This is a genomic window from Mesonia ostreae, from assembly GCF_031845265.1.
GTDB lineage: Bacteria > Bacteroidota > Bacteroidia > Flavobacteriales > Flavobacteriaceae > Mesonia > Mesonia ostreae.
Genome location: NZ_JAVRBG010000003.1, coordinates 230687 through 288357, shown reverse-complemented (window position 1 = coordinate 288357; position 57671 = coordinate 230687). Strand labels below are relative to the sequence as shown.

The following is a 57671-nucleotide window of genomic DNA, read 5'->3' as shown; positions in this document are numbered from 1 at the left end:
TAAGTAAGAAACAAATTTTTTGAGTTCTATAACCTGATCTTGATCTAAATCAGTTTTACTTACCGAAGCAAATTTTCGTTTTAGCTCACGCTTCCGCGGAAGTAATTTTTTAACGTTTTTCATTTTTTCGTAATCTACATAGCATCCTGCTTCATTAAAGTATTTGAATAAAAAGAATTGATTCTCCTTAGAATACGGAATATAGTATGCGCTATGCGCAGCAGACCATTTTATATGTAGAATTTTCTTGGTTAATTGCTTTAAGCGATGATCAAATGTAGAAAACCGAACCCCAATTTGGAGTGCTTCTTGAAGTAAAAACGAGTCTAAAATTATAAAAGCCATATCTGTCGATTTAGAAAACCAGCCTTCAATTTAACCAAAAAAAATAAATTAAGGAAAAAATGTGAGTCTTAACTTCCTAAATAATTTTTTCAGAATTGTTTATATTCTCTTGAAAATGAGTGTCTGGCCTTCGTGTCAATTTCTTTTACTTTCAAAATTTGATAAATCTGCTTTTATTTTCTTCTGATAAAAAACAATTCAATTAAGGCATTATCTGTTTAATTTCACCCTGGTGAACTATTTTGCGTGGCTGGTCTGTTAAAGCGTTAACCTGGAAAAAGCCGAAGTCTTTTTCCCCAAATAAGCAGAACTTGAATAGTTCTTATTTCAGCTAGACTAGTTTTTTCCAAAAAGCATTTTTTGCACCATTGTTTAAGTGTAAAAAGCGTATTTAATTGTGTCTGATAGATCACTAAAATATAATCTAAAGAAAATATGGCAGGTAATTAATCAGAAAGATTTACGGGGCTAGATGACATTAAAATTAAAAGACTTTATTCTTTACTTATAAGTATGTAGTACTTTTTTAAATCAACCTCAATTTCTTCTAAACTCACTTTAAAAGGCATTTTCTTCCATTGGTTGGTGGGAGAAACAAGAACATCTTTTCCGTTTACATTCAGGGTTAAAGGCATATTAAAATCTTCCACATCGGTGTTCCAACGTGCGTAGACCTTATTTTTTTCCTTTTTTAATTGCAATTCCGGTAAACGGGAATATTTTAAATATTGGTCAAAAACAGGAGTGAGTTTTGCCTGTGTACGTTTTTCAAAATAGTTGATCACCGTTGGCGTATCAATAATTTGATGTTTGTAAGTTTCAGTATATTCTTTTAGTAAAGTCCACCATTTGTCGTCATCATTAATTACGCTTCGAATGCTGTTTAACATATTGGCACCCTTATAATACATATCGCTAGAACCTTCTGTATTTACGCCATAATCGCCAATAATAGCTTTATTATTCATGACCGAACCTCTTAACCCAAACAAGTAGGTGAGGGCGTCTTCTTTTCCCCAACGGCATTCTACATAAACCGATTCTGCATAGGTAGTAAAAGCCTCATGAATCCACATATCGGCAATATCTTTTGCCGTAATGCTGTTTCCAAACCATTCGTGTGCACTTTCATGAATTGTTATAAAATCCCATTTTAAGCCGACTCCAGTTCCAGATAAGTCTCTACCTAAATAGCCATTTTTAAAACCATTTCCATAAGCCACCGCACTTTGGTGTTCCATTCCCAAGTAAGGTGTTTCTACCAATTTATACGAATCTTCTATAAAAGGATATTCTCCAAATTTTTTATAAAAACAGTCCATCATCGGTTTTACTTCTTTAAACTGTTTCTCTGCTTTATCTTTGTTATAAGAAAGCACATAATAATCTAAATCTAAGTCTTGGTACGTGTCGTGTATATGCACATAATCTCCAATATTTAATATAATGTTGTAATTATTAATGGGGTTTGTCACCTTCCAACTCCATTCAGTAAAACCATTGTTTAGATCTTTTTTTCCGGTAAATCTCCCGTTAGAAACATTCATCAATCCGTTGGGAGCGGCCACATGAATTTCGGCTTCCTCTGGTTCATCACTTTGATGGTCTAAATTAGGATACCATAAACTGGCACCAGTACCTTGTACGGCAACACTCACCCAAGGCTTTCCATTTTTATCTTTTGTAAATATAAAACCGCCATCCCAAGGCGCATTTTTAGCAACAATAGGATTTCCTGAATAATAGAAATCAACCTTTATCTCTTTTTTCCCGTCAAGCGGAATTGGAAAATCTATAAAAACCGCATTGAACTCTCGTTGATAGCTAAGTTGTTTTTCCTGAAACACAATAGAATCAACCTTCATATTCTCAAAAAGATCTAACTGAAGCCTTTGCGCTGGTTTTAAAACCTTTAAAGTAATTTTATTTACCCCAGAAATATATTTTTTCTCCGGATTTACCTTCACGTGTAAATCATATTTTAATACATCAAAATTGGTTCTTTCAGGTCTTAGAGAACCGCGAAGCGAGTCGGCTTTGGTATAATTTCCTTTTTTGTTGCTTAAAACTTGAGCCGTGCTAGAAAGCGTAATTCCAAGAAGTATAAAAGTGAAAATAATCTTTTTCATAGTATAGATTTTAATATTAACTAGATTTAAATTGCAAAAACGATGCAATTTGGCACTTGACGGATACTAAATAATATGGGTAAAGTTAAAGTCAAGCAATTGTAAGCACCACCGTGCCAACCAACCTAATCCTTTAATTGCGCGATTGTATTATTTAAGTTAGCATGAACACTAAGGGAATGGGTTTTTAAATTTTGCGATTGCTGATCTAAAATAACTTTTAAATCTTGTAATTTTTTTAAGTTATTTTGGTTTCTGTACATATAAGTATCTGCCATTGCAAAAGAAATAGGGCTGGCTAAAAGCTCTTTTATCTTGGTAAGTAAATACGCATCTATTTCTGGGTTTTTTTCATCTTCTTCATAAAGTCTTCTCAGGATTTTAGAATTCTCTTGAATTGTATAATAAAGTGGCGAATTAATCACCGTATCTATAGAAATCTGCGGAGCTAATTTTCCTTTAATATGAATGTTTTGTCCTTTAAGCCATATTTTTTTATTGATAATTTTTTTATGCGTGTACAGCTTAAGATCATATAAATCGTTAATAGAATCTTCAACTAAAAATAAAGCGGCATTATTTTTATATACTGCGGTCATTTGTTTTTTCCTATTGGCAGATTTTAGCATAATACTGTCTAACTGCAAATTGGAAGTTTTAAATTCTATTTTAAGGTTGTAGTCTTCTGGAGGATCTTCCTGTTTCTTTTCGTTTTGGCAGGCTGTAAGTGCTATTACGCAAAAAATGAGGATTAATTTATAGAATCCAGTTAAATGTAAACATTGTAAATGCATTACTTGTCTTTGTTAAATTTCAGTTTTTTATTTTTTTAAAAGCGTGAAAATAGTTTTTTTCCAAGCTTTATCAAACTCTATTTCTTCAATTCCTTCAGATAAGATATCTGATTTTTCTAAAGCTAGAAGCTTTCCTTTTTTATTCCAAATCATGCTATATAATTGCATTGGTTGATAGGTAACTAATGGGTCTGTTCTTTCTCTTTTTTCATTTACTTTATAAGATCGGTGAAGCACAAAACCTAGATTCTTGTTAGTTTTCGAAGTCTTCAGAATATCCTTTAGCCATTCTGGAGTCTCTACTTTTTTAGGATTATAACGAATTAATTGCAAATAGTAATCACCTAATTTTTCTCTTGAAACTTTATTAAAAATGTCGTTTTGGATAGATTTTGAATCTGTAAACGCTAACTTTACTTGGTTATCTATAACGATGGAATCTAGAACATCCAAAGATCTTATATCAATTTTTTTATTAAAATGATTCTCTAAAGCTGTAGTTCGATTAAGTTCATTAGAATAATATTTAGAACCAATACCAGCATAATCTGGTTTTTCCATTATATAAATTGCAGGTAGAGTATAAGAAAGCTCAGCATATTCATCCTTAGAAAGTGTCGTAAAAGTAGAGCTACAACTGCTTAACGACAGAAGAATTATAAAAACGAGTAAAATTTTGTTTTTCATATAAATTTGATGAGCATCTAAACTACTCATTTTAACTAAAAATGCTACCCATAACGGATAGCATTTTTATTTTTTCTATAGATCAGTTTATATTTAAGAATAGTATAAAGTTGATGAGTTCTTTATATATAAAATACAACCTAAAACCTATTAAGTCTGAATCACGCCAAGATTAAAATCTTTAGTAATAGGAGCGTGGTTGGCAGCTTCAATTCCCATAGAGACCCATTTACGAGTATCAAGAGGATTTATTACACCGTCGGTCCAAATGCGCGAAGCCGCGTAATACGGACTTACTTGCTCGTCGTAATCTGCTTTTATTTTATCAAAAAGTTCCTTTTCTTTTTCTGGAGTAATTTCTTCTCCTTTCTTTTTTAAAGAAGCTGTTTCAATTTGCAACAATACTTTAGCAGCAGAATTTCCACTCATCACCGCTAATTCAGCACTTGGCCAAGCAGCGATTAAACGAGGATCGTAAGCTTTACCACACATCGCATAATTTCCTGCGCCGTAAGAATTTCCTATAACAATCGTAAATTTAGGCACTACGGAGTTGCTAACCGCATTTACCATTTTAGCGCCGTCTTTAATAATGCCGCCATGTTCACTTTTACTTCCTACCATAAAGCCGGTGACGTCTTGTAAAAATACCAACGGTATTTTCTTTTGATTACAGTTCGCAATAAAACGAGTGGCTTTATCGGCAGAATCCGAATAAATCACGCCTCCAAACTGCATTTCTTTCGGCTTGGTTTTAGACGCTGTCGTTTTTACAATTTTTCTTTGATTAGCAACAATTCCAACGGCCCAACCATCAATTCGGGCATAACCGGTAATCAAAGTCTGTCCATAACCGTCTTTGTAAGGTTCAAAATCAGAGTCATCTACCAAACGATTTATGATTTCCATCATATCATATTGATCACTTCGCTTTGCAGGCAAATGACCAAAAATCTCTTGCGGATCTAATTTAGGCTTCACCGCTTTCTTTCGATTAAAACCAGCCTTATCAAAATCTCCAATTTTATCTACAATATTCTTAATCTTGGTAAGCGCATCCTTGTCATCTTTCGCTTTATAATCGGTTACCCCACTAATCTCACAATGCGTTGTGGCTCCGCCAAGCGTTTCATTATCTATACTTTCTCCAATGGCAGCTTTCACCAAATAGCTTCCAGCCAAGAAAATACTTCCTGTTTTTTCAACAATAAGCGCTTCATCACTCATAATAGGAAGGTAGGCGCCACCAGCGACACAACTTCCCATCACTGCGGCAATTTGGGTAATTCCCATACTGCTCATCACCGCGTTGTTTCTAAAAATGCGTCCAAAATGTTCCTTGTCTGGAAAAATCTCGGCTTGCATCGGTAAATACACCCCCGCGCTGTCTACCAAGTAAATAATAGGCAAACGGTTTTCTATAGAAATTTCTTGCGCTCTAAGGTTTTTCTTTCCAGTGATAGGGAACCAAGCGCCCGCTTTTACGGTAGCATCGTTGGCCACTACAATCACTTGTTTCCCAGAAACGTAACCTATTTTCACTACAACGCCACCGCTAGGACATCCGCCGTGTTCTTCATACATTCCGTCGCCTGCAAAAGCAGCAATTTCTATAGCCGCCTTAGGATCGTCCAATAAAAAGTCGATTCGCTCTCGTGCGGTTAATTTTCCTTTAGCGTGGTGCTTTTCAATTCGCTTTTCCCCGCCACCTAAGTGTACCTTTTTGAGTTTACTATTTAAGTCTGAAACCAATAATTTATTATGGTCTTCGTTTTTATTAAATTTTATATCCATGGTTAAAAGTTATTCAGTTTTTGGGCGTTCCCCATTTATCAATGGGTCAGGCTTTCGCTACTCGCTTCCCAATTCTCATTGGGAGAGCTCAAACAGGCCGCTCAATCCTTAACGCATCTAATTGGATAGCGAAAATACAAAAACCTAAACTTATTTTAGCCCTAAAGATTTGTTATAATCTTAGTTTTTTCTAGAATAGATAGTATTTTTGTAAACTTACCAACATTCAATTTTAGTAAAAATTAAAGCATATAAGAAATGAGCATGAATAAAAACACTGTTTTGGCTTGGGCCACATTTATCATGATTGTCGTAGGAATAGGATTAATAGCTTTAGGGGCATTTAGATACAATGAAGTTGCCGGCTACGGTTTTGCCGCAGTGGGAGTAGGCTTCTTTGCTATTGCTTGGGTGTTTAATGCCTTAAAGGGAAGAGTGTAAAATAGAAAGTATGATAGATCAAGCCGTAAGAAAACAATTGGTAAAGCATTTGCAAGGAGGAGAAGCTTTTGTGCCTGTCTCCAAAATGCTTCAAGAGATTCCTTTTGATCTACTAGGGGAGCGCCCCAAAGATTTGCCATACTCTTTTTATGAACTTTTCTATCATATTATGTATACGCAAAAAGATATTTTAGAATTTTGTATATCGAAAAATTATAAAACTCCCGACTGGCCCAATGAGTATTGGCCAGCACACAAGCAGCCTAGAACAAAAGAAGACTGGGAAGACCTGCAACATCAATACAACTGTAACTTAGAAAGTTTGACTGCTTTTATAGAAGACACCAGCAATTCCCTTACACGACCTGTAAAAAACGGAAAAGAGGGACAAACTTTATTGCGCGAAGCTTTATTGGTGATAGAGCATACTGCATACCATACGGGACAACTATTGGTTATTTTGCGTTGTTTAGGATTGCATACTTCATAAAAATAAAAATTTCATGAAAACGATAACTTCATTCTTTATCCTCGCCATAATATTAACCACCAATGCTTGCCAAGAGGTAAAAAAAGAAGAAGAAAAGACCAATTCAAAAACTACAACAAATACCTATTGGGTAAATAGCTATAAAAAAGAGTGTAGTGGAGGCGCAGGAAAAATGCAGTGTTTACTCGTTTCAAAAAGCGAAAATTTAAAAGATGCTTCTTGGGAATTCTTTTATGAACCTATAGCAGATTTTACATTTAAACCAGCATATTTTCAGCAGATTAAAGTGGAAGAAACTTCTTTAGATTTAAAAAGTGTCCCCGCAGATGCTTCTAGCATCCAATACCGTCTCCTAGAAACGCTAAAAGAAGAAAAGGATATGAGCTACGCTTTACACGATATTTGGGTGGTAGAAAATATGAATGAGAATGCTATCGCCAAAGGAACAGACCATCCCAGATTGGAAATTAATCTTACCAAAATGAAAATATACGGTAATGATTCGTGCAATGAATTATCTGGAGAAATTACTAAATTTACGGAAGATAAAATTAGTTTTGAAAACATCGCACTAACTCGAAAAATGTGCCGTGATATGAAAATACCTAATACTTTTAAAAGAGCATTGCTTTCGGTACGCCGTTATCATAGAGAGAATCTAAAGCTTCGTTTCTATGACGAAAAAGACAACGAAGTTCTTCAGCTTCAAAAAACAGATTAATTTAGAGCATATTCGCTTTTATTCAAAAAACCGAAAAGCTTCAATGTTCACCAGGTTCACCAGATCTCACAAGTTTTGAAAACCTATGAGGCCTTTATTGAAAACTCGGAAGGGATAAGGTTTTAGAATGTAACTTACTTTTTTGAAAATAATTTTATCGAGTTCGCGTGGATGTTTCTACTTTAAACTGCTACTATTTATCAAAAAATTACAATCAAGTCCCTGTCATTGCTGGCCAGCCCCAAAGGATTCATTCTAGCGGCAAGCGGTCTTGGCTCTTTATTAGACAACAATCATTTATAGTATAAATGATACAAACGCTCAATTTGTTGCATAAAAATGGGTACACTTAAATTTCCTCCTTTTCGGATACATTCTTTCCCATCTATGAAAAATAACATAGTAGGAACTTGAAAAACAGTATAACGTGCGGCGATTTCGGGATGTTGACTCGCATCAATATTTAAAAAGGAAAGCTGAGGAAAATGTTCACTCAAAGCTTTTTCTAATTTTGGACGCAGGCTTTGGCAAACGCTGCAATGAGTTCCGCTAAAATAGAGTAAGCTAGCTTCTCCTGTAGCAATTTGATTTTCAATCTTTTCTAAGTTCATAAGTATAGCTTCATCAAAAAGTAAAATTAGAAGATGTTTTCTTATTCAAATTCATGTATTTACATCATTATTTTTCAGATATTTGCGTTAGCGATAGCAGCGACATCCTCTATTTTTGCGATTCAGCAAAAATGGAGATATAGCGAATAGCGCGGCCTTCCCTTCCATTTTTTTTGGGAGGGAAGGAACGCCCAAATTAACTCAATAAAACAAAATTACAATGGCAGATGATAAAAAGGTGATTTTTTCCATGTCGGGACTCACCAAAACTTATAAGAATGCAAATACTCCTGTATTAAAAAATATCTACTTAAGCTTTTTCTACGGTGCGAAAATTGGGATTTTAGGTCTTAACGGATCTGGAAAATCAACTTTATTGAGCATCATTGCAGGGCAGGAAAAGAACTATCAAGGCGATGTGGTTTTTTCTCCAGGCTATTCTGTAGGTTATTTGGAGCAAGAACCAAAATTGGATGAAGACAAAACGGTGTTGGAAGTAGTGAAAGAAGGCGTTGCAGAAACTATGGCTGTCTTGGACGAATATAATTCTATTAACGACCAGTTTGGATTGCCAGAAGTTTATGAAGATGCAGACAAAATGCAAAAACTCATGGACAAGCAAGCGGCTTTGCAAGATAAAATTGATGCGACCAATGCTTGGGAAATTGATACTAAATTAGAAATCGCGATGGATGCGCTAAGAACGCCAGAAGCCGATAAGAAAATTGGTGTACTTTCTGGTGGGGAACGCAGGCGAGTGGCCTTGTGTCGTTTATTATTGCAAGAACCAGATATTCTACTATTAGATGAGCCCACCAACCACTTGGATGCAGAATCGGTACATTGGTTGGAGCACCACTTACAGCAATATAAAGGAACGGTTATCGCAGTAACGCACGACCGTTACTTCTTGGATAATGTGGCAGGTTGGATTTTAGAATTAGACCGCGGAGAAGGAATTCCTTGGAAAGGGAACTATTCTTCTTGGTTAGATCAAAAATCTAAACGAATGGCACAAGAACAAAAATCGGCTTCTAAACGCCAGAAAACCTTAGAGCGAGAGTTAGAATGGGTCAAAATGGCACCTAAGGGAAGGCAAGCCAAGCAAAAAGCGCGTTTAAATAACTACGATAAGTTGATGAGCCAAGATCAAAAGCAAATGGACGAAAAACTGGAAATCTACATTCCTAACGGTCCGCGTTTGGGTAACAATGTAATTGAAGCAGTGGGTGTAAGTAAAGCTTTTGGAGATAAATTGTTGTATGAAGATCTTAATTTTAAACTTCCGCAAGCGGGAATTGTAGGAATTATTGGTCCTAACGGAGCGGGTAAAACTACCATTTTTAAGATGATTATGGGCGAGGAGACACCAGATAAAGGTGAGTTTCAAGTAGGGGAGACGGCTAAAATCGCTTACGTAGACCAGAGTCACTCTAATATAGATCCTGAAAAAACCATTTGGCAAAACTTTAGCGACGAGCAAGATATGATCATGATGGGTGGTAGAGAAGTAAATTCTAGAGCTTACTTGAGCCGATTTAACTTTAGCGGTAGTGAACAGAACAAGAAAGTGAATATGCTTTCTGGAGGAGAGCGTAACCGTTTACACCTAGCGATGACCTTAAAAGAAGAAGGAAACGTTTTGCTACTGGATGAGCCTACCAACGATTTGGATGTAAATACACTGAGAGCTTTGGAAGAAGGTTTAGAGAATTTTGCAGGATGCGGCGTAGTCATTTCTCACGACCGCTGGTTCTTAGACAGAGTGTGTACGCACATTCTTGCTTTTGAAGGAGATTCACAAGTCTACTTCTTTGAAGGAAGCTTCTCTGATTATGAAGAAAATAAGAAGAAACGTTTGGGTGGCGATATTATGCCAACACGTATTAAGTACAAAAAGTTAACGCGATAAGAAGTTCACTTTTAATCCCTCCAGAGGGTTTAATTTCTCGAGGCTTGCCTGGAAATTTGAAAAAGTATTTTCCTATTCATAGCTAGAGGGCACGTCCCGAGGTTGTTGATTCTAAACAAAAAAGCTCTTGAAATTTTCAAGAGCTTTTTTGTTTTTTAGTAGTTACTAGGCAAATACAAATCAACTGTGATAGTTGTCGTATAGCGTTTAGCGTACAGCGTTTATCGTTTAACGCTTAGAGTCTTGAGTCTTATGTCTAGCATCTAACGTCTAACCTCTAATATCTATCCTCAACCGCCTTTTTCTATTAACCTATTCCTTTAAAATTGTCTTGCGATACGTATTCTCTTCGGTATCAACTTTTAAAATATAAGTACCTTTTGCCAAGCTACTCAAATCTATGCTAGCATTAGAATTGCTTTTACGAAGTACATTTTGTCCTGTGATAGAAATTACTTCTACATGTTGAATTACTTCCTGAGATGGTAAATCTATATGAATAAAATCTTTTACCGGATTAGGATAAGCTACTAAAGCTTTTTTATCTAGTGTTTGAACACCGAGGTCTTCATAAGTAGTCATTACATTATCATAATACGCACTTCCTCCATAGTTGTTGTGCAACATATTTATTCCCGAAATATCTAACTGAGAAAAATTAACTCCTGTATAAACCAATTCATTATTTATATAATAGCTTATTTCATCAGAAGAAATTTCAATTTTTATAGTGTACCATTCATTGGCATTCCAAGAAGCATCTTCTATATAAGCAAAATCGTAATCCTCACTAACAATAGCGTAAAATTGACCTTGGTTTTCTACTCCAACTCCCAGTACTGGCGTAAATTCCTCATTGTCGATAGCATATGCTGTAAACTCAAAATCTGCGCCTAATTGTTCCGTTACCAAAATATCATAAGAAATGGTCAAATTTTCATAAGTTAACGGAGTATCAAAAGCTTTTGCGGCACCAAAAATAGGTAACCATTGAAAATCAAAATCGGGTTCATAAGCATTTTTGAAAGAAAATACTCCGTCTTGTGCCATTTCATCAGAAATAACTTGATTTGTTAGAACTCCATCGCTTCCTTCGGTTACTTCCCAATCATTTTGATTATGAATTGTTCCTAAGCTATAGCCTTCACTTTCTTCGAAAGATATAGTTTGCTGTGCGAACGCAGTGAGGTTTAAAGTTAATGCAACTATTAATACACTTATTTTTTTCATTTTGTTTCTTTTTATCATCGCTCGATAGGAGCTAAATTTATTTTAATTTTCTCTTCACTACTTTCTTGGTAGCTTTAATAATAGCATCGGCGTTAAGGCCGTATTTTTCCATCAATTGCTCTGGGGTTCCGCTTTCTCCAAAAGTATCTTGGGTAGCGACAAACTCTTGAGGCGTAGGATGATTTTCGGCTAATACTCTTGCAACACTTTCTCCTAATCCGCCAAGGTAGTTATGCTCTTCCGCAGTAACGACGCATCCAGTTTTCTTTACGGATTTTAAAATCGCCTCGTCGTCTAAAGGTTTGATGGTGTGAATATTGATTACTTCCGCAGAAACTCCAGCTTCTTCTAATTGTTCTGCTGCTTGAAGCGCTTCCCAAACTAAATGGCCTGTAGCTACGATGGTCACATCTTTCCCTTCGGTTAACATAACCGCTTTTCCTATTTCAAACTTTTGATCTTCAGCCGTGAAATTAGCCACTTTTGGTCTTCCAAAACGCAGGTAAACAGGTCCGTCGTATTCTGCAACGGCTAAGGTTGCTGCTTTGGTTTGGTTATAATCGCACGTATTAATAACGGTCATTCCTGGCAACATTTTCATTAAGCCTAGATCTTCTAAAATTTGGTGTGTTGCGCCATCTTCTCCCAGCGTAACTCCGGCGTGAGAAGCACAAATTTTCACATTCTTTCCAGAATAAGCTACACTTTGTCTTATTTGGTCATAAACTCTTCCCGTAGAAAAGTTGGCAAAAGTTCCCGTAAACGGAATTTTTCCTCCAATCGTCATTCCTGCAGCCATACTCATCATATTGGCTTCGGCAATTCCTACTTGAAAAAAACGCTCGGGATGGTTTTCTTTAAAGGCATCCATTTTTAAGGAACCTGTTAAATCTGCACACAGCGCTACTACGTTTTCGTTCTTTTTTCCTAATTCTTCTAATCCCGCTCCAAAACCAGAGCGTGTATCTTTTTTACCTGAATCTGTATATTTTTTCATTTCGTGTGTGTTGTGTCGATTAATAATCTCCTAGAGTTTCTGGATTTTGAGCTAAAGCAGTTTCTAATTGCTCGTCGTTAGGCGCTTTCCCGTGCCAAGCGTGGGTATGCATCATAAAATCTACGCCGTTCCCCATCACAGTATGCAATAAAATACAAACTGGTTTCCCTTTTCCCGTTCTCGATTTAGCTTCTTTTAAACCTTCTATTACCTGGGTAATGTTATTTGCATCTTCTACCTCTAAAACCTCCCAACCAAAAGCTTCAAATTTTCCTCTTAGGTTTCCTAGTGGAAGAACATTTTCTGTAGAACCGTCAATCTGCTGTCCGTTTACGTCTACGGAAGAAATTAAGTTGTCTACTTTGTTTCCGGCAGCGTACATAATCGCTTCCCAGTTCTGACCTTCTTGTAACTCTCCGTCGCCGTGTAAAGAATAAACGAGATGAGAATCTTTATTTAATTTTTTAGTTTCGGCGGCACCAATAGCAGCCGACATCCCTTGTCCTAGTGATCCAGAAGCAATTCGTATTCCGGGTAAACCTTCGTGGGTAGTAGGATGTCCTTGTAAGCGAGAATCTAATAATCTAAAGGTATTAAGCTCTTCTACAGGAAAAAATCCGCTTCTAGCGAGAACACTATAAAATACGGGTGAAATATGTCCGTTAGATAAAAAGAAAAGATCTTCATTCTTTCCGTCCATCGTAAAATCTGTAGAATAATCCATCACTTCTTGATAAAGTGCCGTAAAAAATTCGGCGCATCCAAGAGAACCTCCTGGGTGACCGCTATTTACTTTATGAACTTGTCTAAGAATATCCCTTCTTACTTGGGTTACAAAGTCTTCTAGTTGTGCTATGTTTGACATGATAAACGTTGTGTTAAATCGATTTCTGCAAAAGTAACCTTAATTAAAGGCTTTTAAAAGAAATTTAAAGTGAATTATTAACCGAAAATGTGAATATAGATTTATTTGTGTCTTCGTAAGATATAAGAACGCTTCGCTGCAAGACCTAAGATAAAAGACTTGTTTAGTAATATAGTTATGATTTGAGTAATTAAGCTTATATATCATTACGCTATAGATTGCTTAAATAATAAAGGTTAGATCAAATAACACCAGTTTATTCTATCACAATTTTAAAATAAAACAGGTAAAAAAGAGGTTACTGTACATTACCTCCAATTCGTTTTTCAGAAAACTGCCGAATTTAATAATTGAAGTTATCTATTTTTTTCAAGTCATTGCATAGAGTTGTTTATCTTTGCACTTTTGAAAAAGACATATGAAATTTGATTTATTAGCCAAAGATAGTGGGAGTAAAGCCCGAGCTGGAGAAATAACCACCGCGCACGGAAAGATAGAAACCCCTATTTTTATGCCTGTAGGCACTATAGGAACTGTAAAAGGAGTTCATCAAAGAGAACTTAAGGAAGAGATTAATCCCGATATAATCTTAGGAAATACCTACCACCTTTATTTAAGACCTCAAATGGAAGTGCTTAAAAAAGCAGGCGGTTTGCATAAATTTATGAATTGGGACCGCAATATTTTAACCGATTCTGGCGGATATCAAGTCTACTCGCTTTCGGCTAACCGAAAAATAAAAGAGGAAGGCGTAAAGTTTAAATCTCATATAGATGGGAGTTTACACTTTTTTACTCCAGAAAACGTGATGGACGTACAGCGAACCATTGGAGCCGATATTATCATGGCTTTTGATGAATGCACACCGTATCCTTGCGATTATCGCTACGCCAAACGTTCTATGCATATGACGCATCGTTGGTTGGACCGTTGTATGGTTCGTTTTAAAAATACACCTCCGCTTTACGGATATGAGCAAAGTTTATTTCCCATCGTTCAAGGAAGCACCTATAAAGATTTAAGACAGCAATCTGCAGAATATATTGCTAAGGCTGGCGCCGAAGGAAATGCGATTGGCGGACTTTCAGTAGGGGAACCTGCGGAAGAAATGTATGCCATGACTGAAGTGGTGACTGCAATTTTACCAGAAGATAAACCTAGGTATTTAATGGGCGTAGGAACCCCAATTAATATTTTAGAGAATATTGCTTTAGGTGTTGATATGTTTGACTGTGTGATGCCAACCCGAAATGCGAGAAATGGAATGCTGTTTACCGCTCACGGAACTATTAACATTAAAAATAGAAAGTGGTACGATGATTTTTCTCCTATTGATGAGATGGGAATGACTTGGGTGGACACCGAATATTCTAAAGCGTATTTGAAGCATCTATTTTCTGTAAACGAAATGCTTGGCAAGCAAATTGCTACCATACACAATCTAGGATTCTACCTTTGGTTAACTCGTGAAGCTAGAAAGCATATCATTGCTGGAGACTTTAGAGAATGGAAAGATAAAATGGTGAAACAAATGGATAAAAGGTTATAGATTGAAAATATTAGATTGGTACATTCTGAAGCGCTATTTAGGAACGTTTTTTACGTTGCTGTTGCTGTTTATCCCAATTGGGATTACGGTAAACCTTGCAGAAAAGATTGATAAAATCTTGGCGAACGAAGTACCCTTTATAGAAGTAGCCTATTATTATGTAGATTTTACCATTTATTTTGCCAACCTGCTTTTTCCTATATTTTTATTCTTGTCGGTGATTTTTTTCACCTCTAAGTTGGCGAACAATACAGAAATTATCGCCTTTTTAAGTTCAGGGGTTTCCTTTACTCGGTTTTTAAGACCTTACTTAATAGGAGCTACGATTATATGTTTTGGTGCTTTGATTATGGGAATGTATTTAGCGCCAAGTGCCAGTCAAGGATTTAACGACTTTACTTATGAATACCTAAAACGAGGCAAAGGAGCAGCAGAAACAAAAGACGTCTTTAAGCAAATTAATGACGACGAGTTTATTTTTGCTACCAATTTTGATCCTAAGAATAGAACTGCAAGTAATTTTAGTCTAGAGCATTTTAAAGAAAATGTACTTCAATTTAAGATAAGCGCTAGTAGATTGAGCTTTAATCCCAAAGACTCTAGCTATACCTTATCTAATTTTGAAAAAAGAATAGTGGGAGTTGATTCCGATGATGTGTTGATTCAAAATAGAAAACTGGATACTGTTTTGCCTTTTGAATTTGATGAACTTACTCCGGTTTCCTACATTGCCGAAACCAAGAATTTTACCGAGCTAAATGAATTTATAGCGCAAGAGAAAAAACGAGGTTCCGCCAATATCAATAGGTATAAAGTAGTGGCTTACAAACGATGGAGTTTACCGGTTTCTGCATATATTTTAACGATTATTGCGGTAGCGGTTTCGGCGATGAAGAGAAGAGGAGGAATGGGAGTTAATTTAGCTATAGGGATTGCGATAGCCTTTGTTTTCGTCTTTTTTGATAAAGTGTTTGGTACCATGGCAGAGAAATCTACGTTTTCTCCATTGATAGCGGTGTGGTTTCCCAATGTCTTTTTTGGGGTGCTCGCTTTTTTCTTACTGCGAAAAGCTAAGCGCTAATTTTATTAGAAATTACGATTATTTCCGTAAAGTAAATTCTACTTTAAATTAATAAATCTAAGTTGGATTACCCAAGCATAAGTTTTATATATTTGTAGGCTATAAACTAATAAAAGCCATAACCCACTATGGAATACTTAGAATTTGAAGCTCCCATCAAAGAGCTACAAGAACAATTTAATAAAGCTTGCGCCATTGGTGTAGATAGTGAAGTAGATGTAAGTGAAACCTGCAAGCAATTAGAGAAGAAATTAGAATCGACTAAGAAAGAGATATATAAAAATCTAACGGCTTGGCAACGCGTTCAATTATCAAGACACCCCAATAGACCCTATACCTTAGATTATATTAACGCCATTTGTGGAGATACATTTTTAGAGCTTCACGGGGATCGAAATGTGGCAGATGATAAAGCCATGGTTGGTGGCTTAGGTAAAATTGGAGATCAAAGCTTTATGATTTTTGGTCAGCAGAAGGGCTATAATACCAAAACAAGGCAATACCGTAATTTTGGTATGGCCAATCCAGAAGGCTATCGCAAAGCATTGCGCTTAATGAAATCTGCCGAGAAATTTGGAGTTCCTGTAGTAACATTTATAGATACCCCTGGTGCTTATCCCGGTTTAGAAGCAGAAGAACGCGGACAAGGAGAAGCAATTGCTAGAAATATTATAGAAATGACTCGCCTTAAAGTTCCTATCATCGTCATTGTGATTGGAGAAGGAGCAAGCGGGGGAGCTTTAGGAATAGGTGTAGGAGATAAAGTGATGATGTTAGAAAATTCTTGGTATTCTGTAATTTCTCCAGAAAACTGTTCTTCTATTTTATGGCGAAGCTGGGATCATAAAGAGCAAGCAGCCGAAGCATTAAAACTCACGGCTACCGATGCGAAGAAACTTAAAGTAATTGATACGATTATCAAGGAACCTTTGGGTGGAGCGCATAGCAACAGAGAGGAAATGTTTACAAACCTAAAAAAGGTAATTATTGATTCTCACGAGGAATTAAAAAACTTATCACCAAAAGATTTGGTGGATGCTAGGATGGAAAAATATTCTTCTATGGGAGTCTTTAAAGGTTAGCAGCACTTAATCTTACAAATACAAAATCCGAAGCTGTTTGTTTCGGATTTTTTTGTGGTTATTAACAAAAAATATAAGTTATGAACAGGAGAATTGTTCATAACATGTGAACTAAGCTAATCACAAAAAACAACGTTTTCATTAACAATTTTTTTACATTCGTACTATGGAGAAAGTAAAACAAAGTCGAGCATATTCTGCACCCAAAAGCAATATTATTCAGTTAGAGAAAGGAAAATTACCTCCTCAAGCAGTTGAATTAGAGGAAGTTGTGATTGGAGCAATGATGATTGACAAAAAAGGGGTAGATGAAGTGATCGACATCCTACATCCTGATGTTTTCTATAAAGATGCTCATAAATATATATATGAGGCTATCTTTTTACTCTTTGAACATAGCCAGCCAGTCGACTTATTAACGGTTTCTAGTCAATTAAAGAAGGACGGAAAGTTAGAAATGGTTGGTGGTGATTATTATTTGATTCAACTCACTCAAAAAGTATCTTCTTCGGCACATATTGAGTTTCACGCAAGGATTATTTTACAGAAATATATTCAGCGGAGCTTAATTAAAATTTCGAGTGAAATTATTGAAGATTCTTACGATGAAAGTACCGATGTTTTTGATTTATTGGATAAAGCAGAATCTAAACTCTATGAAGTAACCCAAGGAAATATTAAACGTTCTTCGGAAACTGCTGAGAGTTTGGTGATTCAAGCTAAAAAGCGAATAGAAGAGATTTCTAATAAGGAAGGTTTAAGTGGAATCCCTTCAGGATTTGATAAATTAGATCAACTAACTTCAGGATGGCAGCCTAGTGATTTAATTATTGTTGCTGCAAGACCAGGTATGGGAAAAACAGCTTTGACTTTATCTATGGCGAGAAATATTGCGGTAGGTCAAAATATTCCCGTGGCTTTCTTCTCTTGTGAGATGTCTTCGGTACAATTAATTACCCGTTTAATTTCTTCGGAAACTGGACTTTCTTCAGAAAAATTAAGAACAGGAAATCTAGAAACACACGAGTGGGAACAACTGAACGTAAAAGTAAAAGGTCTAGAGAAAGCCCCATTATTTATTGATGATACGCCATCGCTTTCCATTTTCGATTTACGAGCAAAAGCAAGACGTTTAGCTTCTCAACACGGGATTAAGCTTATCGTGATTGATTACTTGCAGTTGATGACGGCAGGAGGTTCGCAAAAAGGAGGAGGAAATAGGGAACAAGAAATTTCGACGATTTCGCGTAACCTAAAAGCTCTGGCAAAAGAATTGAATGTTCCCGTAATCGCACTTTCCCAGCTATCGCGTGCGGTAGAGACCAGAGGAGGGAGCAAACGTCCTTTACTTTCAGATTTGAGAGAATCTGGAGCGATTGAGCAAGATGCCGATATTGTATCGTTTATTTATAGACCAGAATATTACAAAATTGATGAGTGGGATGATGACGAACAATCACCAACAGATGGTCAGGCCGAATTTATAATTGCCAAGCACCGTAATGGTGGTTTAGATAGCATTCGTCTCAAATTTATTGGTAATCTTGGTAAGTTTGATAACTTAGATGATTTTGACTATCCTTCAGAGATACCTTCTAAAATGAATCAGGATGAGAACAAAGAAGGTTTTGATCCACAAAATTTCCCTTCCTTAGAAGATGCTTTTGGTTCTTCGTCACCAAAATTAGATCAGAGAGATGAAGATGATGTGCCTTTTTAAAAAGTATTTTTTTTAGTCTAATTTTCTAAATAATATACTTACTTTTAAGTATGAAGAAAATATTTTTATTCGTCTTTGTCACCTTGTTTTTTTCGATGGAATCTTTCGCATCCTATGTGTTAATTCCTATGGATGCTGAAACGCAGAAAAATCATCTAAAAGCCTACGGAATTACTTATTGGATTCTTGCCAAGCAACAGAAGGTAAAGTGGCTGCTTAATTATAGAGGAGGCTCTTTTTTAATGCCAGATACCGATGCTTTACGGAAAGAATGCCAGATACGTGGGGTTTCATTTGAGTTGTTGAGTGACGTTAAAGCGGAATCAATTTTAACTGAAATTGAAAGTCCGTCTAAAAATATGGACGCCGTCGTTTTAGAGAAAGCTCCTAAAATTGCCGTTTATTCTCCAAGTGGAAATGCTCCCTGGGATGATGCGGTAACAATGGTACTTACTTACGCTGAAATTCCTTATGAAACCATTTACGATACAGAAGTTTTAGAAGATGAGTTATTGCTATTCGATTGGCTGCACTTGCACCACGAAGATTTCACAGGTCAATATGGGAAGTTTTACAAACGTTATCGAGCGACTCCTTGGTATATAGAAGAAAAGAAAAATGCCGAAAATCTAGCGAAAGAATTAGGCTACCAAAAAGTATCTGAAGAAAAACTAGACGTTGCTTTAAAAATTAGAAATTATGTGGTTGGAGGCGGATTTATGTTTGCGATGTGTAGCGCTACCGATAGTTTTGACATCGCATTATCTGCTGAAGGCGTAGATATTTGTGAACCTATGTTTGATGGCGATGCCAGCGATCCTGGGTATCAAAGCAAAATAGATTTTTCTAAGACCTTTGCCTTTACAGATTTTATTTTGGAAAGAAGTCCAATGGTTTATGAGTTTTCGTCTATAGATATGACGACGAAGCGAAGAATTCCTAAAGAAATTGATTATTTTACGCTAATGAATTTTTCTGCTAAATGGGATCCGGTGCCTACAATGCTTTGTCAAAATCATACGTCTTTAGTGAAAGGATTTATGGGACAAACTACTTCTTTTGATAGGCAAACCATTAAAGCAAATGTGTTGGTGATGGGAGAAAATAAAGCGAACCAAGAAGCAAGGTACATCCACGGAATTAAAGGAAAAGGTTTCTTTACCTTTTATGGAGGGCACGATCCAGAAGATTATCAGCATAAAGTAGGAGATCCCAAAACAGAACTTTCGCTTCATCCTACTTCTCCCGGCTACCGACTTATATTAAATAATGTCTTATTTCCTGCAGCAAAAAAGAAGAAGCAGAAGACCTAGAGTTTTTTTAGTAATAACGCAGATCTATTTCTAAATAAATTGAATCGTAGGAAATAGTCTTTTAAATGTCAGGTCGAGCGGAGTCGAGACCTCACGACCTCTCAACTGCGCGTCAAATTTTTTTCTAATTTAATAAAGGTCGGTAATTTGAGACGTTGCTTATTGTAGATTTTGTTTTAAGTTTAGTTTCTATAATCTAAAAGCAGCAGAGGTCTATAATCTTACTCAGACTTCACGGGTATTTTATAGAATTCTTTATCTGGTAAGACTAGAATCTCTACGCGTCTATTTTTCTGCTTATTTCTTTCAGAATTATTTTCTACGATAGGTTCACGTTCTCCGTAAGATTCTGTTTTGTAGGTATATTCACCCTTTCCTTCTAGGATTTGATGCAGATAGGATTCTACCGCTTTAGCTCTATTCATTCCTAGGGTGTAGTTATAGGCGTCATCAGCATCGCTATCAGTGTGGCCAGAGATGATGATTTCGGCTTTGGGAATTTGAACTATAACGTCTTTAAATTCTTCTAGTTTCTCTAAGGCAGTTTGTTTTAAATCGTACTTATCGGTATCGAACAATAAATTGGCTTCCACATTAAGTTTTAAAACAGCTCCTACGGTTCCGATGGCGTCAATGTCAGCTCCGGCAGTAGGACCGCTACAGAAAGAAGCTAAATCAGTTATTCTTACATAATAATAAATCGCTTCCTCTTCTTTAGGAATGTTAGCACGGGCAATATCTATAGCAGATTTTCCTCCATCTACTCTCCCAATATTTATCCAGTTTTCATTATCACTAGAAATCTCCACTTTAAAAGATTCAATAGAAGGACCAATTTCAAAAAAATATAAATCGGGGCCATCAATGTCAATAAAACCATTGTCTTTAAAAACAGCAGTCATTTGTCCTAGGCAACCTAGGGAAACATAAGATTGATCCAAATACTTTTCATAGTCAGGTTCACCTACTGCAGCTAAAGGATCGCTATATTCGGGTAAGGCTTTAGGATTTCCTTCCTTAAAATCGATGACAGTATCTGCAAAAGATACATTCCCTAATGGAATAAACACTTCTGACTTATCTTTTAAGCGATAGTACTTTTTAAACTTAATTAAATGCACAGGAACTTGAGCACTAATGGTAAAGCTTAACAAAAAGATAGCAATGGAAAATAGAATAGATTTACACATATATAAAAATTATAGTAGTAAAATTAAACGCATATTACTTCAACAAATACAATACGTAGTAAGATAAAAAAACCCTCTCAAAAAGAGAGGGTTTTTAATATATGAGAGATAAATGGGTTGCAAATTTATTTTACTTTCTCAACTACAGCTTTAAAAGCCTCTGGGTGATTCATTGCTAAATCGGCTAAAACCTTACGGTTTAATTCGATTCCACTAGCTTTCGCTTTTCCCATAAATTGAGAATACGACATTCCATGCATACGAGCACCTGCATTAATACGGGTAATCCATAGTGTACGGAAGTTTCTTTTCTTTGCTTTACGGTCTCTATAAGCATATAACATTGCTTTGTCCACCGCGTTTTTTGCTACTGTCCAAACGTTTTTACGACGTCCAAAGTAACCTTTTGCTTGCTTCATCACCTTTTTTCTTCTGGCTCTTGAAGCTACTGAATTTACTGATCTTGGCATAATTTTATTGTTTTTGTAGTAGGCGATTCATAGTTACATGAATTCTTTGTAAAGCCTTACTCCAGGGTTATTAAATTGGTTTAACCAATTAAACTCACAATTACTTTAAGCGTAATTGAAGTTTAATGTTATCCTCATCTGCTTTATGTACTAAAGTAGTATGAGTTAATTTAAGCTTACGTTTTTTAGACTTCTTAGTTAAAATATGACTTTTAAACGCGTGCTTTCTTTTAATTTTTCCAGTACCTGTAAGCTTAAAACGCTTTTTAGCACTAGATTTGGTTTTCATTTTAGGCATAATATCCTTAGGTTTTATTTATCTCTCTATATAATCTTGACTTCTACTTTAGAAGTTATTTCACTTTTTTAGGAGCAATGAACATCGTCATACGCTTACCTTCTAATTTAGGCATTTGCTCTACTTTACCTACTTCTTCTAAATCTTGTGCTAAACGAAGTAAGAGAATCTCTCCTTGATCTTTAAAAACAATAGAACGTCCTTTAAAGAAAACATAGGCTTTCAGTTTTGCGCCATCCTCTAAGAATTTCTTCCCATGATTTTTCTTAAATTCATAATCGTGATCGTCTGTATTAGGACCAAAACGAATTTCTTTAATCACTACCTTAGAAGCTTTTGCCTTTAAACTCTTTTCTCTTTTCTTTTGTTCGTAAAGGAATTTCTTATAATCCATTGCTTTTGCAACGGGTGGTTTAGCATTTGGCGAAATTTCTACCAAATCTACACCTAATTCTTCAGCGATGTCTAATGCTTTCTTAATAGGATATACTCCCATTTCTACATTATCACCGACTAAACGAACTTCTTCTGCGCGAATTTTTCCGTTAATTCTATGCGGATCTTCCTTAATTTCTCTTAAAGGTTTTCTTGATCTTTTTCTACGTATTGCTATGGCTCTATAATTTTAAATTAAACTTCAAATGTTTTTAGGGTAGAAGCAATTTCCCCTTTTATAATTTCAGCAAATTTTTCTACGCTCATGGCGCCTAAATCTTCACCCCCATGTTTACGTACAGAAACTGTGCCGTCTTTTTCTTCTTGTTCTCCAACTATCAGCATAAATGGGAGTTTATCCATTTCGGCTTCCCGAATCTTCTTACCCATTGTTTCACTTCTGTCATCGATACGGGCGCGAATTTCGTTATTTTCTAGCAAATTTAAAACTTTTCGGGTATATTTTTCATATTTCTCACTCAAAGACAAGATGATAGCCTGCTCGGGCATCAACCAAAGTGGGAAATTTCCTCCCGTGTGTTCTAGTAAAATAGCGATAAAACGCTCCATACTTCCAAAAGGTGCTCGGTGAATCATCACAGGTCTGTGTAGCTCATTGTCACTACCTTTGTACGTAAGATCGAAACGTTCTGGTAAGTTATAATCTACCTGAATTGTTCCTAATTGCCAGCTTCTGCCTAAAGCATCCTTTACCATAAAGTCTAGTTTAGGACCATAAAATGCAGCTTCGCCAGTTTCTACCACGTAATTAAGTTCTTTTGCTTTAGTCGCATTAAGTATAGCTTTTTCTGCCTTTTCCCAGTTTTCATCAGATCCAATATATTTTTCTTTACTTTCTGGGTCTCTTAAAGAAACTTGAGCTGTAAAGTTTTCAAAACCTAACGAACCAAAAACGTATAGTACCAAATCGATTACTTTCTTGAATTCCTCATCTAATTGATCTGGAGTACAAAAAATATGCGCGTCATCTTGCGTAAAACCACGAACACGTGTTAAACCGTGTAATTCTCCACTTTGCTCATAACGATACACCGTACCAAATTCAGCAAAACGTTTGGGTAAATCTTTATACGACCAAGGTGATGCATTGTAAATCTCACAGTGGTGTGGACAGTTCATCGGTTTTAATAAAAACTCTTCGCCTTCGTGTGGCGTTTTAATAGGCTGAAAGCTGTCTTCTCCATATTTTGCATAGTGTCCCGAAGTTTCATAAAGTTCCTTCTGACCAATATGCGGAGTAACCACCATTTCGTAACCTGCTTTCCTTTGTGCTTTCTTTAAAAAATCTTCTAATCGTTCTCGTAAAGCAGCGCCTCTAGGAAGCCACAATGGCAGACCCTGACCTACTTTTTGAGAAAAAGTAAAAAGTTGTAATTCTTTTCCTAATTTCCTATGATCTCTTTTCTTGGCCTCTTCAAGAAGTTCTAAATATTCTTTTAATTCTTTTTGCTTCGGAAATGAAATCCCATAAACTCGAGTAAGTTGAGGGTTATTTTCATCACCTCGCCAATAGGCTCCGGCAACGCTCATCACTTTTACAGCCTTAATAATTCCTGTGTTGGGAATATGGCCTCCACGACATAAATCTGTAAAGGAATCGTGATCACAAAAAGTAATATCTCCGTCAGTTAAATTTTCTATCAATTCCACTTTAAAAGGGTTGTCTTCTTTTTTGTAGAAGGCTAGGGCGTCATTTTTAGAAACGTCACGCATAGAAAACTCATGTTTCCCACGAGAGATTTCGAGCATTTTATCTTCAATTTTCTTGAAGTCATTGTCAGATATTTTATCCTCGCCAAAATCTACATCATAATAGAAACCATTATCAATGGCAGGGCCAATCGTTAGTTTAGCGCCTGGATATAATTCTTGAATAGCTTGCGCCAAAACGTGGGCAGAACTGTGCCAAAAAGCTTTTTTGCCTTGGTCGTCTTTCCAAGTATATAAAATTAAAGAACCATCGTGGGTTAATGCGGTCTTGGTCTCTACGGTGGTGTCGTTAAAACTTGCAGAAATCACATTTCTGGCTAAACCTTCACTAATGCTTTTGGCTACTTCTAGAACGGTAGTGCCGCTCTCAAATTCTTTTATACTGCCATCTGGCAAAGTTATTTTAATCATATCAAAAATTTAATCTTGCAAAGATAAAGCTATCTGTGGTCTTTACAATACTCTAGGTTTTATTATTTTTTTATTTCTATGCTCTCTTTTGGTGCTATAAAAAAGTCTTCTTTTGCTATTATAAACTTAACATTAGAAATTTCACCACTTCCAATAGGGTCTCCATAAATCCCTTTTTCTTCACTCCAATTATAAAAGAACCACTCTTTGGCAAAAGCAACTCCATTTACACTAAAATAGTTATCATAAACAATAGCGTGTGGGTTTTCTTCCGCAGTAGCGGTATCTTTTCCAAAGGTAACAATATAAGCTGCAGCTTTCATAAGTTTGGTTTGCTTATCGGAATAGATGACATACCAATCGTCTGGAGCGTCTCCAATATTATCTCCGAAGGTAAGTTTTGCAGTTTCATATTGAGTTTCATTAAGTTCGTTTTCTTTTAGATCTTGCCAATTTGTACCACGATCTGTTAGTTTGAATGGTAAAGCAAAAAAGTAGGTCCAAGTAAACATATCAAACCTTGCTCCGTCATAATTATTTTCTTTAGGAAATAAAAATGCTTTTTCATTATCATACATTAAAATGGTACCATCTTCTTTTTCAATCCTAATTTTACTAGAATTGGTAAGCATAGTGATTTTCGCATTCATTCTTTGCTTACCCCCAAACTTTAAATTTAGCTTAAACTGGATCGCTTCTTGACTTTTGAAATTAGATGTTTGGTGAGCAGATTGAATATTTGCAGCAAACTGCTCTGCAGGTGATAATGTTTCTTTTTGTTCTATATCTTTTTGGGTAACCGTAGCTTTGTCATTTTCTTTTTTAGTTTTTTTTTCTTCTTGACAAGAAAAAATGGCAAAAGAAACCAAAACCAATAAAATATATTTTGTCATAGTAAATTAAAATTTTATTAAGTCGCTAAGGTAAAAAAATAAAAAACCGTTTCAAGAAGTGTGAAACGGTTTTTTATAATAAATGATCAACAAATAATTTACTTTATCATATCAAAACTTCGTTTAACAAAGCTTGTCAATTCTTCTCCTTTTAATAGGTTTTGAGAAAGTCTAGCTAAGTCTAAGGATTGCTTGATTAGTTTTCCTTGAGCTTCTTCATCGCTGCTTAAAATGGTAGAAATTAACGAGTGGTTGGTATTTACCACCAAGTTGTACATTTCTGGCATATTGCCCATTCCAAACATTCCGCCGCCGCCAGTTTGCTGCATTTCCTTCATTCTTCGCATAAACTCAGGCTGCGTGATGATTAATGGCGCTGCAGAACTATCCATCGCTTCTAATTGAACGGTGTACTTTTCTTTAGGAACCACTTTTTCAAAATCTGTTTTTAGTTTTTCTTTCTCTTCTTCAGAAAGTTTAGAGACTTCTTCCTCTTCTTTCTTAATAAGATTGTTGATGTGATCACTATCTACACGAACAAAAGAGATGTTTTCTTTAGAAGATTCTAATTTCTGAATCAAATGCGGAACAATAGGAGAGTCTAATAATAGAACCTCGTATCCTTTTGTTTTCGCTGCTTCAATATAGCTGTGCTGCTCATCTTTATTAGAAGCATAAAGAATCACCATTTTCCCGTCTTTGTCGGTTTGGTTATCTTTTATTTTCTCTTGAAGCTCATCATACGTAAAGTAATTTTCATCTACCGTTGGGTACAAGGCAAACTTATCTGCTTTATCAAAGAATTTATCTTCAGAAAGCATTCCGTACTCAATCACCACTTTAATGTCGTTCCATTTCTTCTCGAAATCTTCACGGTTTTCATTAAATAGAGACTTTAATTTATCGGCTACTTTACGCGTAATGTAGCTAGAGATTTTTTTCACCGCGCCATCGGCCTGCAAGTAAGAACGAGAGACGTTTAAGGGAATATCTGGAGAATCAATAACTCCGCGTAGCATCGTTAAAAACTCGGGTACAATTCCTTCTACATTATCGGTTACAAAAACCTGGTTTTGATACAACTGAATTTTATCTTGTTGCATCGTCATATTATTACTCAATTTTGGGAAGTATAAAATACCCGTTAAATTGAATGGATAATCTACATTTAAATGGATGTGGAAAAGTGGCTCCTCCATTTGCATTGGATAGAGCTCGCGATAGAAACCTTTATAATCTTCCTCTTCTAACTCTGTGGGTTGTTTCGTCCAAGCAGGGTCTGGATTGTTGATGATGTTATCTACCGTTACATTCTTTGCTTCTTCATCTTCGGGAGCATCTTCTGCTTTTGGAAGCTCTTTTTCTTTAGTTCCAAATTTAATAGGAACTGGCATAAACTTATTGTACTTGCTTAAAAGCTCTCCAATTTTGCTTTCTTCTAAAAACTCCTTTTCATCATCATTAATGTGAAGAATAACTTCAGATCCGCGCTCTTTTTTATCGGCTTCTTCAATGGTAAAATCGGTAGTTCCTTCGCAAATCCAATGCGCTGCAGGTTCGTCCTTATAAGATTTGGTAATGATTTCCACTTTATTGGCTACCATAAATGCCGAGTAGAATCCAAGTCCGAAGTGACCAATAATCCCGCTATCTTTAGCAGAGTCCTTATACTGTTCTAAGAACTCTTCTGCTCCAGAAAAAGCCACCTGATTAATGTACTTTTCAACTTCTTCTTTGGTCATCCCAATTCCTTGATCGATGATGTGAAGCTTCTGATTTTCTTTATCTATTTTTACTTCAATCGTAGGATTTCCGTATTCAACGTCTGTTTCTCCAATATTGGTTAGATGCTTTAGTTTTAAGGTAGCATCGGTTGCATTCGAAATTAATTCGCGCAAGAAGATTTCATGGTCACTGTAAAGAAACTTCTTAATTAAGGGAAAAATATTCTCTACCGAAACATTAATTTTTCCTGTTGCCATATCTATAGTTTTTTATTTAAAAATTGTTTTCTGTTTTCCCTAATGTCAAAAAAAATACCAATAGCATAAAAATGACAAACTGGCATAGTTTAAGGATTACCATAAATTTTTACTTCGGAAGATTTCTTATTTCGTAAGAATGAAGCTATGATGTCGTCTAAACGCATTAATAATTTAACAAACATTTGTTTAATGTTTTCAGGATAAACCTAAACAAAAACTTATCTTTGAGATAAATATTACAATTATGGAAAAGAAAAAATCGACTCCCAATAAAAAAACAGCCACCAAAAAGAAAGTTACGAAAATGACTGCTGATACATGGATTTCCAATTTTATGGAATATGTGTTGGAGGAGGAAGAGATTCCTAAATCTGTATATAAATTTGCAAAAGAAAACAAATCAACCGAAGAAGAATTTTATCAATCTTTCGGAAGTTTAGAAGCGATTCAAAAAGAAATTTGGAATCAATTTTACGTGAAAAGCATTCGCTTAATGCAAGCAAGCCCAGAGGTAGATTCGTTTAGTAGTAAAGAAAAGATGCTTACTTTCTTCTACACCTTCTTTGAAATGCTAACTGCAAATAGAAGTTACGTTCTGTTTATGTTGAATAGAAACGAAAGTACTTTAAAAAATCTAGAGCAGTTGAAAGGCTTGCGAAAGAATATAAAAGATTTTGCTAAAGGCTTGATCGCAGATGATAATGCTGAAAAGAATCTTAAAATACTTCAAAAGAATAAAACTGTATTTTCTGAAGGTGCGTGGTTGCAAACCATGTTTTTATTAAAATTTTGGATGGATGACAATTCTTCTCAATTTGAAAAAACAGATGTTGCGATAGAGAAATCTGTAAGTACCATTTTTGATGTATTTGATAATACACCTTTAGAAGGGATTTTAGATTTTGGAAAGTTTCTTTTTAAAGAAAGAATGGCTTAGGGATGATTCAACGTAATTAATATCTTATTAATAGGTAGTAGAAAAAAATAAACTTGTGAAATCAATAGACAAAATACCCGTAGGGAAACTCGGTAGAACTACCGAAATGGTGAAAACCGGTGTAAAAATTGGTGGTAACTATTTAAAATATTACAGTAAAAAGGCTTTTGATAAAGACTTAAATAGAGATCAATTGGACGAGGACAATGCAGGCGATATCTACGACGGACTCAAAAATCTTAAAGGTAGCGCGCTTAAAGTGGCTCAAATGCTTTCTATGGAAAAAAGTTTGCTGCCTAGTGCTTATGTAGAGAAATTTAGTTTAGCGCAGTTTAGCGTTCCACCGTTATCAGCGCCGTTAGTAAGAAAAACATTTAAAAAATACCAAGGAGGATATCCAGAAGATCTTTATGATACTTTCAATTCCAACTCCATAAATGCTGCGAGCATCGGCCAGGTGCACCAAGCGACAAAAGATGGGAAAAAACTTGCTGTGAAAATCCAATATCCTGGAGTTGCAGAAAGTATCAGTTCAGATTTGGCTATGGTAAAACCTATCGCTACTAGAATGTTTAACCTACAAGGAAGCGATTCTAATAAGTATTTTAAGGAAGTAGAAGGAAAACTCATCGAAGAAACCGATTATATTTTAGAGGTGGAGCAGAGTAAACATATTTCTTCGGAATGTTCGAAAATAGAAGGATTGCGTTTTCCTAAATATTATGAAGATCTCTCTAGCGAAAAAATCATCACAATGGATTGGATGGAGGGTCAGCATCTAAGTGAATTTACCAAGGGAGATTTTACCAAAGAAGAAGGAGATAAATTGGGACAAGCGCTTTGGGATTTTTATATGTATCAAATGCACGAGTTGAAGGCCGTACACGCAGATCCACACCCTGGGAACTTTTTAGTAGATAAGGAACGCAATTTAATCGCTATAGATTTTGGATGTATAAAGCAAGTACCCGAAGAATTTTATAAGCCTTATTTTCAATTGGCGGTACCAAGTAACATTAATAATAAGGAGTTCTTTTTAGAGAAATTGTATGAATTAGAAATTTTGAGAGAAGATGATTCTAAGAAAGAAATCGATTATTTCTCAACGCTGTTTTATGAAATGTTGAGCTTGTTTACGAGTCCGTTTCACGGCGATACTTTTGATTTCGCTAGCGAAGAATTTTGGAGCAAGATTTCCGCGTTGAGCGAAAAATATAGCAAAGATACAGAACTGCGTAAAATGAATGGAAATAGAGGAAGTAAACACTTTTTATATATCAATAGAACATTTTTTGGCTTATATAATTTACTTCACGATTTAGAAGCAGAAATAGATACCAAACAGTATAAAAAATACTGCGGAAGTTTAGAATAAGAAAAATACTCAGTTGTCAATATCAATAAAGTTTAATTTGAGAAATAGAGCATTTTTTCTTCAGTAGAAAATTTTCATTGTACATAAAAGATGACAGAAAGATATTTAACGTAACTAGTTTTTTAAACTAGTAGATTGGTTAGTTAGTAGAGCAGATCTCGTAAAAGGGATCTGCTTTTTTTATTATGCACGCATACATTATGGAGGCTTTAAACTCTTGATAAAACCCAATAATATGTATATTGCTTCCGCAGATAGAGCTTCAATGCTTATCTCTTCAACCTTAATTTAAAAGAAAAATATGTTATATCAATCTAAAATTGCGGGATTGGGAAGTTATGTTCCAGAGAATGTTGTTACTAATGAAGATCTTTCTAAAGTGATGGATACCAATGATGAGTGGATCCAAGAAAGAACGGGAATCAAAGAAAGAAGACACATTAAAGAAGGCGATGGCAACTCTACCGCAGTGATGGGAATGAAAGCGGCAAAAATTGCTATAGAACGTGCAAAAATTGATAAAGACGATGTAGATTTAATCGTATTTGCCACCTTAAGTCCAGATTATTATTTTCCAGGTTGTGGCGTACAGGTTCAAGAAATGTTAGGCATTCATACCTGTCCCACTTTAGATGTAAGAAACCAGTGTAGCGGTTTTATTTACGGACTTTCTGTAGCCGACCAATTTATTAAAACCGGAATGTATAAAAATGTGCTTCTTATAGGAAGCGAAAACCATAGCGGCGGATTGGATATGACGACTCGCGGAAGGTCAGTTTCTGTGATTTTTGGAGATGGAGCAGGAGCAGCCGTGTTGACTCGAAGTGATGATAAAGATCGTGGGATTCTTTCTACACACCTCCATTCTGAAGGGAAACATGCCTTAGAACTTTCTTTAAAAGGCCCAAGTACCATGCATTGGGTACCTGAACTTATTGAGGAAAACCCGCAAGAAGACATTCCGTATTATCCTTATATGAATGGGCAGTTTGTATTTAAAAATGCCGTACAGCGTTTTTCCGAAGTAATTATGGAAGGTTTGCAAAAAAACGAATTGGAAGTAAGCGATATCGATATGCTTATTCCGCATCAAGCGAACTTAAGAATTTCTCAATTTATACAGAAGAAATTTATACTAACCGACGATCAAGTGTACAATAACATTCAAAAGTATGGAAACACCACAGCGGCGTCTATTCCTATTGCGCTAACTGAAGCTTGGGAACAAGGGAAAATTAAAGAAGGAGACCATGTAGTTTTAGCCGCCTTTGGTAGCGGATTCACGTGGGGTAGTGCCATTATAAAGTGGTAAAAAGAGAAAACCCTTGATGCGGAAATCAAGGGTTTTTATAAGGAGTCTTGCCAGGTTCTTATTTTAAAGGCTAATTCAAATAAATTACCAACATACTTCTACTCTATAAGACGACGTATTTTTTAAAACGTTGCATCAAAAATTGTATTTAACATTTTGATAACGAGGAGTTCATTTAAAAATAATCCCGTTATTCTCACAACGGGATCATTTACTTTAATCAATACTTCACTAACCATAACTACCGTATTGATTAAATACTCAACCAAATAAAACAACTGTCTCTACCTTAATGACGAACGGAAATCTCCTGCGTTGCAAGCTATATTTATTTTAACAAGACTTTAGGATTTTTTACCACAAGAGAATTGCCCATACCTTGAATTTGAAGTGTTTTATTTTGTAATATTAAATTTCTTATGAGTTGGGCGTTCCCCTAGCGGGTCGGGCTTTACATTACAATCTTTTGGCTCGTTCCTCACCAAAAGGATTTCCACTGCAATCCCTAACGCAAAAACTAACCAAATACTATTTTTATAAAAAAATCAATTAGAAGCTCCAATCTAAAAAATCGAAGAATTAATGTTTTGGCTTATGAAGGCATGAGATAATACAATTACGTACGGAAGAGTTTTCTTTATAATTTGGCGAAAACCACCCCTTTTTTCACAAGTGAAAAATACGCCTTCTTTTTTAAGGGGGGGAGCTTTTAAGTATTATCTCCCACATACATTTATATAAAACTGTTAGAGTTCGTTAAATACCCGAATTTTATCATGTTTTTAAAGTAGATTTAGGGAAAAGAAAAACATATGAAAAACGAGAATTTAAAAACCTTAGTGATAGGCGCTTCTTTAAAAGAAAACCGTTATTCTAATATTGCTATTCATAGATTAACTTCAAACCATATAGAAACTCTAGCCATTGGATTGCGCACTGGAGAAGTAGAAGGCGTAACTATAGAAACCGAGCATAAAGATTTTAAAGATGTGCATACCGTTACATTATATCTTAATCCACAGCGGCAAGAAGATTATTACGATTACATCATCGGATTGAAACCACAACGTGTTATTTTTAATCCAGGAACAGAAAACCCCGAATTTTACGACAAGCTGAAAAAAGCAGGAATAGAAGTAGAAGTGGCGTGTACCTTGGTGTTACTTTCTACGAATCAATACTAGTCCTAAAAAGGTAATGGCGCCATTTACGATTAATAATTCATAATTAAAGTGGTATCCGCCAATATATTCTGGCGGAATGCTACCGAGCGCATAGGTGATGGCAACCGAGATTAACGAAACCAACCATACCCATTGATCCTTAATTTGAATTTTAGTAAAAATCCCGAAAGTGAATAAGCCTAATAAGGGTCCGTAAGTGTATGAAGCTGCTTTTAAAAGCAAATCGATGACACTGCTGTCTAATAAATATTTAAAAGCTACAATGACTAAGACCAAGAGCACGCTAATTCCCAAATGCACTTTTTTTCTCAATCCTTTTTGTGAAATCGCTTTCTTTTTTTTGATATCTAAAAAATCGACACAAAAACTGGTGGTGAGGGAAGTTAAAGCGCTATCGGCGCTAGAATAAGCGGCAGCAATTAAACCGAGGATAAAGATAATTCCTAGGCCTATTCCCATATTTCCGTTAAGGGCAATTTCGGGAAATAATAAATCTGTTTTTTCTTTTCCGTCAAGCATGGGGATGGCAATTCCGTTTTGTTCAGCATAAATAAAGAGTAAAGCTCCTAAGAATAGGAACACAATATTAACGGGAACAAACACAAAACTATAAGACAGCATATTTTTTTGAGCGTCTTTTAAACTCTTACAAGTTAAATTCTTTTGCATCATATCTTGATCTAAACCTGTCATACAAATGGTGATAAACATTCCGCCGAAGAAAGATTTCCAAAAGTAATTTTTAGCTAAAAAATCATTGGTGAAGAAGGTTTTGGTGTAGGGTTGTAAAGCTTCCGCAGAAAAGAAATCAGTAAAGCTCCAATTTAATTCTCCCGTAATAAAGTAAATCGCGACGCCAACCGAGCTCAGCATAAATAAGGTTTGCAGCGTGTCTGTCCATACAATAGTTTTAATTCCGCCTCGAGCGGTATAAATCCAAATCAAAGCGATAGAAATCACTACGGTAAGAATAAAAGGAACGCCCCAGCTTTCAAACACAAAGTATTGAAGCACTGTGGCCACCAAAAACAACCGAAACGAAGCGCCTAAAACTCTGGAGACAAAGAAGAAAAAAGCTCCAGTTTTATAACTTACATTCCCAAAACGTTCTTTTAAATACTCATAAATGGAGGTGACATTGAGTCGGTAATACAGCGGAAGTAAAACAAAAGTAATCACCAAATATCCCACCAAATAGCCCAATACGACTTGCATATAACTAAACTGAGAATCTTTTACCCAGCCGGGGACAGAGATAAAAGTGACGCCAGATAGTGAGGCGCCTACCATCCCAAAAGCAACCACATACCAAGGAGATTTGCCTTCGGCTTTAAAAAAAGCCTCGTTAGAATCCTCTTTTCCTGTAAAGTAGGAGATAAGCATTAAAACCCCAAAATAAGCGGCAATGAGAATTAGGATGTAAATGGGTTTCATAATTTAACTATAAAAGTTGAGCTGCAAACTTACTTATTTAATAATGATTTTCTTATATAGTATACTACGGGTGATAAAAGAAGTACTAAGAAGATTGGTGAAAAATAGTTGCTTAAACCTTCTTCGTAATTTAAAGCTACTTGAACGGTCATAATTACTAAATAAAGAATAGTAAAAGAAATTACTACGGCTAGACAAAGCGTGGTTCTTTTTGAATAAGTGAAAAGAATTTGTTTCTTTTTTCTAGTTATATTTTCGGGATAATTAAAAAGAGCGGGGTGACGAGTTAGTTGATATAAACCAAAAGCTAAGACATTTCCTATCATAGATAACAACCAGATATTATTCTTATTACCATAGCCATCGGGCTTACCTTTAAAATTGTAATGAATGGGTATGATTTCGGGAAGTAGAGAAAAATAATACGCAGGTATTAGAAATAATAAAAGACCGCTTAAAATTAGAATGAACAAAACAATCTTGTCAAAAAGATCAGGTTCTATTTTAATCCTTTGCGATTCCATAATTTAACTATAAAAGTTGGGCTGCAAACTTAAGGATTAATCGAATAGTTGAATATAATTATGCTATTTTTGTGCCTATGGATTTTTCATCAAAATTATTAGAAAAGGCAGTAGAGGAAATGGCGCAGCTTCCAGGAATCGGAAAACGTACCGCGCTTCGGTTGGTACTTCATTTATTGAAGCAGCCAGAAGAGCAAACTTTGCATCTTTCTAAAGCTTTAATCGACTTAAAAACCGAAGTTAATTTTTGTAAAAATTGTCACAATGTAAGCGATCAAGAGATTTGCGAGATTTGTGCGAGTTCTAACCGAGATAGAAGAACCGTTTGCGTGGTGGAAGACGTGAGAGATGTGATGGCAATAGAAAATACAAGCCAGTATAAAGGCGTTTACCACGTGCTGGGAGGAAAAATAAGTCCGATGGATGGCATTGGCCCTAGTCAGTTAAACATTGAATCGCTTTTACAAAAAGTACATGCCAAAGAGATTGGTGAGATTATTTTTGCCCTTTCGAGCACGATGGAAGGCGACACGACCAATTTTTATATTTATAGGCAAATAGAGGGCGAAGACGTCATCACCTCTACAATTGCTCGCGGAATTGGCGTAGGAGACGAGTTAGAATATGCCGATGAGGTCACTTTAGGAAGAAGTATTTTACATCGTATTCCGTTTGAAAATTCACTAAAAAACTCTTAAGCTTTGGAGCTATCCATCATTATCCTGAATTACAAAGTACCCTACCATCTTATGTTGTGCTTAGACAGCGTAAAAAAAGCCATTGCAAATTTAGAGGCAGAAATAATTGTAGTAGATAATAATTCACAAGATGAGACTGCTGCGATGGTGCGGGAGAATTTCCCAGAAGCAAAACTAATCGAAAATCCAGTAAATTCTGGTTTTAGCAAAGGAAATAATCTAGGAGTTGCAGAGGCTAAAGGTAAATATATCTGTCTATTAAATCCAGATACCGTAGTTGGCGAGCAATGTTTTAAAAATTTTTTAATTTATGCTAGACTTCACAAAGATTTAGGCGCAATGGGGCCTCGATTGATTGATGGTTTAGGTGAATTTCTACCAGAAAGTAAGCGAAATGTTCCCGTTCCTTTTATTGCTTTAAAAAAGATTATCGGAATAAAAAAAGGGTATTATTCACCAGTACATTTTGCTAAACACGGAGAGATAGAGGTTTTGGTAGGTGCTTTTATGATGATGCGTAAGGATAGGTATTTAGAAGTAGGTGGCTTAGACGAAGATTACTTTATGTATGGTGAGGACATAGATTTGAGTTATAAATTTTTAAAAGCAGGTTATAAAAATTATTATTTAGGAACCGAGCGGGTGTTGCATTTTAAAGGAGAAAGTTCTCCTAAAGATGAGGTATATAGAGAACGGTTTTTTGGTGCAATGCATATTTTTTACCAAAAGCACTTTAAAAATTCTCTAGCTTGGTTGGTGAAGCCTACGCTTAGTTTTGCAGGTCTTCTTTACGGATTTAAACCTAGCTCAAATCAAAAGAAATCAACTATTAAACAAGTTTTATTGGTAGCAACAACTCCCAGTTTACAAAAGGGAATTACTAAAATTTTTGACGAACCTGTACATATTGCAGATAGGAAACTGGTGTTAAAGAAAGCCTTTAGCAATAGTTTATTTATTCTAAATGCAGAAGCGATGAGTTATCAAGAAATCATTTATTTAATGAATTCTCAAAAAAACAAAAATAATAGGTTTAGGATTATGCCCAGAGGATTTTCGTTTATCTTAGGAAGTGATTCCAGCACCAGACAAGGACAAATGCTAAAATTTTGAAAAATGCCTATTCAGTATAGACTATTTTAAGTAAATTCGCAGGCAAAATAAAAATACACTTTTTAGGTTATAGATATGGCAAAATTTGAATTAAAACTTCCCAAAATGGGAGAGAGCGTAGCGGAAGCAACCATTACCAATTGGTTAAAAGAGGTTGGTGATACGATTGAAGAAGATGAAGCGGTTTTAGAAATTGCTACCGATAAAGTGGATAGTGAAGTACCTAGTGAAGTAGAAGGGACTTTGGTAGAAATGCTTTTTAGCCCAGATGATGTGGTAAAAGTAGGTCAAACTATTGCAATTATAGAAACCGATGGAGATGCACCAGCAGCTGCTCCAACAACTTCTAGTGAAGATAAAGAGCAAGAGCCTGCAAGCGCGCAAGATGCTCAAAATAGAGTAACCGAGGCAAGAGAAGCAGTGGTTTCTCAAAATTATTCAACTAGCGACCGTTTTTACTCTCCATTAGTAAAAAGTATCGCAAAAGAAGAAAATATTGGCTTAGAAGAATTAGAGTCTATTTCTGGGTCAGGAAAAGAAAATCGAGTTACCAAAAATGATATTTTAGATTTTGTAGAAAATAGAGGTAAATCTTCTACGGCAAGTGCGCCAGCTTCAAAAACATCTCAAAATACTTCCGCTCCAGCGAAACCAGCAAAACCTGCTGCGACACCTGTGAGTGTAAATGGAGAAGATGAGGTGATAGAAATGACCAGAATGGGGAAAATGATTTCTCATCATATGGTGAACAGTGTTCAAACTTCGGCTCACGTTCAATCTTTTATTGAGGTAGATGTAACCAAAATTTGGAATTGGAGAAAGAGAGTGAAAGATGAATTCCAGAGAAAAGAAGGGGAGAAAATTACGTTTACGCCTATCTTTATGGAAGCGGTGGCAAAAGCCATTAAAGATTTCCCTATGATTAATATTGCGTTGGACGGAGATAAAATTATAAAGAGAAAGAATATTAACCTGGGGATGGCAGCAGCGTTACCAAACGGAGATTTAATTGTGCCGGTGATTAAAAATGCAGACCGTCTTAATCTTGTAGGAATGTCTAAAGCGGTAAATGATTTGGCAGGTCGTGCAAGAGGAGGTAAATTAAAACCAGACGATACGCAAGGTGGAACCTATACAGTAACAAACGTGGGTACTTTTGGTAGTATTATGGGAACCCCAATTATCAATCAGCCTCAAGTTGCGATTTTAGCACTGGGAGCAATCCGTAAAGTGCCTGCTGTAGTAGAAACACCAGACGGAGACTTTATTGGAATTAGATATAAAATGTTCTTATCGCACAGCTACGATCACCGTGTAGTAAACGGAGCTCTTGGAGGTCAGTTTGTGCAACGCGTGGCTCAGTATTTAGAATCTTTTGACGATTCAAGAACTGTTTAATCTGTAAACTATACTTTAAAAGAAAGTCCGGACTAAGATTCGGACTTTTTTTTATGAAATAATTCGGTATATAGTACCTTTGTAAAAACCTATTCCATGAAATTAAATTTAACCAAGCCCATTTGTTTTTTCGATTTAGAAACTACGGGAACCAACATAGCAAAAGATAGAATTGTAGAAATAGCGATCCTTAAAGTTTTTCCTAACGGAAATAAAGAAAGTTATACGTGGCGCGTAAATCCTGAAATGCCTATTCCTGCTGAAGTAACAAAGATCCATGGAATTAGCTATGATGATATTAAGGATGAACCTACCTTTAAAGAGCTCTCTAAAAAGATTTATGAAATGATTAGAGGTTGTGATTTGGGAGGTTATAACAGTAACCGTTTTGATATTCCGCTTTTAGCGGAAGAGTTTTTGCGCGCAGAGATAGATTTTGATATTAAAAGTGCTTTGGCGGTAGACGTACAAACCATTTTTCATAAAAAAGAAAAACGAACCTTAGAAGCAGCCTATAAATTTTATTGTGACAAAGATCTTACGAACGCACATTCGGCAGAAGCAGATACTAATGCTACCTTTGAAGTTTTAGAGTCGCAACTAGATAAATACCCAGATTTGGAAAACGATATGAAGTGGCTAGCTGAATTTAGCGCCCACAAGAAATTCGTTGATTTTGCTGGATTTATCGCCTACAATAAAAAAGGCGAAGAAGTGTTTTCTTTTGGAAAGCACCGCGGAAGATTGGTAGAAGAGGTGTTTGAAAAAGAGCCAGGTTATTATGGTTGGATTCAAAATGCAGATTTCCCTTTATATACCAAAAAGGTATTGACTGCCATTAAGCTGAAAAAATTATCAGATAAATTGAACTAGTGCACTATGAAAATTATTTGCATTGGAAGAAATTATGCCGAGCATATTAAGGAATTAAAAAATGAAAGACCAGCGGAGCCTGTTATCTTTTTAAAACCGGATACGGCCGTTCTTTTAAAGAAGCAACCTTTCTTTATACCAGATTTTTCGCAAGACGTTCATTATGAAGTAGAGCTTTTAGTAAAAATCAATAAAGTAGGGAAATACATTCAGCCTAAATTTGCGCATAAATATTATCAGGAAATAGGCTTAGGCCTAGACTTTACAGCAAGAGATTTGCAATCTCAATTAAAAGAAAAGGGACTGCCGTGGGAAAAAGCAAAAGCTTTTGATGGCTCTGCTGTAATTGGAGAAAAATGGTTTTCTAAGAATGAGTTTCAAAATATTAAAGATATTAATTTTTCTTTAAATAAGAACGGAGAAGAAGTTCAAAAAGGAAATACCAAGCTTATGCTCCATCAAATAGATGAGATAATCGGATATGTCTCCCAATTTTTTACGCTTAAAATAGGAGACGTTATTTTTACGGGTACCCCTAAAGGCGTTGGAAGCGTGAAAACGAATGATGTTTTAAATGGATATCTTGAAAAAGAGTCTGTTTTTCAAATAAAAGTAAAGTGATGAAAGTATACGATTTGCAACAGGTCCAAGAAATGGCAAGTGGTGATAAGGAATTTATAAAGGAAATTGTAAAAGCCTTTTTAGAAGAACTTCCTCCAGATGTAGCTCAAATGAGAGAGGCTGCAGAAAATAATAATCCAGAATTAGCTTATGGTTTTGTGCATAAAATGAAACCTAATCTACAATTGTTTGGTTTAAATTTATCAGAAAACGTTAAAAATTTGGAAACTTGGTCTAAAGAAAAGAGTAATCGAGAAGATATTCTACGAGATGTAACTCAAATAGAAGAAAGAGTTTTCTTAGCTTGTAAAGCTTTAAAAAAAGATTACAATATTTCATGATTGCAGAAATAATAACGATTGGAGATGAAATTCTAATAGGCCAGATTGTTGATACCAACTCTGTTTTTATTTCCAAGAAATTAAATAAAATTGGAATAGATGTAGGACAAATTACCTCTATACAAGATACTTCAGACCATATTAAAGCTACTTTAAATGCGGCAGCACAAAGAGCAAACATCATCATAATTACAGGAGGTTTAGGGCCAACCAATGATGATCTAACCAAGCATACGCTATGTGAATACTTCGATGATACTTATATGGTTAACGAGAGCGTTCTTGCTCACATAGAAGAATTATTCAGAAAATATATCGATACTCCTATTTCTCAATTAAATAGAGATCAAGCTTTAATTCCTACTAAAGCGATTGCGCTCAATAATCAATACGGTACGGCGCCAGGAATGTGGTTTGATGAAAATGATGTGGTATATATTTCTTTACCAGGCGTTCCTTATGAGATGAAAGCCCTTTTAGAAGATGAGGTTTTGCCTAGACTTCAGCAGAGATTTGAAAGACCCTATATTATACATAAAACCGTTTTAACCTACGGAGTAGGAGAGAGTGCGATTGCTGAAAAAATTGAAACTTGGGAGAACGAGCTGCCTTCTCATATTAAACTGGCTTACTTGCCTAGTCTAGGCCGGGTAAGATTAAGATTAAGTGCAAGAGGAAAAGAAAAGCAATTTTTACAAGATACGATAGATTCCGAAGTAGAAAAGCTTCAAGAGTTTATTGGGGATATCATTAAAGGTTTTGAAGAAGAAGCAAGCTTAGAAGAACAGATTGCTCAAGCTTTTGTAAATCATCAAAAAACCTTAGTGACGGCAGAAAGTTGTACCGGCGGAGAAATAGCTGCGAGATTTGCGGCTATTCCTGGTGCTTCTAAATATTTTAAAGGGAGTATAGTAACCTATGCTACCAGCAGCAAAAATGATGTTTTAGGAATTCCAGCAGCTTTAATTGAAGAGCATAGTGTGGTTAGCGAAGAGATTACTTTACAAATGGCTGTGAGAGCAAGAGAAATGTTTAAGGCAGATGTTGCGATTGCTACCACAGGAAATGCAGGGCCTACAAAAGGAGATAGTGAAGCAGAATTAGGAACTGTATATATTGCATTAGCAAGTGATACAGAAGAGAAAGTATATTCTTTTAACTTCGGAAACTTGCGCGAAAAGGTAATTGAAAAAGCAGTAATTAAGGCACAAGAAATTCTATTGGGTTATTTCTTTAAATAATCTTAATTTTTTATGCAGATATTGTTGGAGATTAGATTAAAATGCCTTTAATTTGCAATCTGTTTTGAAATAACGAGAAAAGATTAGAAAAAATGTCAAGAGTTTGTGAACTTACGGGTAAGAAAGCGATGGTTGGAAACAATGTTTCTCACGCTATGAATAAAACTAAGCGTAAATTTAACGCCAATTTAGTTAAAAAACGTTTTTATATCCCAGAAGAGGATAAGTGGGTAACTTTAAAAGTATCGACTTCCGCATTAAAAAACATTAATAAAAAAGGAATCTCTGCTGTGATTAAGGAAGCAAGAGAAAAAGGATTCTTAAAAAAGTAATCTTACCTTTAATATCTTAGAGCAATGGCAAAAAAAGGAAATAGAGTTCAAGTAATATTAGAATGCACAGAGCATAAGACATCTGGAAAACCAGGTACGTCTAGATATATTACCACAAAAAATAAAAAGAATACACCGGATAGAATGGAGTTAAAGAAATTTAATCCAATTCTTAATAAAATGACGGTTCATAAAGAGATAAAGTAATAAGTTATGGCAAAGAAATCGGTAGCATCGTTACAGACAGGATCAAAAAGGCTAAGTAAAGCTATTAGAATGGTTAAGTCTCCAAAATCTGGAGCTTACGTTTTTGAAGAAGCTATTATGGCACCAGAAGAAGTAAAGGATTATTTCGATAAGAAATAAATACTTATAAAAAATAAGCAAGCCGTTTCGATTCTTCGAGACGGCTTTTTGTTTTTGTGTATATTTGCAGAAGAATTAATTTGAGCGTACCTTTTTGCCGCCAGGAAATTGGTAATATTTAGGTTGGGCTTTTGACAATTACTTTCCCAATTCTTATTGGCAGAGCTTCAAGATGTCCCTATCCTTAACGCACACAAGTATAGCATATGAGTTTTTTTAAAAAAATTTTTTCAAAAGAAAAAAAAGAAACCTTAGATAAAGGTTTAGAGAAATCAAAGGAGAACTTCTTTGGTAAATTAAGTAAAGCCGTTGCCGGAAAATCTAAGGTAGACGATGAGGTTTTAGATGACCTAGAAGAAGTGTTGGTAGCGAGTGATGTTGGTGTGAAAACGACCATTAAAATTATTGATCGTATTGAAGCACGTGTAGCCAAAGATAAATATTTAGGTACCTCAGAGCTAGATGTTATCTTAAGAGAAGAAATTGCTGGTTTGTTAAGCGAATCTGGTTCTGGAGAGCAAGAAGAATTAACTATTGCTTCTAAAAAGCCTTATGTGATTATGGTAGTGGGGGTTAATGGTGTGGGAAAAACAACTACTATTGGAAAATTAGCACATCAGTTTAAATCCCAAGGTAAAAAAGTTGTTCTTGGTGCTGCAGATACCTTTAGAGCTGCGGCTATAGACCAACTTCAAGTTTGGGCAGATCGAGTGGATGTTCCCATTGTAAAACAAAAAATGGGCAGCGATCCTGCTTCTGTAGCTTTTGACACGGTACAAAGTGGTGTAAAAATGGATGCTGATGTGGTCATTATCGATACCGCTGGGAGACTCCATAATAAAGTCAATCTTATGAATGAGCTTACCAAAGTAAAACGAGTGATGCAGAAAGTTATTACAGATGCGCCTCACGAAGTTTTATTGGTGTTAGATGGTTCTACAGGGCAAAATGCGTTTGAGCAGGCCAAGCAATTTACCGCCGCGACAGAGGTAACTTCTTTAGCAGTAACTAAATTGGATGGTACGGCAAAAGGCGGCGTGGTTATTGGAATTAGCGATCAGTTTAAAATTCCTGTAAAATATATTGGTGTAGGAGAGGGAATTGAAGATTTGCAAATTTTCAATAAAGTAGAATTTGTTGATTCTTTTTTTAAGAAAACCATCTAAAAATCAATCAAGAATAAAATCAAAAATCGTTTCAGAAACCTCTATTTTGAAGCGGTTTTTTTGTTTATATCGTGTAAAAATCATAGAGCGTTAAATAAGTCTTTAAAGTCTTAAAAGGTTTGTATCTTTGCACACATTTTTAAAAGGCTATGAGAACAAAATCACTTAAGAAGAATAAGATCAACGTTGTAACATTGGGTTGTAGTAAGAATATTTATGATTCTGAAGTTTTGATGGGACAGCTCAAAGCCAATAAAAAAGAGGTAGTTCACGAGGAAGAAGGAAATATTGTGGTGATTAATACCTGCGGATTTATAGATAACGCCAAAGAGCAATCTGTAAATACCATTTTAGAATACGCACAAAAGAAAGAAGACGGGATTGTAGATAAAGTCTTTGTGACGGGATGTCTTTCTGAACGTTATAAACCCGATTTAGAAAAAGAGATTCCTAATGTAGATCAGTATTTTGGAACTACAGAAATGCCTTCTTTATTAAAAGCCTTAGGGGCAGATTATAAACACGAACTTTTGGGAGAACGTGTAACAACCACTCCAAAAAATTATGCTTTTTTAAAAATTGCTGAAGGTTGCGACCGTCCGTGTTCTTTTTGTGCTATCCCATTAATGCGTGGCGGACATAAGTCCACTCCAATTGAGCAGATAGTAAAAGAAGCTCAAGGCTTAGCCAAAAATGGAGTAAAAGAATTAATTCTTATTGCACAAGATTTAACCTATTACGGGTTAGATCTTTATAAAAAAAGAGCCTTGGCAGATTTGCTTCGGGAATTGGTGAAAGTAGAAGGCATAGAGTGGATTCGCTTGCATTATGCCTTTCCTACAGGTTTTCCAGAAGATGTGCTTGATGTGATTAATGAAGAGCCTAAGGTGTGTAACTATATTGATATTCCGCTGCAGCATATTTCAGATGATTTATTAAAATCGATGCGTCGCGGTACTACTCATAAAAAAACTACTGATTTAATTCATAAATTCAGAGAAATCGTTCCTCAAATGGCGATTAGAACAACCCTTATTGTGGGTTATCCTGGAGAAACTGAAGCTCATTTTCAAGAATTAAAAGACTGGGTTAAAGAAATGCGCTTTGAACGCTTAGGTGCTTTTACGTATTCTCACGAAGAAAATACGCACGCATACAACTTAGTAGATGATGTGCCTGAGGAGGTAAAGCAAGAGCGCGCCAACGAAATTATGGAAATACAGTCGCAAATCTCTTGGGAGCTGAACCAACAAAAAATTGGAAAGGTTTTTAAATGTGTGATCGACCGTAAAGAAGGAAACTATTTTGTGGGGAGAACCGAATTTGATTCTCCAGATGTCGATAATGAAGTCTTAATAGATGCTTCTAAACACTATTTAAAAACAGGTGATTTTGCACACATAAAAATTAATCAAGCCGAAGATTTTGATCTTTACGGTGAACCTGTAGCTTAATTTTTTTTTATGTAACTTAATAAGCACTTTAAAATGAGTCTTATGAAGTTAAAATTACTTTTGTTCACTTTTGTAGTATTTTCTTTTTTCAAATCTAGAAGTCAAACTCAACAAGATTGGGGATATTTGCCTTACCAGTTCAATGCTTCTAATTATGGAGCTGTTCACGCAATATCATCTTCAGAGGTTTTTGTTGTTATTCAAGGAGAGGTTTATAAATCTCTAGATGGAGGTATCAATTGGGTTAGTTACAATACGCAGCTTCAAAAAGCTTTTTATGACATCGTTTTCGCAGATAGCAATACAGGTTATGCCGTAGGCGATGAGGCTTCTTTAATTAAAACTAATAATGGGGGAGCATGTTGGACTCAAGTTTCTTTAACTACTACTCAAGATTTATTTTCAATAAGTGTAACCCCAAGTGGTAACGTTTACGCGGTTGGTGAAAATGGAACATTAATTACTTCTTTAAATTACGGAACTACTTGGCAAGAAAGCAATAGTCTTACTTCTGAAGTACTGAATGCTGTAAAATTTAGAAATGATAACGAAGGTTTTATAGTTGGAAATAATGGTAGTTTTTTTCATACCACTAATGGCGGACAAACTTGGCAATCCATCAACCTAAATACAAACGACGATTTCTTTAGTCTCACTGTAGACGCTACAAATGTATATTTTTTAAGCGGAGAAGCGGGTTATAGTTCTGGAACAGAATTTATTGTGGAGCGTTTGGGATATGAGGTGTACAAATCTAGTGATCTTGTAAATTGGAATCAAGAAACGATTTCTACAAGTTAGAATTTGGCATCATTCATAAGTGTTAAAAACGACCATATGTATCAGATTTTTGGATCATTTATGCTGTGCGATTGTTGCTACATTGAAATCTCCCATTATAATTATACTACAAATGAACAGGAATATTTTACTTCAGACGAGCTGGAGTCTTCTGGGCCATACTGCGATTTTAATTGGAATTATTTTAATTTAAGTGTATATGATGATCAAACCGCTTACGCTTTATCGGGTTCACATTTATTAAAAATGGATTATGCGGGAACGGCTTCCGTAAAAGATTTTAATCGCTCGGTTATTTCTATTTATCCCAATCCTATAAAAAAGGGGAAGTTCTCAATTAATTCTAATTTATATTCAGTTAAAGAACTGGATTATAAAATCTATAACTTATCTGGAAAAGAGGTAAAACGAGTATCTAATCTTGAAGAAAATCAATCTATAGAGGTTTCTAATCTTCCTGCAGGAATCTATTTTCTTTAAGTGAATAGAGAACATGAATTTTTAGGAGTAAAAAAGCTGATCATTAAATAAGAATTTTTTTAAGTCTAAGGAAACCAAAAAGTCTTTAACTAAAAATTACCACGAAAAAACGCTTGACAAATGTATATTTGTAAGACTAAGATTTTAATTTTATGGCTCATTGTATTGCTTACCAAGACACCAATTATTTTTCTGATTTTATCACAGATTACCTTGCTCAAAAAGAGAATCTTCACGAGTTGTATGAGCATTTTCCCAATGTAGAGAATTTTAAAAAACAAATCGAGTTAAAGCAGAAAAATTACCAAGCTTCTACAAGAAAGGTGTTGGTAAATAGTCTTAAAGAACAATATAAAAACACTAAAATCTCTGCAAAAAGTCAGGAGAATTTAGAGCTTTTAGCCCAAGAAAATACTTTCACCATTACCACAGGGCATCAGCTGAACCTGTTTACTGGTCCGCTTTATTTTTTATATAAAATTATTTCTACCATCAACTTAACGGAAGAATTAAAGGAAAACTATCCGCAGCAAAATTTTGTTCCTGTGTATTGGATGGCGACAGAAGATCATGATTTTGAAGAAATCAATTTCTTTAATTTTGAGCAGCATAAACTACAATGGAATAAAGATGCAAGTGGCGCTGTAGGAGAATTATCTACGGAAGATTTGGATGAAGCTTTTAAGAAATTCAGCATCTTATTAAATGATTCAGAGCAATCTGCTCATTTGAAATCTTTGTTTAAAAAAGCCTATTTAGAACATGATAATTTAACGGAAGCCACACGTTATTTAGCGAATGAGCTCTTCGGGATTTATGGTTTAATTATCCTTGACGGAAATGATTCAGCGTTAAAAGAAGAATTTTCTCCGTATGTAAAAAATGAACTTTTACTTCAAATTTCTTCGGAAGAAGTAGGGGAGACTTCAAAAAGAATAAACGATTTAGGATATAAAATTCAGGTGAATCCGCGAGAAATTAACTTGTTTTATCTCAAAGAAAACCTTCGAGAGCGTATTATTAAAGAAGATGAATATTATATAGTTCACGAAACCAATATCCGCTTTACGGAAAAAGAAATTTTATCCGAATTAGATAATTACCCCGAGCGTTTTTCTCCCAATGTAATTATGCGGCCTTTGTTTGAGGAGGTGGTGTTACCTAACCTCTGCTATATTGGCGGTGGCGGAGAACTGGCGTATTGGTTGCAATTAAAGTCTTATTTCGATAAAGAAAAAATACCCTTTCCTATATTATTATTAAGAAACTCGGCTCTTTTAATGTCTGATAAACAAGTTCAGAAAACAAAAAAATTAGGCTTGAGTTTTGAAGATTTATTTTTAAATCAAGAGGATTTAATCAGTAAAAGAACCAAAGAAATTTCAGATATAAAGATAGATTTTTCACCTCAAAGAGAATTACTTCAGCAGCAGTTTAAAGATTTGTATAGCTTAGCTCAACAAACTGATAAATCTTTTCAAGGCGCAATTGCCGCGCAAGAAAAAAAGCAACTGAATGGATTAGATCATTTGGAAAAACGCTTACTGAAAGCCCAGAAAAGAAAATTAAAAGATGAATTGAAACGTGTAGTTCACTTGCAAGATGAAGTTTTTCCGCATCAAAGTTTACAAGAACGAAATGCCAATTTTAGTGAATTGTATCAAACTTATGGGCAAAATTTAATTCCGAAGCTTAAAAAGGAATTAAAACCTTTAGATTTGCAATTTTCCATCATCACTTTAACCGAATAGCGAAATATAAGTTCGCAAGAAAAACAAATCCTTATGAAAAGTATGCACTCCATTGATATCAGTACGGTAGAAATGACCTTAGATATCATGAAATATGCTATAAATAGAATTTCTAATACTTCGCCAGATTTAGGTTCTCCCAAAAAAGAAGAAGATCTTTTCGCTATGGTCGGGGAAACTGTGACCAAAGAAGGAATTGGTGGCGAGAAAGCTTTTCATATGTTTAGAGATGTTTTGGCCAAAGCAACGGTGCCGGTAGATCACCCCAGACATTTGGCTTTTGTTCCTGCGGCGCCCACCAAAGCAGCAGTTTTGTTTGATTTGGTGACTTCTGCAGCGAGTATTCACGGTGCATACTGGATGACTGGTGGTGGCGGAATTTTTTGTGAAAATCAAGCCATGAAGTGGCTCGTCTCTTTAACTGGTTTGCCACACGGTGCCTTTGGAGTATTTACCAGTGGCGGAACAGCGGCAAATTTGTCGGCTATGATTGCAGCACGTGATGCTTGGCGCGAAAAAGAAGAAGAAAATAAAGCATTTAAAGCTTTATTAATCACTTCCAGTGGGGCGCATTCTTCCATAAAGTCTATGGCAAATGTGATGGATGCCGATATCATTATGGTAGATGACGATGATGAAGATCGTTTAACAGGAAAATGGTTACAAAACGCGATTGATAATTTAGGTGTAATTGATAGAAAGCGCTTGTTTGCTGTGGTAGCCACTGGAGGAACCACCAATGCAGGAATTATTGATGAGCTCGATTCTGTTGCAGATGTCTGCGAGAAAGAAGATCTTTGGTTTCACGTAGATGCCGCTTATGGGGGAGGCGCTTTGGCAGCTCCTTCCGTTAGGGATTTATTTATAGGAATAGAACGTGCAGATAGCATTACGATAGATCCTCACAAATGGATGTTTTCACCTTATGATTGTGGCGCAGTAATTTATAAAAATATAGAACTTGCCAAAAATGCACACTCCCAAAAAGGAGCTTATTTAGACATTTTTAAAGATGAAGGTGCGCAAGGATTTAATCCGTCAGATTATCAAATCCAATTAACGCGGCGCTTACGCGGATTGCCACTTTGGTTTTCTTTAGCGATGCACGGAACCGAAAAATATACCGAAGCCATAGAAAGAGGTTTAGAACTTGCTCAAAATGCAGCCAAGCAAATAGAAGCAGCACCGCATTTAGAACTAGTGCGAGAACCCAGTTTGTCTTGTGTCTTGTTTAGAAGAAAAGGTTGGGAACCCGATGATTATAGAGATTGGACTTATGAAAACCACAAAGCTGGTTTAGCCTTAGTAACTCCAACAAAATGGACTAAAAATGAACATTCAGAAACCATTTCACGTTTTTGTTTTATCAATCCAGATACAGACGAAGAAGATATTAGAGAAATTTTGGCTACTATGGAATAGGAAAGATTTTTTTCTTTGGTTTTTCTAAATGAAAAGCAGCATAATTTTAACTCAAATTATTACTTTTGCTTATGCAAAACAACGTACTTATTTTAGATTTTGGGTCGCAGTATACTCAGCTTATCGCAAGACGAGTGAGAGAATTAAATATCTATTGCGAAATACATCCCTTTCACAAGATTCCAGAACATGTAGAAACTTTTAAAGCGGTCATTCTTTCGGGAAGTCCCTTTTCAGTTCGTAATGAAGATGCTCCGCATCCAGATTTATCCAAAATTAGAGGAAAAGTGCCTCTTCTTGCGGTATGTTATGGAGCGCAATATTTAGCTCATTTTCACGGCGGAAAAGTAGAACCTTCAGAAACTAGAGAATATGGAAGAGCTAATTTATCTATCATCAAAGATAAAGAACTTCTTTTTGAAACGATTACAGAAAATTCTCAGGTTTGGATGTCCCATTCTGATACTATAAAGGAATTGCCAGAAAATGGCGTTCGTTTGGCAAGTACGCACGATGTATTAAATGCAGCGTACCGAATAGAAGGTGAGGAAACATACGCAATTCAGTTTCATCCAGAAGTATATCATTCTACCGATGGGAAACAATTGCTAGAAAATTTCTTAGTGAAAATTGCTAAAGTAAAGCAGGAATGGACGCCAGGAGCTTTTGTAGATATGACGGTTGCAGAGCTGAAAGAAAAAATAGGAGACGATAAGGTAGTTTTAGGTTTAAGTGGCGGAGTAGATTCTACCGTTGCTGCCGTCTTGCTTCATAAGGCGATTGGCAAAAATCTATATTGCATTTTTGTAAATAACGGTTTACTGCGTAAAAACGAATTTGACAGCGTTTTAGATCAATATAAGGATATGGGCCTTAACGTAAAAGGAGTAGATTCTTCTTCTCGTTTTATGGATGCGCTTGCAGGAAAGAGCGATCCAGAAGAAAAAAGAAAAACTATTGGAGGCGTTTTTATTGAGGTGTTTGATGATGAAGCACATTTGCTAGAAGACGTGAAATTTTTAGCGCAAGGAACCATTTATCCAGATGTGATCGAATCTATTTCCGTAAACGGACCTTCAGCAACTATAAAATCGCATCATAATGTAGGTGGTTTACCAGATTTCATGAAATTAAAAGTGGTAGAACCTCTACGTATGTTGTTTAAAGACGAGGTACGAAGAGTAGGAGCCGAGATGGGAATAGATCCTGAACTTTTAGGAAGACATCCTTTTCCAGGGCCAGGACTCGCCATTCGTATTTTAGGAGATATTACGCCAGAGAAAGTAAGAGTTTTACAAGAAGTAGATCATATTTTTATTCAAGGTTTAAAAGACTGGATGTTGTATGATAAAGTATGGCAGGCGGGAGCGATTTTACTACCCATAAACTCTGTTGGAGTTATGGGAGACGAAAGAACTTATGAAAAAGTAGTAGCCTTGAGAGCGGTAGAATCTACTGATGGGATGACGGCAGATTGGGTAAATTTACCTTATGATTTCTTACAAAAAATATCCAATTCTATAATAAATCGAGTTAAAGGCGTTAATAGAGTAGTGTATGACATAAGCTCTAAGCCACCGGCTACAATTGAGTGGGAATAATATAAAAACGAGTAGATGAAAAAGTTAATTCAGATTTTATTGGTGTGTGTGGGTGTTCTCCAATTGGGATATGCACAAGGCTATAAAACACATAAAGTGCAAAAAGGAGAAACGGTAGAAAGTATAGCTCAAGCGTATCAAATTTCTGAAGCTTCTATTTACAGACTCAATCCAGATTCTAAAGGCAAAAAATTATCTTCTTCTGCTGTTTTAGTAATTCCTACGGAAGAAACTGTACCTACTTCTGAAGAAGGTAGTTCGGTTACTTTTAAACAATACCGTGTAAAAAGTAAGGAGACGCTTTATAGTTTGGCTAAAACCAATGACATCTCGATTGAAGAAATCAAGAAATACAATCCCTATTTAAATAAGGAAGAATTGGGAGAAGACGATTTGATTAAAATTCCTATTTTTAGAGAAAAGAAAAAAGTTATTAACTTTAATGAATCCTTAAGTGAATCTTCTTTTAGTAATGTGATTCATATAGTTTTGCCTAAAGAAACCAAGTATGGAATTTCAAAAAAATACGGGTTAAGTGTAGAACAATTGGACGAGTTAAACCCAGGAGTTTTAGATTTAAAAGCAGGACAATTGCTTAAGATTGTCAATAAGAATAAAAAAGCTGTAGAAAGTCAACCCGAACCTGAAATAGAGGCTCGTTTTCAAAAGTATGAAGTGCAACCAAAAGAGACATTTTACAGTCTTACCAGACGTTTCCACGTACCTAAAGATTCTTTATTAAGTTGGAATCCTCAATTAGAGAAAGACGGCTTACAAGCAGGAATGCGTATAAATATCCCAAAAGAAACCAACAAAGTCACACCTTTTAATTCAGCAAAAAAAATAGATTTTAAGAAGCTGATCACCAATCGCGAGCGTAAGAAAATAGCTGTAATGCTTCCGTTTAGTTTGCAAAATTTTGGAGAAAGTACAGATAAGGAGGAACAACTTAAGAGTGATAAAGTATTAAGAATCGCTTTGGATTTTTATAGTGGAGTGCAGGAAGCAATTGATAAAGCAGAGCAACTAGGCATTTATGTAGATGCAAAAATTTATGACACGCAAAGAAGTAAATCTAAAGTGACTGATATCATATCTAAAAATGATTTTTCTACCACTCAATTAGTCATAGGACCTTTATTAACTGCTAATGTTGAAGAGGCTTCTCGCTTATTGAATAACAAAAATGTACCAGTTTTATCTCCATTAACAAGCGGAGATCTTAAAGGAGAAAACAATCTTATTCAAACTCGGCCATCAGATATTGTGATGGAGCAAGCGATGATTTCTTATTTGGATAGCTTGAAGCAAGGAAAGAATATTTTAATCTTAGCAGATAAAAAACATCAATTCATTAAAGATAAGTTGTCCTATACCATTCCTGAAGCAAGAGTAATCACCCAGAGAAAGGCAGATTATTTGCAACAATCAGATTTAACAAATTTATTAGATAAAGATAGAGAAAACTGGATTGTGCTTGAAGCAGATGATGTTGCGTTGGTAACCAATAGTACTTCTTATTTAAATGCACTTTCTAGTAGATATTCTATTCGGTTATTTACTTCTAATAAATCAGATACGTTTGAGAATGAAGTACCTAATCAATACTTAACCAACTTAAAGTTTACGTATGCCTCCATTTCCAAAGAGTATCAAAAAGAGCCTTTACATGAATTTATGAAAATCTATAAGGAAAATTACGGAGTAACTCCTAATAAATACGCAGTTAGAGGTTATGATATTACTCTAGATGCCATTTTAAGACTTGCTGCTGGTGATAATTTTTATGAAGGTTTAGGCATTAAAGGAACTTCTGAATATGTGGAGAATAAATTTACCTATCACAAAAAAATGATTGGCGGTTTTTATAACGATGCTGTTTATTTAATGCAGTACCAAGAAAACCTTGAACTTAAAGTTTTAAACGATTAATTATGATCACTTCTACTATAGTTTACCAAGGAAATTTAAGAGTTAAGAACACACATCTAAAAAGTGGAAATTCGTTTTTAACCGATGCTCCAACCGATAATCAAGGAAAAGGAGAGGCTTTTTCTCCAACCGACACGGTAGCCACAGCTTTAGCAAGTTGCATGATGACAATTATGGGTATTTTAGCCGAAAGAGAAGAAATTAATTTGATTAATACCGAAGCAAACATTACCAAAACCATGGCTTCTAATCCTCGTAGAATTTCTAAAATTGAGGTGCAGTTTACTTTTCCAGAAAACTATGAGGACAAAATGAAAAAAAAGCTTGAAAATGCGGCTTTAACTTGTCCTGTTTATCATAGTTTACATCCAGAAATTGAAAAGGATATACAGTTTATATATCCTTCTTAGCAAAGACCTTTACACCATATATGAGAATAATATTTCTTATACTATCGATATTATTATTTTCTAACTGTAATGTTAATAGTAAGAAGCAAAATAATGTTGTAGAAGAAATTTCTTCATTAAAAAATGACTCTGAAAAGGAATTATTTCTAAAAGAAATCTATACATCTGATCAAAGCACGAGAGATGAAAATTCATCTGATATTTTATTGAAATTTGGCAAAAATTCAAAACAATATAAAGAGCATTTAATAAAATAGATTCTATAGACAAAGTAAATCTTAAAAAAATTAAACACTATTTAAATACATTTAATTCCTGATAAAAATGTTTTTTCAGAAACGGCAAACAGTACTCCTTGGGCAGTAATTCATCATTCTGATTTAAAAGATAGACTTAAATATTATAAGGACCTCAAAAAAGCTTATGAAGAAAACAATTTATCAATTGGTCAATTTGAACTTTATTTAACTAGAACTTTTCAATTTCAAAAAGGTTATTACCCAAAATCAGAAGGAGTTTACAATCCTGAGGAAAAAATTGAGTATTTAAATAAGGAACTGAACTTAAACAGCGATTAATCAGACCTTATCACACCTTTTACTGGAATGACAGTCGCTTGTCATGCTGAATTCTTTTCAGTATCTCTTTTATACGTGTTGTCATTTCGACGAAGAAGAAATCTCATGCTTTTTAGCTCGATGTAAAAGATTCCTCAGTCATTTGCGCTCTTATTTTCGGGCGAGTTTCTTTCGAAAAAACACTAAAATTTAAAAAACAAATTTCTCATTTTGAACTTCATGAAACTCGGTGATAATTTCTTTTACGATTTCGGCGGCAGGTATGATCTCGTTAATCAATCCGCTTATTTGGCCTATTTCTAGTTCACCTTCTTCCAAATCGCCTTCAAACATTCCCTTTTTAGCTCGGGCTCTTCCCAAAAGTCCTATTAAATCATCTTTGCTAGGTTGCTTAGTATAAAGCTCCATCACATCATGAAAAAATTTGTTTTTTAATAAGCGTACCGGCGCTAATTCTTTTAAAGTAAGTTGGGTTTCTCCTTCCTGAGCCTTTACCACCATATCTTTAAAGTTTTGATGCGAAGAAGCTTCGGGGGTAGCGACAAACCTGCTTCCAATTTGCACGGCATCGGCGCCCAAAATCATAGCGGCAAGCATTCCTCTTCCTGTAGCAATTCCTCCCGCAGCAATCAACGGAATACTTAATTTCTCGTTCACCATGGGAATTAAAGTAAAAGTGGTGGTTTCTTCCCGACCATTATGTCCGCCTGCTTCAAAACCTTCCGCTACGACGGCATCCACTCCGGCAGCTTCCGCTTTAAGCGCAAATTTTACGCTGCTTACCACGTGAACTACTTTTATACCTTTCTCTTTTAAAGTAGGCGTCCACGTTTTAGGATTTCCCGCCGAGGTAAAGACAATTTCTACGCCTTCTTCTATAATAATCTCCATAATCTCTTCTAGATTTGGGTAAAGCATAGGGACGTTGACTGCAAAAGGTTTATTGGTGGCTTTTTTACATTTAATGATGTGTTCTCTTAAACCTTCGGGATACATAGAACCCGCTCCCAAAATTCCTAAACCGCCGGCGTTGCTTACCGCACTGGCAAGTTTCCAACCGCTGGCCCAGATCATTCCGGCTTGTATTAAAGGATATTTAATATTAAAAAGTGACGTAATTTTATTGGTATGCATTATTCTTTTATGATTTTTAGCGTTTGTTCTTGACTTCCATTTGTAATGCGTAAAAGATACATTCCTTTCGCAAAAGGAGTCATGTCAATATGCTTGATGTTCTTGCTTTCTAAGAGTTTCTCGCCTAACAAATTATAGATTTTTAACGTAATCGCTTCCGCGGAAGCGTAACTCAAATAAAGATCGTTTGTAGTGGGGTTGGGGTAAGCTATGATTCTATTTTTTTGCTTTTCGTGTACTGAAAGTACTTGTTGCAAAGCGGTAGAGAAATTAGGAATCCCGTAGCCTAATTCGGTATTAGGATTGTTGTAGCGTGAGGCAGATTCCCGTACAATCTGCATAATTTCTAAATTGGTTTTTTGGGGATTGGCCTGCCACAAACTGGCAATTGCGCCCGTCATAATGGGAGCGGCAAAGGAAGTTCCGTTAGAGAAAGTCACGCTACCATCGAGATCAATTATTGCAGCTCCAGCTCCTTGCGCTACCACATCTGGTTTTACACGAGCATCAGCCGAAGGACCAGTAGAACTAAATGACGCATAATCTCCGTTTTGATCCACGGCACCAATAGTAAAAACATTTCCATCTGCAGGCGCGTTAATGATTGGAAAACTCGGGTTTTGACCAGTATTTCCGGCGGCGTTAACCACTAAAATTCCTTTTTCTACCGCAATATTTGCTCCTTTGGTGATAAAAGCGGTGTTTCCGTCCATATCTTGAGGCGTATAATTGTAGTCGGGATTATCAAAGGCATAATATCCCAGCGAAGAGTTGATGAGATCTACACCCAAACTATCGGCTCTTTCGGCGGCTTCTACCCAATAGGTTTCTTCTAACGGAGTTTCAGCAAAGGCATCTTCGGTTTTAAACAAATAAAACGAGGACTCTGGAGAAGTTCCTACAAACTGATTATCCAAAAAACCAACCATATCAGAAAGGACTTTTGCGCCGTGATTATGTGAATTTGGGTTGGCAAAATCAGTAGATCTATCCACAAAATCATAGCCTCCTAATAAACGATTGTCTTGATTTAAATCTGTAAAACCAGGATTGGTAAGCACATAAGGAAAACCAGAATCTAAAACAGCGATGAGCATTCCGTTACCCGTAAAATCATTTTGATGCAGATTTTCTACTTGCATCATAGTGACTTGATTGCTGCTAGAACCATAACTATAATTGACATTCACCTCAAACTTTTGATTCATCGCGGTTTGATCTTGATTGATGGTAGGTCTAGAATTAAGCATTCTATTGGCAAAGACAATATTTTGTACAAAGTTTAAATTAGCAAGTGCATCAATTTGCTCAATACTTCCTAAAACGTGCACACAATTAAACCACTTAGATTTTGCTTTTACGGTAATTCCCGTTTGGTTTTTAATACTGGTAATGTAAGTTTCATTTACAGGTACATCTCTAGCATCAATAGGGGTTTGGTGAAGACTTTTTCGCGCAAGGGCACGCGCACTAAGAATTGTACTGGGATTATTGATCGCTGCTTGTACATTAGGTTTATCTGTAAAATAAATCCATGCGTGTTCTTGTGCTTGACTCCAAAAACTAATTAGCAATAAAGCTCCTAAAATACAATTTTTCATTTTTCTTTAAAGTTAAGAAATTACACCCGAACCTATCAATTCGTCATCTTGATACCAAGCTACAAATTGTCCTTCCATAATGGCGGTTTGAGGTTCGTCAAAAATAACATATAAACCTTGTTCTTCTTGATACAAGGTTGCTTTTTCTAAAGTTTGACGGTAACGAATTCTTGCTTTGGTTTCTAATTTACCACCAACTGGCAGTCGCAAATCTTCTCGAACCCAATGTATTTCATCATTGGCTACAAAAAGACCTTTTCTTAAAAGACCGGGATGATTTTTTCCTTGTCCAGTATAAATTATATTCTCGTCAATATTAGTTTCTATAACAAAAAGAGGCTCTGGAGTTCCGCCAACGCCCAAACCTTTACGCTGGCCTTTAGTAAAATAATGAGCTCCGTTATGTGTTCCTACATTCTTTCCTTGCTCTTTGGTGTAGCTATATTTTTCTGATAAATTAATTAGAGAAGAATCTTGTTTTTTATTAGAATTATACACAGGATCTTGGGCATCAATTTCTACGATAGTTCCATCTTTAGGCTGAAGTTTTTGCTGAAGAAAATCTGGTAAGCGAACTTTCCCTATAAAACATAATCCCTGGGAGTCTTTTTTACCTGCCGTCACCAATTCTTGCTGTGTCGCGATTTCTCGAACTTCACTTTTTTGTAAATCTCCAATGGGAAATAAAGTTTTCGCTAATTGTTCTTGCGAAAGCTGACATAAGAAATAAGACTGATCTTTATTTTTGTCCTTCCCTGCTAATAGCTGATAGATGGTTTCCCCGTCTTTTTCAAACTCTCCTTTTCTGCAATAATGCCCTGTTGCGACAAAATCTGCTCCAAGAGAAAGCGCTATTTTCATAAAAACATCAAACTTTATCTCACGATTACAAAGCACATCTGGATTAGGCGTTCTTCCTTTTCCATATTCATCAAACATATAATCTACAATACGCTCTTTATATTCTTCGCTTAAATCTACGGTTTGAAAAGGAATATTTAATTTCTCGGCTACCAACATCGCATCATTGCTGTCATCTAGCCAAGGACATTCGTCGCTAATAGTAACCGAGTCATCGTGCCAATTTTTCATAAATAAGCCAATCACCTCATAACCTTGTTCTTTGAGGAGGTAAGCGGTAACGCTAGAGTCTACACCGCCACTTAATCCTACTACCACTCTTTGTTTACTCACAGTTTTATTTTAAGTTGCAAAAATAAGAAATTTTAGTCGGTTTGTTTTTTCTTAACTTTCAATGGAGGTTTAGGTAATGGGTACGTGATGGTTTGTACCAGTTTTCCTTCATTATAAAATTTCCAAACCCCGTCTTTTAACCCTTTTTTATAATCCCCTTCGCTAACTAAATCTCCCGCTCTATCATAAATTTTTGTAAGTCCGTCAAGCTCATTATCTTTATAGGTATAATACTGTAATACTTGCTTGTCTTCTAAATAAACAATCTGTGGTCCATTTAATTTACCTTCTTTATAGGTTTCTTCTTGAGCTAAACTTCCGTCAGGTAAAAACGTTTTTTTCACTCCATTCAACTTACCGTTTTTGTAGCTTTCAATCATCATAAGTTCTTGTTCTTTATTTTGATGATAATAGCGCCAAGTTCCTTCTCTTTTTTTGTCAATCATCGTTCCCTTACTTACAATACCGCCTTTCTTGGTATAATACGTAATGCGTATAGAGTCGCTTTTTGTAGTGTATTCTTTTGTAGCAACAGGTTGGTTGTAGCTTCCTTTCTTATAGAATTTAAAAACACCTATTTCTTTTCCATGCTCAAAAGTACCTTCATAACGTTTTTGAGAACTACCTTCAAATTTCTTCATCCATTTACCGTGGCGCTTTCCTTGCGTATCGGTTTTATTGTAGTTGTCAGTTTGGGCATAATTCTTAATCCCGAACATCGAAATGCAGAACAGAATTAAAAAAAATCTATGAGTTTTCATGAATAATGATTTTTGTATATTGGGCTTAAATTAAACCTAAAACCCAGATGAATTATTCTATATCAAAATTAACAAAAATACTGCCAGTTTTATTGTTTGCGTGTGTTCTTTTTTCTTGTCAAGATGATGATGACAATGGGAATGTGATAGAGGGTAATAACTCGATCATCAACTACTTACAGAAGAACGATCAATACAGCAATATTGCCGCTGCAATTGTAAAGGCTGGTTATGAAGGAACTTTGGACGGAAATTCTGGAGTGTATACCTTTTTTGCACCAGATAATGGGGCGATGAATCTCTATTTTACCACTCAAGGAATCTCTGGCGTAGAAGCTTTGTCTCAAGAAGAAGCCCAACAATTGGTGAATTACCACCTTTTGTTAACTCCAAATAACGAAGAAAATTTTATTACGGGATACATTAAAACCAATGCAAAGAAAGTCTTGAATGACTCTGTTAG

Annotated in this window: 56 protein-coding genes (2 of these 56 running past the window's edge); 34 read left to right on the top strand and 22 right to left on the bottom strand. The window is 35.6% G+C overall.

Going from position 1 to position 57671, the window contains the following annotated elements:
• The 5 genes from RLT85_RS04855 to RLT85_RS04835 all read right to left on the bottom strand — a co-directional run.
• A protein-coding gene (locus RLT85_RS04855) for a tyrosine-type recombinase/integrase (protein ID WP_311400904.1) crosses the window boundary here: on the bottom strand, positions 1-345 show its 5' end (the start). 852 nt of this gene lie to the left of the window's left edge; 345 of the gene's 1197 nt are visible here — the first part of the coding sequence; the start codon lies at positions 343-345; its stop codon lies off the left edge, out of view.
• Between the two features lie 494 nt (positions 346-839).
• Positions 840-2474, bottom strand: coding sequence for a M1 family metallopeptidase (locus tag RLT85_RS04850; RefSeq protein ID WP_311400903.1), 1635 nt, complete (start codon positions 2472-2474; stop codon positions 840-842).
• Positions 2475-2599: 125 nt separating this feature from the next.
• Positions 2600-3268 (bottom strand): hypothetical protein, encoded by a 669-nt coding sequence (locus RLT85_RS04845; protein ID WP_311400902.1) that lies wholly within the window; start codon positions 3266-3268, stop codon positions 2600-2602.
• 27 nt (positions 3269-3295) lie between these two features.
• Positions 3296-3955, bottom strand: a complete 660-nt coding sequence (locus RLT85_RS04840; RefSeq protein ID WP_311400901.1) for a hypothetical protein — start codon at positions 3953-3955, stop codon at positions 3296-3298.
• 150 nt (positions 3956-4105) lie between these two features.
• Positions 4106-5749 (bottom strand): acyl-CoA carboxylase subunit beta, encoded by a 1644-nt coding sequence (locus tag RLT85_RS04835; protein ID WP_311400900.1) that lies wholly within the window; start codon positions 5747-5749, stop codon positions 4106-4108.
• Positions 5750-6013: 264 nt separating this feature from the next.
• On the opposite strand from RLT85_RS04835, the gene RLT85_RS04830 reads away from it, so the two are divergent.
• Genes RLT85_RS04830 through RLT85_RS04820 form a run of 3 tightly spaced genes read left to right on the top strand, consistent with a single transcriptional unit; the run spans position 6014 to position 7401 of the window.
• A complete protein-coding gene (locus RLT85_RS04830) occupies positions 6014-6190 on the top strand; it encodes a CAL67264 family membrane protein (protein WP_311400899.1) in 177 nt (58 codons plus the stop codon).
• A 10-nt stretch (positions 6191-6200) separates the two neighbouring features.
• Positions 6201-6680: a DinB family protein gene (locus tag RLT85_RS04825; protein ID WP_311400898.1), complete on the top strand. Its 480-nt coding sequence runs from the start codon at positions 6201-6203 to the stop codon at positions 6678-6680.
• A 13-nt stretch (positions 6681-6693) separates the two neighbouring features.
• Positions 6694-7401, top strand: coding sequence for a DUF4377 domain-containing protein (locus RLT85_RS04820; RefSeq protein WP_311400897.1), 708 nt, complete (start codon positions 6694-6696; stop codon positions 7399-7401).
• A gap of 293 nt (positions 7402-7694) precedes the next feature.
• Here the strand turns inward: RLT85_RS04820 and RLT85_RS04815 are convergent, their stop codons facing one another.
• The gene (locus RLT85_RS04815; RefSeq protein ID WP_311400896.1) at positions 7695-8012 is read right to left on the bottom strand and encodes a thioredoxin family protein; all 318 of its coding nucleotides are present in this window, start codon (positions 8010-8012) and stop codon (positions 7695-7697) included.
• Positions 8013-8232: 220 nt separating this feature from the next.
• Between RLT85_RS04815 and ettA the strand changes: the two genes are divergently transcribed.
• Entirely contained in the window at positions 8233-9924 is a 1692-nt protein-coding gene (ettA, locus tag RLT85_RS04810; RefSeq protein ID WP_311400895.1) for an energy-dependent translational throttle protein EttA, read from the top strand.
• Between the two features lie 312 nt (positions 9925-10236).
• Here the strand turns inward: ettA and RLT85_RS04805 are convergent, their stop codons facing one another.
• The 3 genes from RLT85_RS04805 to RLT85_RS04795 are packed head-to-tail and all read right to left on the bottom strand — an operon-like array spanning position 10237 to position 13016.
• A complete protein-coding gene (locus tag RLT85_RS04805) occupies positions 10237-11154 on the bottom strand; it encodes a T9SS type A sorting domain-containing protein (RefSeq protein ID WP_311400894.1) in 918 nt (305 codons plus the stop codon).
• 37 nt (positions 11155-11191) lie between these two features.
• On the bottom strand, positions 11192-12151 hold the full coding sequence (locus RLT85_RS04800) for a transketolase family protein (protein WP_311400893.1): 960 nt from the start codon (positions 12149-12151) through the stop codon (positions 11192-11194).
• Positions 12152-12170: 19 nt separating this feature from the next.
• Positions 12171-13016, bottom strand: coding sequence for a transketolase (locus RLT85_RS04795; RefSeq protein ID WP_311400892.1), 846 nt, complete (start codon positions 13014-13016; stop codon positions 12171-12173).
• A 418-nt stretch (positions 13017-13434) separates the two neighbouring features.
• Here RLT85_RS04795 and tgt point away from each other — a divergent pair, with 418 nt between their 5' ends.
• The 5 genes from tgt (at position 13435) to RLT85_RS04770 (ending at position 19761) form a co-directional block, all read left to right on the top strand.
• Positions 13435-14565, top strand: coding sequence for a tRNA guanosine(34) transglycosylase Tgt (tgt, locus tag RLT85_RS04790; protein ID WP_311400891.1), 1131 nt, complete (start codon positions 13435-13437; stop codon positions 14563-14565).
• A 1-nt stretch (position 14566) separates the two neighbouring features.
• On the top strand, positions 14567-15646 hold the full coding sequence (locus tag RLT85_RS04785; protein ID WP_311400890.1) for an LptF/LptG family permease: 1080 nt from the start codon (positions 14567-14569) through the stop codon (positions 15644-15646).
• 128 nt (positions 15647-15774) lie between these two features.
• Positions 15775-16728, top strand: a complete 954-nt coding sequence (locus tag RLT85_RS04780) for an acetyl-CoA carboxylase carboxyltransferase subunit alpha (protein ID WP_311400889.1) — start codon at positions 15775-15777, stop codon at positions 16726-16728.
• A gap of 166 nt (positions 16729-16894) precedes the next feature.
• A complete protein-coding gene (gene dnaB / locus RLT85_RS04775) occupies positions 16895-18448 on the top strand; it encodes a replicative DNA helicase (RefSeq protein ID WP_311400888.1) in 1554 nt (517 codons plus the stop codon).
• 50 nt (positions 18449-18498) lie between these two features.
• A complete protein-coding gene (locus RLT85_RS04770; protein WP_311400887.1) occupies positions 18499-19761 on the top strand; it encodes an asparagine synthetase B in 1263 nt (420 codons plus the stop codon).
• Between the two features lie 221 nt (positions 19762-19982).
• On the opposite strand, the gene RLT85_RS04765 is transcribed toward RLT85_RS04770, so the two are convergent.
• The 7 genes from RLT85_RS04765 to htpG all read right to left on the bottom strand — a co-directional run bounded on the left by RLT85_RS04765 (position 19983) and on the right by htpG (position 27171).
• Entirely contained in the window at positions 19983-20951 is a 969-nt protein-coding gene (locus tag RLT85_RS04765; protein WP_311400886.1) for an OmpA family protein, read from the bottom strand.
• 125 nt (positions 20952-21076) lie between these two features.
• Positions 21077-21421: a 50S ribosomal protein L20 gene (gene rplT, locus RLT85_RS04760; protein WP_311400885.1), complete on the bottom strand. Its 345-nt coding sequence runs from the start codon at positions 21419-21421 to the stop codon at positions 21077-21079.
• A 100-nt stretch (positions 21422-21521) separates the two neighbouring features.
• Complete coding sequence (rpmI, locus tag RLT85_RS04755; RefSeq protein ID WP_311400884.1) at positions 21522-21719, bottom strand: 50S ribosomal protein L35; 198 nt, start codon at positions 21717-21719, stop codon at positions 21522-21524.
• 55 nt (positions 21720-21774) lie between these two features.
• Positions 21775-22290, bottom strand: a complete 516-nt coding sequence (gene infC / locus RLT85_RS04750) for a translation initiation factor IF-3 (protein ID WP_311400934.1) — start codon at positions 22288-22290, stop codon at positions 21775-21777.
• Between the two features lie 59 nt (positions 22291-22349).
• Complete coding sequence (gene thrS / locus RLT85_RS04745; protein ID WP_311400883.1) at positions 22350-24296, bottom strand: threonine--tRNA ligase; 1947 nt, start codon at positions 24294-24296, stop codon at positions 22350-22352.
• A 62-nt stretch (positions 24297-24358) separates the two neighbouring features.
• A complete protein-coding gene (locus RLT85_RS04740; RefSeq protein WP_311400882.1) occupies positions 24359-25189 on the bottom strand; it encodes a DUF6503 family protein in 831 nt (276 codons plus the stop codon).
• 98 nt (positions 25190-25287) lie between these two features.
• On the bottom strand, positions 25288-27171 hold the full coding sequence (htpG, locus tag RLT85_RS04735; protein ID WP_311400881.1) for a molecular chaperone HtpG: 1884 nt from the start codon (positions 27169-27171) through the stop codon (positions 25288-25290).
• A gap of 247 nt (positions 27172-27418) precedes the next feature.
• Here htpG and RLT85_RS04730 point away from each other — a divergent pair, with 247 nt between their 5' ends.
• The 4 genes from RLT85_RS04730 to RLT85_RS04715 all read left to right on the top strand — a co-directional run bounded on the left by RLT85_RS04730 (position 27419) and on the right by RLT85_RS04715 (position 31982).
• Positions 27419-28111 (top strand): TetR family transcriptional regulator C-terminal domain-containing protein, encoded by a 693-nt coding sequence (locus RLT85_RS04730; protein WP_311400880.1) that lies wholly within the window; start codon positions 27419-27421, stop codon positions 28109-28111.
• A gap of 55 nt (positions 28112-28166) precedes the next feature.
• Positions 28167-29486: an ABC1 kinase family protein gene (locus RLT85_RS04725; RefSeq protein WP_311400879.1), complete on the top strand. Its 1320-nt coding sequence runs from the start codon at positions 28167-28169 to the stop codon at positions 29484-29486.
• A 301-nt stretch (positions 29487-29787) separates the two neighbouring features.
• Positions 29788-30798, top strand: coding sequence for a 3-oxoacyl-ACP synthase III family protein (locus RLT85_RS04720; RefSeq protein ID WP_311400878.1), 1011 nt, complete (start codon positions 29788-29790; stop codon positions 30796-30798).
• An 812-nt stretch (positions 30799-31610) separates the two neighbouring features.
• Positions 31611-31982 carry a CoA-binding protein gene (locus RLT85_RS04715; RefSeq protein WP_311400877.1) on the top strand — a complete coding sequence of 124 codons (372 nt, stop codon included), beginning with the start codon at positions 31611-31613 and terminating at the stop codon, positions 31980-31982.
• Here RLT85_RS04715 and RLT85_RS04710 read toward each other — a convergent pair.
• Positions 31959-33416, bottom strand: a complete 1458-nt coding sequence (locus RLT85_RS04710; protein WP_311400876.1) for a sodium:solute symporter — start codon at positions 33414-33416, stop codon at positions 31959-31961. The genes RLT85_RS04715 and RLT85_RS04710 overlap by 24 nt on opposite strands.
• Positions 33417-33445: 29 nt before the next feature.
• Positions 33446-33940, bottom strand: coding sequence for an SdpI family protein (locus tag RLT85_RS04705; protein WP_311400875.1), 495 nt, complete (start codon positions 33938-33940; stop codon positions 33446-33448).
• A gap of 77 nt (positions 33941-34017) precedes the next feature.
• On the opposite strand from RLT85_RS04705, the gene recR reads away from it, so the two are divergent.
• The 20 genes from recR to RLT85_RS04605 all read left to right on the top strand — a co-directional run bounded on the left by recR (position 34018) and on the right by RLT85_RS04605 (position 52197).
• Complete coding sequence (recR, locus tag RLT85_RS04700; RefSeq protein ID WP_311400874.1) at positions 34018-34638, top strand: recombination mediator RecR; 621 nt, start codon at positions 34018-34020, stop codon at positions 34636-34638.
• A gap of 3 nt (positions 34639-34641) precedes the next feature.
• Entirely contained in the window at positions 34642-35751 is a 1110-nt protein-coding gene (locus RLT85_RS04695; protein ID WP_311400873.1) for a glycosyltransferase family 2 protein, read from the top strand.
• A gap of 75 nt (positions 35752-35826) precedes the next feature.
• Complete coding sequence (locus RLT85_RS04690) at positions 35827-37149, top strand: dihydrolipoamide acetyltransferase family protein (RefSeq protein ID WP_311400872.1); 1323 nt, start codon at positions 35827-35829, stop codon at positions 37147-37149.
• Positions 37150-37245: 96 nt separating this feature from the next.
• The gene (locus tag RLT85_RS04685) at positions 37246-38022 is read left to right on the top strand and encodes an exonuclease domain-containing protein (protein WP_311400871.1); all 777 of its coding nucleotides are present in this window, start codon (positions 37246-37248) and stop codon (positions 38020-38022) included.
• A gap of 6 nt (positions 38023-38028) precedes the next feature.
• Entirely contained in the window at positions 38029-38643 is a 615-nt protein-coding gene (locus RLT85_RS04680) for a fumarylacetoacetate hydrolase family protein (RefSeq protein WP_311400870.1), read from the top strand.
• Positions 38643-38984, top strand: a complete 342-nt coding sequence (locus tag RLT85_RS04675; RefSeq protein ID WP_311400869.1) for an Hpt domain-containing protein — start codon at positions 38643-38645, stop codon at positions 38982-38984. Before RLT85_RS04680 ends, RLT85_RS04675 begins: the two co-directional genes overlap by 1 nt.
• Positions 38981-40225, top strand: a complete 1245-nt coding sequence (locus RLT85_RS04670) for a competence/damage-inducible protein A (protein WP_311400868.1) — start codon at positions 38981-38983, stop codon at positions 40223-40225. The genes RLT85_RS04675 and RLT85_RS04670 overlap by 4 nt, the downstream gene beginning before the upstream one ends.
• A 92-nt stretch (positions 40226-40317) precedes the next feature.
• Positions 40318-40557 carry a 50S ribosomal protein L28 gene (gene rpmB, locus RLT85_RS04665; RefSeq protein ID WP_111541561.1) on the top strand — a complete coding sequence of 80 codons (240 nt, stop codon included), beginning with the start codon at positions 40318-40320 and terminating at the stop codon, positions 40555-40557.
• 24 nt (positions 40558-40581) lie between these two features.
• On the top strand, positions 40582-40764 hold the full coding sequence (gene rpmG / locus RLT85_RS04660; RefSeq protein ID WP_027884677.1) for a 50S ribosomal protein L33: 183 nt from the start codon (positions 40582-40584) through the stop codon (positions 40762-40764).
• Between the two features lie 6 nt (positions 40765-40770).
• Positions 40771-40923, top strand: coding sequence for a DUF4295 domain-containing protein (locus RLT85_RS04655; protein ID WP_311400867.1), 153 nt, complete (start codon positions 40771-40773; stop codon positions 40921-40923).
• A 206-nt stretch (positions 40924-41129) separates the two neighbouring features.
• Positions 41130-42089: a signal recognition particle-docking protein FtsY gene (gene ftsY / locus RLT85_RS04650; RefSeq protein WP_311400866.1), complete on the top strand. Its 960-nt coding sequence runs from the start codon at positions 41130-41132 to the stop codon at positions 42087-42089.
• Positions 42090-42238: 149 nt separating this feature from the next.
• Positions 42239-43543 carry a 30S ribosomal protein S12 methylthiotransferase RimO gene (gene rimO / locus RLT85_RS04645; RefSeq protein ID WP_311400865.1) on the top strand — a complete coding sequence of 435 codons (1305 nt, stop codon included), beginning with the start codon at positions 42239-42241 and terminating at the stop codon, positions 43541-43543.
• Between the two features lie 42 nt (positions 43544-43585).
• Entirely contained in the window at positions 43586-44344 is a 759-nt protein-coding gene (locus RLT85_RS04640) for a WD40/YVTN/BNR-like repeat-containing protein (RefSeq protein ID WP_311400864.1), read from the top strand.
• 36 nt (positions 44345-44380) lie between these two features.
• Positions 44381-44824, top strand: coding sequence for a T9SS type A sorting domain-containing protein (locus RLT85_RS04635; protein ID WP_311400863.1), 444 nt, complete (start codon positions 44381-44383; stop codon positions 44822-44824).
• Between the two features lie 152 nt (positions 44825-44976).
• Positions 44977-46575, top strand: a complete 1599-nt coding sequence (bshC, locus tag RLT85_RS04630; RefSeq protein WP_311400862.1) for a bacillithiol biosynthesis cysteine-adding enzyme BshC — start codon at positions 44977-44979, stop codon at positions 46573-46575.
• A 33-nt stretch (positions 46576-46608) separates the two neighbouring features.
• Positions 46609-47997, top strand: coding sequence for a pyridoxal phosphate-dependent decarboxylase family protein (locus RLT85_RS04625; protein WP_311400861.1), 1389 nt, complete (start codon positions 46609-46611; stop codon positions 47995-47997).
• A 71-nt stretch (positions 47998-48068) separates the two neighbouring features.
• Positions 48069-49598 carry a glutamine-hydrolyzing GMP synthase gene (gene guaA / locus RLT85_RS04620; RefSeq protein WP_311400860.1) on the top strand — a complete coding sequence of 510 codons (1530 nt, stop codon included), beginning with the start codon at positions 48069-48071 and terminating at the stop codon, positions 49596-49598.
• A gap of 15 nt (positions 49599-49613) precedes the next feature.
• Positions 49614-51530 carry a LysM peptidoglycan-binding domain-containing protein gene (locus RLT85_RS04615; RefSeq protein WP_311400859.1) on the top strand — a complete coding sequence of 639 codons (1917 nt, stop codon included), beginning with the start codon at positions 49614-49616 and terminating at the stop codon, positions 51528-51530.
• Between the two features lie 5 nt (positions 51531-51535).
• Positions 51536-51940 carry an OsmC family protein gene (locus RLT85_RS04610; protein ID WP_311400933.1) on the top strand — a complete coding sequence of 135 codons (405 nt, stop codon included), beginning with the start codon at positions 51536-51538 and terminating at the stop codon, positions 51938-51940.
• Between the two features lie 20 nt (positions 51941-51960).
• A complete protein-coding gene (locus tag RLT85_RS04605) occupies positions 51961-52197 on the top strand; it encodes a hypothetical protein (RefSeq protein WP_311400858.1) in 237 nt (78 codons plus the stop codon).
• Between the two features lie 510 nt (positions 52198-52707).
• On the opposite strand, the gene RLT85_RS04600 is transcribed toward RLT85_RS04605, so the two are convergent.
• From RLT85_RS04600 to RLT85_RS04585, 4 genes are read right to left on the bottom strand one after another with little or no spacing between them, the layout of a single operon-like run.
• The gene (locus RLT85_RS04600; protein WP_311400857.1) at positions 52708-53652 is read right to left on the bottom strand and encodes an NAD(P)H-dependent flavin oxidoreductase; all 945 of its coding nucleotides are present in this window, start codon (positions 53650-53652) and stop codon (positions 52708-52710) included.
• Positions 53652-55253, bottom strand: a complete 1602-nt coding sequence (locus tag RLT85_RS04595) for a S8 family serine peptidase (protein ID WP_311400856.1) — start codon at positions 55251-55253, stop codon at positions 53652-53654. Before RLT85_RS04595 ends, RLT85_RS04600 begins: the two co-directional genes overlap by 1 nt.
• A gap of 12 nt (positions 55254-55265) precedes the next feature.
• Positions 55266-56447 (bottom strand): tRNA 2-thiouridine(34) synthase MnmA, encoded by a 1182-nt coding sequence (mnmA, locus tag RLT85_RS04590; protein ID WP_311400855.1) that lies wholly within the window; start codon positions 56445-56447, stop codon positions 55266-55268.
• Positions 56448-56479: 32 nt separating this feature from the next.
• Positions 56480-57208, bottom strand: coding sequence for a toxin-antitoxin system YwqK family antitoxin (locus tag RLT85_RS04585; RefSeq protein ID WP_311400854.1), 729 nt, complete (start codon positions 57206-57208; stop codon positions 56480-56482).
• A 47-nt stretch (positions 57209-57255) separates the two neighbouring features.
• Between RLT85_RS04585 and RLT85_RS04580 the strand changes: the two genes are divergently transcribed.
• A protein-coding gene (locus RLT85_RS04580; protein WP_311400853.1) for a fasciclin domain-containing protein crosses the window boundary here: on the top strand, positions 57256-57671 show its beginning. The gene runs 976 nt beyond the window's last position; 416 of the gene's 1392 nt are visible here — the first part of the coding sequence; the start codon lies at positions 57256-57258; its stop codon lies beyond the right edge, outside the window.

Bases quoted from the DNA above. Each gene is read 5' to 3' on its own strand.
- RLT85_RS04850 (WP_311400903.1), bottom strand. From the start codon at position 2,474: ATGAAAAAGATTATTTTCACTTTTATACTTCTTGGAATTACGCTTTCT.
- RLT85_RS04845 (WP_311400902.1), bottom strand. From the start codon at position 3,268: ATGCATTTACAATGTTTACATTTAACTGGATTCTATAAATTAATCCTC.
- RLT85_RS04840 (WP_311400901.1), bottom strand. From the start codon at position 3,955: ATGAAAAACAAAATTTTACTCGTTTTTATAATTCTTCTGTCGTTAAGC.
- RLT85_RS04835 (WP_311400900.1), bottom strand. From the start codon at position 5,749: ATGGATATAAAATTTAATAAAAACGAAGACCATAATAAATTATTGGTT.
- RLT85_RS04830 (WP_311400899.1), top strand. From the start codon at position 6,014: ATGAATAAAAACACTGTTTTGGCTTGGGCCACATTTATCATGATTGTC.
- RLT85_RS04825 (WP_311400898.1), top strand. From the start codon at position 6,201: ATGATAGATCAAGCCGTAAGAAAACAATTGGTAAAGCATTTGCAAGGA.
- RLT85_RS04820 (WP_311400897.1), top strand. From the start codon at position 6,694: ATGAAAACGATAACTTCATTCTTTATCCTCGCCATAATATTAACCACC.
- RLT85_RS04815 (WP_311400896.1), bottom strand. From the start codon at position 8,012: ATGAACTTAGAAAAGATTGAAAATCAAATTGCTACAGGAGAAGCTAGC.
- ettA (WP_311400895.1), top strand. From the start codon at position 8,233: ATGGCAGATGATAAAAAGGTGATTTTTTCCATGTCGGGACTCACCAAA.
- RLT85_RS04805 (WP_311400894.1), bottom strand. From the start codon at position 11,154: ATGAAAAAAATAAGTGTATTAATAGTTGCATTAACTTTAAACCTCACT.
- RLT85_RS04800 (WP_311400893.1), bottom strand. From the start codon at position 12,151: ATGAAAAAATATACAGATTCAGGTAAAAAAGATACACGCTCTGGTTTT.
- RLT85_RS04795 (WP_311400892.1), bottom strand. From the start codon at position 13,016: ATGTCAAACATAGCACAACTAGAAGACTTTGTAACCCAAGTAAGAAGG.
- tgt (WP_311400891.1), top strand. From the start codon at position 13,435: ATGAAATTTGATTTATTAGCCAAAGATAGTGGGAGTAAAGCCCGAGCT.
- RLT85_RS04780 (WP_311400889.1), top strand. From the start codon at position 15,775: ATGGAATACTTAGAATTTGAAGCTCCCATCAAAGAGCTACAAGAACAA.
- dnaB (WP_311400888.1), top strand. From the start codon at position 16,895: ATGGAGAAAGTAAAACAAAGTCGAGCATATTCTGCACCCAAAAGCAAT.
- RLT85_RS04770 (WP_311400887.1), top strand. From the start codon at position 18,499: ATGAAGAAAATATTTTTATTCGTCTTTGTCACCTTGTTTTTTTCGATG.
- RLT85_RS04765 (WP_311400886.1), bottom strand. From the start codon at position 20,951: ATGTGTAAATCTATTCTATTTTCCATTGCTATCTTTTTGTTAAGCTTT.
- rplT (WP_311400885.1), bottom strand. From the start codon at position 21,421: ATGCCAAGATCAGTAAATTCAGTAGCTTCAAGAGCCAGAAGAAAAAAG.
- rpmI (WP_311400884.1), bottom strand. From the start codon at position 21,719: ATGCCTAAAATGAAAACCAAATCTAGTGCTAAAAAGCGTTTTAAGCTT.
- thrS (WP_311400883.1), bottom strand. From the start codon at position 24,296: ATGATTAAAATAACTTTGCCAGATGGCAGTATAAAAGAATTTGAGAGC.
- RLT85_RS04740 (WP_311400882.1), bottom strand. From the start codon at position 25,189: ATGACAAAATATATTTTATTGGTTTTGGTTTCTTTTGCCATTTTTTCT.
- htpG (WP_311400881.1), bottom strand. From the start codon at position 27,171: ATGGCAACAGGAAAAATTAATGTTTCGGTAGAGAATATTTTTCCCTTA.
- RLT85_RS04730 (WP_311400880.1), top strand. From the start codon at position 27,419: ATGGAAAAGAAAAAATCGACTCCCAATAAAAAAACAGCCACCAAAAAG.
- RLT85_RS04720 (WP_311400878.1), top strand. From the start codon at position 29,788: ATGTTATATCAATCTAAAATTGCGGGATTGGGAAGTTATGTTCCAGAG.
- RLT85_RS04715 (WP_311400877.1), top strand. From the start codon at position 31,611: ATGAAAAACGAGAATTTAAAAACCTTAGTGATAGGCGCTTCTTTAAAA.
- RLT85_RS04710 (WP_311400876.1), bottom strand. From the start codon at position 33,416: ATGAAACCCATTTACATCCTAATTCTCATTGCCGCTTATTTTGGGGTT.
- RLT85_RS04705 (WP_311400875.1), bottom strand. From the start codon at position 33,940: ATGGAATCGCAAAGGATTAAAATAGAACCTGATCTTTTTGACAAGATT.
- recR (WP_311400874.1), top strand. From the start codon at position 34,018: ATGGATTTTTCATCAAAATTATTAGAAAAGGCAGTAGAGGAAATGGCG.
- RLT85_RS04690 (WP_311400872.1), top strand. From the start codon at position 35,827: ATGGCAAAATTTGAATTAAAACTTCCCAAAATGGGAGAGAGCGTAGCG.
- RLT85_RS04685 (WP_311400871.1), top strand. From the start codon at position 37,246: ATGAAATTAAATTTAACCAAGCCCATTTGTTTTTTCGATTTAGAAACT.
- RLT85_RS04680 (WP_311400870.1), top strand. From the start codon at position 38,029: ATGAAAATTATTTGCATTGGAAGAAATTATGCCGAGCATATTAAGGAA.
- RLT85_RS04675 (WP_311400869.1), top strand. From the start codon at position 38,643: ATGAAAGTATACGATTTGCAACAGGTCCAAGAAATGGCAAGTGGTGAT.
- RLT85_RS04670 (WP_311400868.1), top strand. From the start codon at position 38,981: ATGATTGCAGAAATAATAACGATTGGAGATGAAATTCTAATAGGCCAG.
- rpmB (WP_111541561.1), top strand. From the start codon at position 40,318: ATGTCAAGAGTTTGTGAACTTACGGGTAAGAAAGCGATGGTTGGAAAC.
- rpmG (WP_027884677.1), top strand. From the start codon at position 40,582: ATGGCAAAAAAAGGAAATAGAGTTCAAGTAATATTAGAATGCACAGAG.
- RLT85_RS04655 (WP_311400867.1), top strand. From the start codon at position 40,771: ATGGCAAAGAAATCGGTAGCATCGTTACAGACAGGATCAAAAAGGCTA.
- ftsY (WP_311400866.1), top strand. From the start codon at position 41,130: ATGAGTTTTTTTAAAAAAATTTTTTCAAAAGAAAAAAAAGAAACCTTA.
- rimO (WP_311400865.1), top strand. From the start codon at position 42,239: ATGAGAACAAAATCACTTAAGAAGAATAAGATCAACGTTGTAACATTG.
- RLT85_RS04640 (WP_311400864.1), top strand. From the start codon at position 43,586: ATGAAGTTAAAATTACTTTTGTTCACTTTTGTAGTATTTTCTTTTTTC.
- RLT85_RS04635 (WP_311400863.1), top strand. From the start codon at position 44,381: ATGTATCAGATTTTTGGATCATTTATGCTGTGCGATTGTTGCTACATT.
- bshC (WP_311400862.1), top strand. From the start codon at position 44,977: ATGGCTCATTGTATTGCTTACCAAGACACCAATTATTTTTCTGATTTT.
- RLT85_RS04625 (WP_311400861.1), top strand. From the start codon at position 46,609: ATGAAAAGTATGCACTCCATTGATATCAGTACGGTAGAAATGACCTTA.
- guaA (WP_311400860.1), top strand. From the start codon at position 48,069: ATGCAAAACAACGTACTTATTTTAGATTTTGGGTCGCAGTATACTCAG.
- RLT85_RS04615 (WP_311400859.1), top strand. From the start codon at position 49,614: ATGAAAAAGTTAATTCAGATTTTATTGGTGTGTGTGGGTGTTCTCCAA.
- RLT85_RS04605 (WP_311400858.1), top strand. From the start codon at position 51,961: ATGAGAATAATATTTCTTATACTATCGATATTATTATTTTCTAACTGT.
- RLT85_RS04600 (WP_311400857.1), bottom strand. From the start codon at position 53,652: ATGCATACCAATAAAATTACGTCACTTTTTAATATTAAATATCCTTTA.
- RLT85_RS04595 (WP_311400856.1), bottom strand. From the start codon at position 55,253: ATGAAAAATTGTATTTTAGGAGCTTTATTGCTAATTAGTTTTTGGAGT.
- RLT85_RS04585 (WP_311400854.1), bottom strand. From the start codon at position 57,208: ATGAAAACTCATAGATTTTTTTTAATTCTGTTCTGCATTTCGATGTTC.